Source organism: Pandoraea pneumonica (assembly GCF_049918595.1).
GTDB lineage: Bacteria > Pseudomonadota > Gammaproteobacteria > Burkholderiales > Burkholderiaceae > Pandoraea > Pandoraea pneumonica_A.
This window is the reverse complement of sequence record NZ_JBNCRZ010000001.1, coordinates 459,948-515,602: the sequence shown is the minus strand read 5'-3', so window position 1 is coordinate 515,602 and position 55,655 is coordinate 459,948. Positions and strand designations below refer to the sequence as shown.

55 protein-coding genes, 1 tRNA gene and 1 pseudogene (2 of these 57 cut by a window edge) are annotated in these 55,655 nt (G+C 63.3%); 23 read left to right on the top strand and 34 right to left on the bottom strand.

Annotated elements, in window-relative coordinates; genetic code table 11:
• A protein-coding gene (locus ACPWR9_RS02385; protein WP_426312783.1) for a nuclear transport factor 2 family protein crosses the window boundary here: on the top strand, window positions 1-348 show its 3' portion. 36 nt of this gene lie to the left of the window's left edge; the window shows 348 of its 384 coding nt (coding positions 37-384); the start codon falls outside the window, past its left edge; its stop codon occupies window positions 346-348.
• A 243-nt stretch (window positions 349-591) separates the two neighbouring features.
• On the opposite strand, the gene ybiB is transcribed toward ACPWR9_RS02385, so the two are convergent.
• Entirely contained in the window at window positions 592-1,548 is a 957-nt protein-coding gene (ybiB, locus tag ACPWR9_RS02380) for a DNA-binding protein YbiB (protein ID WP_426312781.1), read from the bottom strand.
• A 192-nt stretch (window positions 1,549-1,740) separates the two neighbouring features.
• Here ybiB and maiA point away from each other — a divergent pair, with 192 nt between their 5' ends.
• The gene (maiA, locus tag ACPWR9_RS02375; protein WP_426312780.1) at window positions 1,741-2,388 is read left to right on the top strand and encodes a maleylacetoacetate isomerase; all 648 of its coding nucleotides are present in this window, start codon (window positions 1,741-1,743) and stop codon (window positions 2,386-2,388) included.
• An 8-nt stretch (window positions 2,389-2,396) separates the two neighbouring features.
• Window positions 2,397-3,024: pseudogene (locus ACPWR9_RS02370) on the top strand (LysE/ArgO family amino acid transporter).
• Window positions 3,025-3,207: 183 nt separating this feature from the next.
• On the opposite strand, the gene ftsY reads toward ACPWR9_RS02370, so the two are convergent.
• Complete coding sequence (gene ftsY / locus ACPWR9_RS02365; protein ID WP_426312877.1) at window positions 3,208-4,377, bottom strand: signal recognition particle-docking protein FtsY; 1,170 nt, start codon at window positions 4,375-4,377, stop codon at window positions 3,208-3,210.
• 498 nt (window positions 4,378-4,875) lie between these two features.
• On the opposite strand from ftsY, the gene ACPWR9_RS02360 reads away from it, so the two are divergent.
• On the top strand, window positions 4,876-6,294 hold the full coding sequence (locus ACPWR9_RS02360; RefSeq protein WP_426312775.1) for a M16 family metallopeptidase: 1,419 nt from the start codon (window positions 4,876-4,878) through the stop codon (window positions 6,292-6,294).
• 11 nt (window positions 6,295-6,305) lie between these two features.
• Window positions 6,306-7,709 carry a M16 family metallopeptidase gene (locus ACPWR9_RS02355; protein ID WP_426312774.1) on the top strand — a complete coding sequence of 468 codons (1,404 nt, stop codon included), beginning with the start codon at window positions 6,306-6,308 and terminating at the stop codon, window positions 7,707-7,709.
• Between the two features lie 121 nt (window positions 7,710-7,830).
• On the opposite strand, the gene ACPWR9_RS02350 is transcribed toward ACPWR9_RS02355, so the two are convergent.
• Window positions 7,831-8,676, bottom strand: a complete 846-nt coding sequence (locus ACPWR9_RS02350; protein ID WP_426312773.1) for an ABC transporter permease — start codon at window positions 8,674-8,676, stop codon at window positions 7,831-7,833.
• Window positions 8,669-9,586, bottom strand: coding sequence for a nodulation factor ABC transporter ATP-binding protein NodI (gene nodI, locus ACPWR9_RS02345; RefSeq protein WP_426312772.1), 918 nt, complete (start codon window positions 9,584-9,586; stop codon window positions 8,669-8,671). The genes ACPWR9_RS02350 and nodI overlap by 8 nt, the downstream gene beginning before the upstream one ends.
• Before the next feature lie 249 nt (window positions 9,587-9,835).
• Between nodI and rsmD the strand changes: the two genes are divergently transcribed.
• From rsmD to ACPWR9_RS02330, 3 genes are all read left to right on the top strand, one after another.
• A complete protein-coding gene (rsmD, locus tag ACPWR9_RS02340; RefSeq protein ID WP_426312771.1) occupies window positions 9,836-10,429 on the top strand; it encodes a 16S rRNA (guanine(966)-N(2))-methyltransferase RsmD in 594 nt (197 codons plus the stop codon).
• A gap of 55 nt (window positions 10,430-10,484) precedes the next feature.
• Window positions 10,485-10,979 carry a pantetheine-phosphate adenylyltransferase gene (gene coaD, locus ACPWR9_RS02335; protein ID WP_150679930.1) on the top strand — a complete coding sequence of 165 codons (495 nt, stop codon included), beginning with the start codon at window positions 10,485-10,487 and terminating at the stop codon, window positions 10,977-10,979.
• 76 nt (window positions 10,980-11,055) lie between these two features.
• Window positions 11,056-11,313 carry a YfhL family 4Fe-4S dicluster ferredoxin gene (locus tag ACPWR9_RS02330; RefSeq protein WP_426312768.1) on the top strand — a complete coding sequence of 86 codons (258 nt, stop codon included), beginning with the start codon at window positions 11,056-11,058 and terminating at the stop codon, window positions 11,311-11,313.
• 79 nt (window positions 11,314-11,392) lie between these two features.
• Here ACPWR9_RS02330 and pth read toward each other — a convergent pair whose 3' ends face one another.
• From pth to ACPWR9_RS02295, 7 genes are all read right to left on the bottom strand, one after another.
• Entirely contained in the window at window positions 11,393-11,989 is a 597-nt protein-coding gene (pth, locus tag ACPWR9_RS02325) for an aminoacyl-tRNA hydrolase (RefSeq protein ID WP_426312766.1), read from the bottom strand.
• A gap of 126 nt (window positions 11,990-12,115) precedes the next feature.
• Complete coding sequence (locus ACPWR9_RS02320; RefSeq protein ID WP_426312764.1) at window positions 12,116-12,736, bottom strand: 50S ribosomal protein L25/general stress protein Ctc; 621 nt, start codon at window positions 12,734-12,736, stop codon at window positions 12,116-12,118.
• A 159-nt stretch (window positions 12,737-12,895) separates the two neighbouring features.
• Window positions 12,896-13,843: a ribose-phosphate pyrophosphokinase gene (locus ACPWR9_RS02315; RefSeq protein ID WP_150679934.1), complete on the bottom strand. Its 948-nt coding sequence runs from the start codon at window positions 13,841-13,843 to the stop codon at window positions 12,896-12,898.
• Between the two features lie 49 nt (window positions 13,844-13,892).
• Window positions 13,893-13,969, bottom strand: a tRNA-Gln gene (locus ACPWR9_RS02310).
• A 54-nt stretch (window positions 13,970-14,023) separates the two neighbouring features.
• Window positions 14,024-14,893, bottom strand: coding sequence for a 4-(cytidine 5'-diphospho)-2-C-methyl-D-erythritol kinase (ispE, locus tag ACPWR9_RS02305; RefSeq protein WP_426312762.1), 870 nt, complete (start codon window positions 14,891-14,893; stop codon window positions 14,024-14,026).
• A gap of 200 nt (window positions 14,894-15,093) precedes the next feature.
• A complete protein-coding gene (locus ACPWR9_RS02300; RefSeq protein ID WP_426312761.1) occupies window positions 15,094-15,714 on the bottom strand; it encodes an outer membrane lipoprotein LolB in 621 nt (206 codons plus the stop codon).
• Window positions 15,714-17,648 carry a tetratricopeptide repeat protein gene (locus ACPWR9_RS02295; RefSeq protein WP_426335208.1) on the bottom strand — a complete coding sequence of 645 codons (1,935 nt, stop codon included), beginning with the start codon at window positions 17,646-17,648 and terminating at the stop codon, window positions 15,714-15,716. The genes ACPWR9_RS02300 and ACPWR9_RS02295 overlap by 1 nt, the downstream gene beginning before the upstream one ends.
• Before the next feature lie 79 nt (window positions 17,649-17,727).
• Here ACPWR9_RS02295 and mutM point away from each other — a divergent pair, with 79 nt between their 5' ends.
• Complete coding sequence (mutM, locus tag ACPWR9_RS02290; protein ID WP_426312759.1) at window positions 17,728-18,558, top strand: bifunctional DNA-formamidopyrimidine glycosylase/DNA-(apurinic or apyrimidinic site) lyase; 831 nt, start codon at window positions 17,728-17,730, stop codon at window positions 18,556-18,558.
• 22 nt (window positions 18,559-18,580) lie between these two features.
• A complete protein-coding gene (gene mutY / locus ACPWR9_RS02285; protein ID WP_426312757.1) occupies window positions 18,581-19,708 on the top strand; it encodes an A/G-specific adenine glycosylase in 1,128 nt (375 codons plus the stop codon).
• Between the two features lie 6 nt (window positions 19,709-19,714).
• Here mutY and rapZ read toward each other — a convergent pair whose 3' ends face one another.
• The 11 genes from rapZ to ACPWR9_RS02230 form a co-directional block, all read right to left on the bottom strand.
• Window positions 19,715-20,587: an RNase adapter RapZ gene (gene rapZ / locus ACPWR9_RS02280; RefSeq protein ID WP_426312754.1), complete on the bottom strand. Its 873-nt coding sequence runs from the start codon at window positions 20,585-20,587 to the stop codon at window positions 19,715-19,717.
• Between the two features lie 184 nt (window positions 20,588-20,771).
• On the bottom strand, window positions 20,772-21,101 hold the full coding sequence (locus tag ACPWR9_RS02275) for a PsiF family protein (protein ID WP_150679940.1): 330 nt from the start codon (window positions 21,099-21,101) through the stop codon (window positions 20,772-20,774).
• 154 nt (window positions 21,102-21,255) lie between these two features.
• Window positions 21,256-22,221 (bottom strand): HPr(Ser) kinase/phosphatase, encoded by a 966-nt coding sequence (gene hprK / locus ACPWR9_RS02270; RefSeq protein WP_058377146.1) that lies wholly within the window; start codon window positions 22,219-22,221, stop codon window positions 21,256-21,258.
• 57 nt (window positions 22,222-22,278) lie between these two features.
• Complete coding sequence (ptsN, locus tag ACPWR9_RS02265) at window positions 22,279-22,734, bottom strand: PTS IIA-like nitrogen regulatory protein PtsN (RefSeq protein ID WP_150679941.1); 456 nt, start codon at window positions 22,732-22,734, stop codon at window positions 22,279-22,281.
• Window positions 22,735-22,970: 236 nt separating this feature from the next.
• Window positions 22,971-23,324 carry a ribosome hibernation-promoting factor, HPF/YfiA family gene (gene hpf / locus ACPWR9_RS02260; RefSeq protein WP_150679942.1) on the bottom strand — a complete coding sequence of 118 codons (354 nt, stop codon included), beginning with the start codon at window positions 23,322-23,324 and terminating at the stop codon, window positions 22,971-22,973.
• A 139-nt stretch (window positions 23,325-23,463) separates the two neighbouring features.
• The gene (locus tag ACPWR9_RS02255; protein ID WP_426312752.1) at window positions 23,464-24,954 is read right to left on the bottom strand and encodes an RNA polymerase factor sigma-54; all 1,491 of its coding nucleotides are present in this window, start codon (window positions 24,952-24,954) and stop codon (window positions 23,464-23,466) included.
• Between the two features lie 94 nt (window positions 24,955-25,048).
• Window positions 25,049-25,801, bottom strand: coding sequence for an LPS export ABC transporter ATP-binding protein (gene lptB, locus ACPWR9_RS02250; RefSeq protein WP_150680410.1), 753 nt, complete (start codon window positions 25,799-25,801; stop codon window positions 25,049-25,051).
• A 43-nt stretch (window positions 25,802-25,844) separates the two neighbouring features.
• The gene (lptA, locus tag ACPWR9_RS02245) at window positions 25,845-26,522 is read right to left on the bottom strand and encodes a lipopolysaccharide transport periplasmic protein LptA (protein WP_426312875.1); all 678 of its coding nucleotides are present in this window, start codon (window positions 26,520-26,522) and stop codon (window positions 25,845-25,847) included.
• Between the two features lie 50 nt (window positions 26,523-26,572).
• Entirely contained in the window at window positions 26,573-27,259 is a 687-nt protein-coding gene (lptC, locus tag ACPWR9_RS02240) for an LPS export ABC transporter periplasmic protein LptC (RefSeq protein WP_426312750.1), read from the bottom strand.
• Between the two features lie 24 nt (window positions 27,260-27,283).
• Window positions 27,284-27,859: a KdsC family phosphatase gene (locus tag ACPWR9_RS02235; protein ID WP_426312748.1), complete on the bottom strand. Its 576-nt coding sequence runs from the start codon at window positions 27,857-27,859 to the stop codon at window positions 27,284-27,286.
• A gap of 11 nt (window positions 27,860-27,870) precedes the next feature.
• Window positions 27,871-28,851, bottom strand: coding sequence for a KpsF/GutQ family sugar-phosphate isomerase (locus ACPWR9_RS02230; protein WP_426312747.1), 981 nt, complete (start codon window positions 28,849-28,851; stop codon window positions 27,871-27,873).
• Window positions 28,852-29,031: 180 nt separating this feature from the next.
• On the opposite strand from ACPWR9_RS02230, the gene ACPWR9_RS02225 reads away from it, so the two are divergent.
• The 7 genes from ACPWR9_RS02225 (at window position 29,032) to phnE (ending at window position 36,585) form a co-directional block, all read left to right on the top strand.
• The gene (locus tag ACPWR9_RS02225) at window positions 29,032-31,014 is read left to right on the top strand and encodes a cation:proton antiporter (protein ID WP_426312745.1); all 1,983 of its coding nucleotides are present in this window, start codon (window positions 29,032-29,034) and stop codon (window positions 31,012-31,014) included.
• A 153-nt stretch (window positions 31,015-31,167) separates the two neighbouring features.
• Window positions 31,168-31,719, top strand: coding sequence for an adenine phosphoribosyltransferase (locus tag ACPWR9_RS02220; protein ID WP_150679949.1), 552 nt, complete (start codon window positions 31,168-31,170; stop codon window positions 31,717-31,719).
• Window positions 31,720-31,783: 64 nt separating this feature from the next.
• Entirely contained in the window at window positions 31,784-32,398 is a 615-nt protein-coding gene (locus ACPWR9_RS02215) for a LysE family translocator (protein WP_426312744.1), read from the top strand.
• 76 nt (window positions 32,399-32,474) lie between these two features.
• Window positions 32,475-33,230, top strand: a complete 756-nt coding sequence (locus tag ACPWR9_RS02210; RefSeq protein WP_069340321.1) for a DeoR/GlpR family DNA-binding transcription regulator — start codon at window positions 32,475-32,477, stop codon at window positions 33,228-33,230.
• 527 nt (window positions 33,231-33,757) lie between these two features.
• The gene (gene phnC, locus ACPWR9_RS02205; RefSeq protein WP_426312741.1) at window positions 33,758-34,618 is read left to right on the top strand and encodes a phosphonate ABC transporter ATP-binding protein; all 861 of its coding nucleotides are present in this window, start codon (window positions 33,758-33,760) and stop codon (window positions 34,616-34,618) included.
• A gap of 16 nt (window positions 34,619-34,634) precedes the next feature.
• Entirely contained in the window at window positions 34,635-35,603 is a 969-nt protein-coding gene (phnD, locus tag ACPWR9_RS02200; protein ID WP_426312739.1) for a phosphonate ABC transporter substrate-binding protein, read from the top strand.
• Window positions 35,604-35,760: 157 nt separating this feature from the next.
• Window positions 35,761-36,585: a phosphonate ABC transporter, permease protein PhnE gene (gene phnE / locus ACPWR9_RS02195; RefSeq protein WP_150679953.1), complete on the top strand. Its 825-nt coding sequence runs from the start codon at window positions 35,761-35,763 to the stop codon at window positions 36,583-36,585.
• Between the two features lie 80 nt (window positions 36,586-36,665).
• On the opposite strand, the gene ACPWR9_RS02190 is transcribed toward phnE, so the two are convergent.
• The 7 genes from ACPWR9_RS02190 to phnG all read right to left on the bottom strand — a co-directional run bounded on the left by ACPWR9_RS02190 (window position 36,666) and on the right by phnG (window position 42,810).
• Window positions 36,666-37,811 (bottom strand): alpha-D-ribose 1-methylphosphonate 5-triphosphate diphosphatase, encoded by a 1,146-nt coding sequence (locus tag ACPWR9_RS02190; protein WP_426312738.1) that lies wholly within the window; start codon window positions 37,809-37,811, stop codon window positions 36,666-36,668.
• Between the two features lie 17 nt (window positions 37,812-37,828).
• Window positions 37,829-38,548: a phosphonate C-P lyase system protein PhnL gene (phnL, locus tag ACPWR9_RS02185; protein ID WP_426312872.1), complete on the bottom strand. Its 720-nt coding sequence runs from the start codon at window positions 38,546-38,548 to the stop codon at window positions 37,829-37,831.
• A gap of 95 nt (window positions 38,549-38,643) precedes the next feature.
• A complete protein-coding gene (gene phnK, locus ACPWR9_RS02180) occupies window positions 38,644-39,444 on the bottom strand; it encodes a phosphonate C-P lyase system protein PhnK (protein ID WP_426312869.1) in 801 nt (266 codons plus the stop codon).
• Between the two features lie 38 nt (window positions 39,445-39,482).
• The gene (locus tag ACPWR9_RS02175) at window positions 39,483-40,412 is read right to left on the bottom strand and encodes an alpha-D-ribose 1-methylphosphonate 5-phosphate C-P-lyase PhnJ (protein ID WP_426312737.1); all 930 of its coding nucleotides are present in this window, start codon (window positions 40,410-40,412) and stop codon (window positions 39,483-39,485) included.
• Window positions 40,409-41,692, bottom strand: a complete 1,284-nt coding sequence (locus tag ACPWR9_RS02170) for a carbon-phosphorus lyase complex subunit PhnI (RefSeq protein ID WP_426312735.1) — start codon at window positions 41,690-41,692, stop codon at window positions 40,409-40,411. Before ACPWR9_RS02170 ends, ACPWR9_RS02175 begins: the two co-directional genes overlap by 4 nt.
• Window positions 41,692-42,327: a phosphonate C-P lyase system protein PhnH gene (gene phnH, locus ACPWR9_RS02165; RefSeq protein WP_426312733.1), complete on the bottom strand. Its 636-nt coding sequence runs from the start codon at window positions 42,325-42,327 to the stop codon at window positions 41,692-41,694. The genes ACPWR9_RS02170 and phnH overlap by 1 nt, the downstream gene beginning before the upstream one ends.
• The gene (phnG, locus tag ACPWR9_RS02160) at window positions 42,328-42,810 is read right to left on the bottom strand and encodes a phosphonate C-P lyase system protein PhnG (protein WP_426312730.1); all 483 of its coding nucleotides are present in this window, start codon (window positions 42,808-42,810) and stop codon (window positions 42,328-42,330) included.
• 93 nt (window positions 42,811-42,903) lie between these two features.
• On the opposite strand from phnG, the gene phnF reads away from it, so the two are divergent.
• The 6 genes from phnF (at window position 42,904) to purU (ending at window position 49,693) form a co-directional block, all read left to right on the top strand.
• Window positions 42,904-43,665, top strand: a complete 762-nt coding sequence (phnF, locus tag ACPWR9_RS02155; RefSeq protein ID WP_426312727.1) for a phosphonate metabolism transcriptional regulator PhnF — start codon at window positions 42,904-42,906, stop codon at window positions 43,663-43,665.
• Window positions 43,662-44,516, top strand: coding sequence for a DUF1045 domain-containing protein (locus tag ACPWR9_RS02150; RefSeq protein WP_426312724.1), 855 nt, complete (start codon window positions 43,662-43,664; stop codon window positions 44,514-44,516). Before phnF ends, ACPWR9_RS02150 begins: the two co-directional genes overlap by 4 nt.
• Window positions 44,513-45,100: a phosphonate metabolism protein/1,5-bisphosphokinase (PRPP-forming) PhnN gene (gene phnN, locus ACPWR9_RS02145; protein WP_426312723.1), complete on the top strand. Its 588-nt coding sequence runs from the start codon at window positions 44,513-44,515 to the stop codon at window positions 45,098-45,100. Before ACPWR9_RS02150 ends, phnN begins: the two co-directional genes overlap by 4 nt.
• A gap of 138 nt (window positions 45,101-45,238) precedes the next feature.
• Window positions 45,239-47,719, top strand: a complete 2,481-nt coding sequence (locus ACPWR9_RS02140) for a GcvT family protein (RefSeq protein WP_426312722.1) — start codon at window positions 45,239-45,241, stop codon at window positions 47,717-47,719.
• Window positions 47,720-47,851: 132 nt separating this feature from the next.
• A complete protein-coding gene (locus tag ACPWR9_RS02135; protein ID WP_426312719.1) occupies window positions 47,852-48,703 on the top strand; it encodes a DUF4743 domain-containing protein in 852 nt (283 codons plus the stop codon).
• Between the two features lie 117 nt (window positions 48,704-48,820).
• Complete coding sequence (gene purU, locus ACPWR9_RS02130) at window positions 48,821-49,693, top strand: formyltetrahydrofolate deformylase (RefSeq protein WP_426312717.1); 873 nt, start codon at window positions 48,821-48,823, stop codon at window positions 49,691-49,693.
• Window positions 49,694-49,788: 95 nt separating this feature from the next.
• Here the strand turns inward: purU and ACPWR9_RS02125 are convergent, their stop codons facing one another.
• The 5 genes from ACPWR9_RS02125 to ACPWR9_RS02105 form a co-directional block, all read right to left on the bottom strand.
• Entirely contained in the window at window positions 49,789-51,174 is a 1,386-nt protein-coding gene (locus ACPWR9_RS02125) for a serpin family protein (RefSeq protein WP_426312715.1), read from the bottom strand.
• Window positions 51,175-51,383: 209 nt separating this feature from the next.
• Window positions 51,384-52,253 carry a hypothetical protein gene (locus tag ACPWR9_RS02120; RefSeq protein WP_426330712.1) on the bottom strand — a complete coding sequence of 290 codons (870 nt, stop codon included), beginning with the start codon at window positions 52,251-52,253 and terminating at the stop codon, window positions 51,384-51,386.
• Window positions 52,254-52,300: 47 nt separating this feature from the next.
• Entirely contained in the window at window positions 52,301-53,671 is a 1,371-nt protein-coding gene (locus ACPWR9_RS02115; RefSeq protein ID WP_426312711.1) for an MFS transporter, read from the bottom strand.
• A gap of 298 nt (window positions 53,672-53,969) precedes the next feature.
• On the bottom strand, window positions 53,970-54,359 hold the full coding sequence (locus ACPWR9_RS02110; RefSeq protein WP_426312710.1) for a DUF488 domain-containing protein: 390 nt from the start codon (window positions 54,357-54,359) through the stop codon (window positions 53,970-53,972).
• Between the two features lie 206 nt (window positions 54,360-54,565).
• Window positions 54,566-55,655, bottom strand: the final stretch of a protein-coding gene (locus ACPWR9_RS02105; protein WP_426312707.1) for an autotransporter-associated beta strand repeat-containing protein. The gene runs 7,469 nt beyond the window's last position; the window shows 1,090 of its 8,559 coding nt (coding positions 7,470-8,559); the start codon falls outside the window, past its right edge — the gene reads right to left on this strand; the stop codon is at window positions 54,566-54,568.

Here is a 55,655-nt window from a genome sequence, read left to right as displayed (position 1 = left end):
GAAGCAGCGCGGTTTTCCGCGATGGTCGAGGTCGATGTCGAAAAACTGGACTCACTTCTGGCCGATGGCGTTCGCTACGTGCATTCGAACGGCAAATGCGAAACAAAACAGCAATTTCTGGGGGCGCTGACATCCGGACGGCGCCGCTATCTCGACATCCAGTCGACAGATCAGCAGTTGCACCAGTTCGGCGACACCGTCGTCGTGATCGGCAAGCTGCTGGTCGAGTTGGAGACCGCTACCGGCTCGCTGGAATCGCAGATGATCTACACCGCAGTCCATGTCCGTGAGGCCGAAGCTTGGCGCCTCATCTCTTGGCAGGCAACGCGCATGGCGTCGGCCGAGTAGACGCAGCGGACCCGGCCATCCCTCTGACACGCTTCGGGCGTGTACTCCAAAGCAGAAGATTTGATGTGTTTCGGGATGAAATGTTCCGGAAATATCGAGGTTTTGACGAAGAATCTCGATATCACCGATTTTCGGGCGGAAAGCAGAATTTGCGACCGGAAATCAACCGAATAGCGGTTAGCCCTTCGCTTGTTTGCTTGTTTGCTTGATCGCTTGATCGGCTAACGCCTTAACTCCGTTTGTTCACTTGGCTACGCCAAGCGCCTGCCGAATCACCTCGACTTGCCGGGCGATGGGCGCGGGGATGGTGACGTCACCCGCCAGCACCGCTTCGATCCAGCGTGCGGTGGACTCGGCATCGGCGGCTGGCAGCGCGGGCGGTGCACCCGAGGCGCCTTCTTCGGCGTCTTGCCACACTCGGTGCGTGCCGTCGGAGAAACCGTCGATGGCCCCCTGACGGCGGGCATCGGCGACGGGCTCGCCTTCGGTGCCGCGTGCGAGCAGCACGCCGGGTACTGGGCTATTCGCCGCATCGGCGAACATCGCGCCGAGCGTCTCCTTGTATTCCGGATGGGTGTAATTCACCAGTCGCAGCGCTGGTCCGGCGAACGGCTGGAGCAGCTTCACGACCGTGTGTCCCGAATTGCGTACGCCCAGCGCGGCGCGCATCTCCAGCAGCCGTTCGAGCGAGGGCGAGAGTGCGGCAATTGGCAGATAAGCGACGCGGCGCGCGCGTAGCGCGGCTTCGGCCTCGGCACCCGAGCGGCAGGCGTCGTGACCGAGCGCCGCGAAGATCGCCTGCGTCCCGACGCGATTCGCGCCGCTGTGATGCTGACCATGCACGAGCACTGGAATGCCGTCGCGCGCGAGCAGCAGTGCTAGCAGCGGTGTGAGATTCGGTTGTTTGCGTGCGCCGTTGTAGCTCGGCAGCAGCACCGGCGGCGGCGCGTCGGCGGGGGCGACAAGCGGCGCGAACGTGGCATGTGCGGCGTCGAGCATCGCGCGCAATTCAATGGGCGTCTCGCCTTTGATGCGGTAGGCAATCAGCACACCGCCAAGCTCCGCCGGGGCCACACGATCTGCAAGAATCGCGTCGAACAACGTACGCGTCTCGTCGGCGCTCAATGGCCGCGCACCTTTGGCCCCGCGGGCGATGGTTTTGAGCAGCGGTGCGCAAGCAAAAGGAGCAGCAGAGGTCATGACGCTTTAGGTATTCGAGTGGGGGCGTGACTTAGGGCGCGGTGCCGCGAGGCACGGACAGGCTTCCATCATACGCAATCAGGGGTTGCAGCGCGCGATGCTTGCAGTACCATCTCGTGTCTATGCGGGGCTTGGCGAGCGTCACGCCCCCGCCGCCCGAATACCCGAAATATCCTGCCATTGAGGGAAGCCATGTCCACGCTGTACAGCTATTTCCGCAGTTCCGCCGCGTATCGCGTGCGGATCGCACTCAATCTGAAGGGCCTCGACTACGACACGGTGCCCGTGCACCTCGTACGCGATGGCGGCGAACAGCTTAAGCCTGCGTACCGTTCGCTCAACGCCAATGGCCTGGTGCCGACGTTCATCGACGGCGAAGCGAATATCCATCAGTCGCTCGCCATCATCGAGTATCTGGAAGACGTTCACCCGACGCCTGCGCTGCTGCCGTCCGACCCTGTCGCGCGTGCTCAGGTCCGTGCGCTGGCCCTCGACATCGCCGCCGATATTCATCCGATCGACAACCTGCGCGTGCTGCGCTACCTGAAGCACCAGCTCGGTGTGACGGAAGAGCAAAAGAACGCGTGGTACGTGCACTGGGTGGTCGAGGGGCTCACGTCGCTCGAAGCGCGTCTGCAAGCGCAGGCGCAGCCCGGCAAGTTCACGTTTGGCGACACGCCGACGCTGGCCGATTGCTGCCTCGTGCCGCAGATTTACAACGCCAATCGCTTCAAGATCGATATGACGCCATTCCCGCGTATTTCCGCAGTGAACGCCCACTGCTTGACGCTCGACGCCTTCCAACGCGCCACCCCCGAAGCGCAACCCGACGCGGAGTAAGCGCGTCGATGATCGATCCGGCTTTTTGGCGAGGCATGGCGCTCGGCGCCAGCCTCATCATTGCGATTGGCGCGCAAAACGCCTTCGTGCTGCGGCAGGGCATTCTCAAGCGTCACGTCGGTTTGGCTGTGGCGGTTTGCGCCGTTTGCGACATGGTGCTCATCGCGGCAGGCGTGGCGGGCATGGGCGGGCTGATTGCGGCCTATCCGCGCTTTCTGACGGTCGTCACATGGGGGGGGGGCCGCGTTCCTGTTCTGGTACGGCTTGCGTGCTTGGCGTGCGGCGTTTCGCGGCACAGGCGCGTTGCAGGCCGACGGCAGCCGCGCCGCGACGCAGGAGATGACCTGGCAGCGCGCGTTAGTGCTGGTACTCATGCTCTCGCTGCTCAATCCGCACGTCTATCTGGACACCGTGATTCTGCTTGGCGGCATCGGTGCGCGTGAACCAGCCCCCGGAAATACGTGGTTTGCGGCGGGCGCGATGACGGCATCCGTGCTGTGGTTCACCACACTGGGCTACGGCGCGCGATTGCTGGCGCCGTTGTTTTCTCGAGCACGGGCGTGGCAGATTCTCGACGGCATCGTCGGCGCGATGATGTGGGCGCTTTGTGCGGGGTTGGTTGCGCAGCAGTTGTGACGTTGTGACGGCCCGAGACAGGGTTTCGACGCTGCCGGTGGCCATTGAAAACGAAACGGCCCGCTACTCGATGAGTGCGGGCCGTTTTGTTGCGTGTGTGACGTCAGTGTCGGTCGATCCTGAGGCGACTGACGCCTACCGGCGTCAAGCTACGCAAACTGGTGGCATTGCGCCGAGCGCGTGTTACCCAAGCAGCGCGTCGGCGAACTCGCGTGCCGAGAACGGTTGCAGGTCTTCCACCTTTTCGCCTACGCCAATAAAGTAGACCGGCACCGGGCGCTGACGGGCAATCGCGGCGAGAATGCCGCCCTTGGCGGTGCCGTCGAGCTTGGTGACGATGAGGCCCGTGAGTTGCAGCGCGTCGTCGAACGCTTTGACCTGCGCGAGCGCGTTCTGCCCGGTGTTGGCGTCGATGACGAGCAGCACTTCGTGCGGCGCGCCGTCGGCGGCTTTGCCAAGCACTCGCTTGATCTTCTTGAGCTCTTCCATCAGATGCAACTGCGTGGGCAGGCGTCCGGCGGTGTCGGCCATCACGATGTCGATCTTGCGCGCGCGGGCGGCGCTTACGGCGTCGAACACCACGGCGGCGGGGTCCCCGCTTTCCTGTGCCACGACGGCGACATTATTGCGCTCGCCCCAGATCGCCAGTTGTTCGCGCGCGGCTGCGCGGAACGTGTCGCCAGCGGCGAGCAGCACCGACTGGTCGTAACTCTGGAAGTGCTTGGCCAGCTTGCCGATGCTCGTGGTCTTACCGGCACCGTTCACGCCGGCAATCATCACCACCAACGGCGCTTCACGGCCCAGCACGAGGCTTTGCTCCAGCGGCGAGAGCAACTCGACGAGCAGATCGTGCAACGCGCGCTTGACCTGATCGCCTTCCGTCAGGCGCTCGGCCTTGACCTTCTTGCGCAATGCCTCGATGAGGAACATGGTGGCTTCGACACCCGCGTCGCTCATCAGCAGCGCACTTTCCAGATCTTCGAAGAGATTTTCGTCGACCTTCACGCCAACGAAGATGCCGGTGAGCCCTGCGCTGGTTTTCGACAGCCCAGCCTTCAGGCGCGTGAGCCACGAACGCTTGGCCGCCGGGGCCGGGGCCGGGGCGGCGACGATTTCGCCGATGGCTTCGCCCGATTCGTCTTTCACGACGACGGCGGCGATCGGGGCTGCGGCCGGTGCTGGCGCCGGAGCGGGTTCCGGCATCGGCGCCACTTGCGGCTCGACGACCGCAGGCGCGGGGATATTCGCCAAAGGCGCCTCGGACACTTCTGCCTTTTCGGACGTATCGGCGTCACGAGCCGGTGCGCTTTGCGGCACGTTCACGACGGCGGCAGGCGGCGTCGGGGCGGGCATGCCGATGTCGTTCGAGCGCTCGGCGGATGTCGTCGGGACCACTGGCGCAGTAGGCACGGCAGGTGCTGCCGAAGGGGCTGGCGCGGGCGCGACGGGGCTTGGCACTGCTTGGGAGGCAGCGACCGGCGCACGCGGTGCTTCCGGGGCCTCAGCAGGGGCCTGAACGGCTACCTGAGCGGGGGCAGGGGCGGGCGCAGTGTCGGTCTCGGGCGCGGCCTGGGTAGCGACCTCGTCGGCCTCATTTTCGGCGGACGATGCGGGAGTCGGCTCGGCAGATTTGTTACCGCCCGACTTGAAGCGCTTGAAGAAACTGAACATGGAGTGAGGAACTAGGCGTGGGGAGCGCGCTCGAAGACGTCTCTGATTTGTCTTGCCATTCGCGTCATGCAAAACCCCCTACAATGGGCGGGTCGTACGTCCGACGCGGGAAATGCGACGTATTTTATCAGACGCGTATCGACGTCCATGAAGGGCAAAAGGGAATTCATGAGGGGATCCATGACGGGAACCAAGCGTTGGCTTCACGCATTGGCCGGCCTGACCTTGGCCAGTGTGATCGGCCTGGGCCACGCGGCCGACAGCACCGGCAGCAAAACGACGGACAACACTTCCGAATTCACACTCTCGAACGGGCTGCGGCTGATCGTGCGCGAAGACCATCGCGCGCCGACGGTGGCGCATGTGGTCTGGTATCGCGCCGGCTCGCTCGATGAGTTCAACGGTACGACCGGCGTCGCTCACGCGCTCGAACACATGATGTTCAAGGGCACGAAGACGGTCGGTCCGGGCCAGTTCTCCCGTCAGGTTGCCGCGCTCGGCGGCCGTGAGAACGCGTTCACCAGCAAGGACTACACCGGTTACTTCGAACAGACGGAGAAGTCGCGCCTGCCCGACATGATGCGTCTGGAGGCCGACCGTATGGCCAACCTGACGCTCACGGCCGACGAATTCGCCAAAGAGATTCAGGTGGTGATGGAAGAGCGTCGGTTGCGCACCGACGATCAGCCGCGCGCGCTGCTCTATGAGCAACTGATGGCGACGGCACTCGTGGCCAACCCGTATCGGCGTCCGATCGTGGGCTGGATGGACGATCTTCAGCACATGACCGTCGAGGATACGCGTCAGTGGTACGACCGCTGGTATGCGCCGAACAACGCGGTGGTGGTCGTGAGCGGTGACGTCGATCCGCAGCAGGTGCGCGGTTGGGCCGAGCAGTACTACGGCCCGATCAAGTCGCACGCGCTGCCTGAGCGTCGCCCGCAAAACGAGCCCGCGCAACTGGGTGTGCGTCGCGTGTTCGTGAAGGCACCCGCCGAAAACCCGAACGTCATGCTCGCGTGGCGTGCACCTCGACTGACCGATGTCGAGAAGAACGACGACGTCTATGCGCTTCAGGTGCTCGCGGCGGTGCTCGATGGCTACGGCAACGCGCGTCTGACGAGCCACCTCGTACGCGAGCAACGCATCGCTAACGACGTGGGTGCTGGTTACGACGGCGTGGGGCGTGGACCGCAGTTTTTCATCCTCGATGCCACCCCGGCGCAGGGCAAGACGCCTGAGCAAATCGAGAAAGCGTTGCGCGCCCAGGTCGCTGACATCGCGGCGCATGGCGTGACGGACGAAGAACTCAAGCGCGTGAAGGCGCAGGTGATTGCCGGACAGATCTACAAGCGCGACTCGGTGTTCGGGCAGGCGATGGAGATCGGTCTCAATGAAATGTCCGGCATTTCGTGGCGGCAGATCGACCGCATGCTCGAGAAGGTGAAGGCGGTTACGCCTGCACAGGTGAAGGCAGTCGCGGGCAAGTATTTCGGCGACGATTCGCTGACCGTGGCCACGCTCGTGCCGCAGCCGATTGACGAGGCAACTCGCAAGCGCCGCGCCCAAGGGGCGGAAGACCTGAAGAACATGCGCTAAGGGGCCACTCGATGATGAAAATTACCGCACTACTGCGTGCACTTGTTATGCCCGCCTGCGTGGGGGCTGTCGCTGCTGTGGCGGCCGTGCCGACGACCGCATTCGCGGCGCTGCCGATTCAGACGTGGACCGCGCCTTCGGGCGCGAAAGTGCTGCTCGTGGAAAGCCATTCGATTCCGATGCTCGATCTGAACATCGATTTCGATGCGGGCAGCCGTTACGATCCGCCCGGTAAATCGGGTCTCGCGCTGCTCACGGCAGGGTTGCTCGATTCGGGCGCGAGCGCGGTGAACGGGCGTCCGGCATTGACCGAAGCGCAAATCGCCGACCGTTTCGCCGATGTCGGTGCGATGGAAGCCACGAGCGCCGGGCGCGATGCGGCGACGGTCACGATGCGTACGTTGTCGTCGGCGGCCGAGCGTGACGCCGCGGTCAATACGATGGCGCAATTCCTGCAACATCCCACGTTCCCCGATGTCGTGCTCAAGCGCGAAGCTGCACGTTTGTCGTCAGCGATTGCCGAGGCCAACACCAAGCCCGAAGCGATTGCCGAGAAGGCGTTTCGCAGCGCTATCTACGGCAAGCATCCGTACGGTGTGAGCGCGACGGTCGACAGCGTGAATGCGGTCAAGCGCGATGATCTCGTGCGTTTCTACCGCGATATGTACAGTCCGAAGCGCGCTGTGGTCACTATCGTTGGCGATATCGACCGAGCGCAAGCCGAGAAGCTGGTGGCGACGCTCACCGACGCGATGCCGGCAGGTGTCCAGCCCCCGGCCTTGCCGCCCGTGGCGGCGCTGCGCAGTGCCGTGCAGATCGATTTGCCGCACCCGGCCGAGCAGGCGCATATCGTGAGCGGTCAGGCGTCCGTAGCACGTAGCGACCCCGACTACTTCGCGCTGCTCGTGGGCAACTACGTGTTGGGCGGTGGCGGGTTCGTATCGCGGCTCACGGCGGAGGTGCGCGAAAAGCGCGGGTTGACCTACGGCGTGACGAGCATGTTCATTCCGCAGTTGCAGGAAGGGCCGTTCGAGATCAGCTTGCAGACGCGCCGTGAACAGGCCCCCGAAGCGTTGAAGGTGGTCCGCGAAACGTTGGGCAAGTTCGTGCAAGAAGGGCCGACGGACGCCGAGATGCAGGCCGCGAAGGACAACCTGATCAACGGCTTCCCGCTGCGTCTGGATAGCAACCGCAAGCTGCTGGCGAGCGTTGCGGCGATCGGCTTCTACAACTTGCCGCTGGATTATCTCGACACGTGGACCGACAAGATCAAGGCGGTCACGGCCGCGCAAGTGAAGGACGCATTTGCCCGTCATGTGCAGCCTGATCGGCTGGCGACGGTTGTCGTGGGGCCGAGCAACGTGTTCAGTGCTGCGGCGAACGATGCTGCGGCTACCGGGACGAAGGCGAAGTAAGGGGGCTGAGACGGTCGAGCCGATCGATATTGAGCGGCTTAGGCTTCGTAGTTCGTCATGGAAAAACGGCACCGGGAATGCTTCCGGTGCCGTTTTTTCTTTGTGATGCCGTCATCACGCGTTATCGCAATATCCGCCGACGTAGCAACGCCAGCGCGACAGCGAACGCGACGACGGCATAAGCGACGAGTGCCGCGACATGCAACCACGGCTCGTCGATGGCACGCCCGAGCATGGCGGGGCGAATCAGCGCCACAGCGTGCGCCAGCGGCAACCACTCGGTGACGTGACGCGCGGCCGCGGGCAATTGCGAGAGCGGGAAAAAGACGCCTGAGAGCAGCAACATCGGCGTCATGACGAGCGTCTGATAGAACATGAAGAAGTCGTAACTCGGTGCGAGTGCGGTCATTACCATCGCCAGACTCGCAAACGCGAGACCGGCCAGCACGACGGCGGGCAACACGACAGGCAGCGCATCGAGCCGCGCGTAGCCGAGCACACTCGCCACCAACAGAATCGCCAGCCCCGAAAGCACGGCTTTGCTCGCCGCCCAGACGACTTCGCCTAGCACCACGTCGCCCAACGTCAGCGGCGTGTGCATGAGCGCCTCCCACGTGCGTTGCACATGCATGCGCGAGAAGCCGGAATACATCGACTCGAAGCTCGCGGAAAACATCACGCTGGAACCGACCGTGCCCGCGGCGAGAAACGCGATATAGGACGTGCCATCCACGTTCCCGACCATCATGCCCAGCCCGAACCCGAGACCGAACAGATAAATCATGGGGTCGGCGAGATTGCCGAACATCGACGCAATCGCCAGCTTGCGCCAGACGAGGAAGTTGCGTCGCCACACGCCGGTCCACGGCATGAGGCCGGGGAGATAACGCGGGGTTTCGGGGCGCGACAAAGACGCCGTCGCGTAGGCGGTCTGATCGGTCTGATCCGGGCGATTGCCTTCAGTCATCGCGCATCTCCCGTCCGGTGAGTTTCAGGAACACGTCTTCCAGATTGGCGCGTCGATGCAGATAGCGTACACCCGGTTGGTCGCGTAACGCATTGACGATGGGCGCCGCGTCGCGCACATAGCAAAAATGCGTTTCGCCGCTAGTTTCGATGCGCTCGGCCATCGGCGCGAGATGTGCCAACAGTGCGTGCGGCACGTCGCCGAACACCTCGACGACGTCACATCCGATTTCGCGTGCCACCAGTTCGGGCGGCGTGCCTTCGGCGATTTTGCGGCCCGCATCGATCACACACAGGCGATGACACAGCCGCTCGGCTTCCTCCATGAAGTGGGTCGTCAGCAAAATCGTCTTGCCCTCGTTCATGAGCGATTTGAGGCGCTCCCAAATCAGATGTCGCGCCTGTGGGTCGAGCCCGGTGGTCGGCTCGTCGAGCAGCAGCAGATCGGGGTTATTGATGAGCGCACGCGCAAGCGTGAGGCGTCGCTTCATGCCGCCGGAGAGTTGCCCGACACGGGCATCGGCTTTCGATTCCAGCCGGGCAAAGGCGAGCAGTGCGGGGACGCGTTCGCGCACGTCAGCGGAGGAGAGTCCGAAATAGCGCCCGAAGATCGCCAGATTCTCGCGCACGGTGAAGTCGGGGTCGAGATTGTCGAACTGCGGCACCACGCCGATGCGCCGCCGGGCTTCCGGTGCAAGTGTGGGCACGGAAAGCCCGCCCAGACGAATCTGACCCGCATCGGGCGTCACTAGCCCCAACAGCATGCGCAGTGTCGTGGTCTTGCCCGCACCGTTGGGCCCCAGTAGCCCGAAGCATTCGCCGGGGGCGACATGCAGCGACAGATGATCGACGACGGGGCGGCCGTCATAGGCCTTGCACAGTTCAGTTACCTCGATGGCGGCTTCGGTCATGGCGAATTTGGTGATCTCCTGTCGTACGAAATGCCCTTCCTAAACCGCGCGGGGCAAGTCTTACGGGTGATGTGGTATGTTTCGCCTCAACAATGTAGCGTGAATTACCATGAATTTGGACGACCAGCGCGCGCAACCCCGCGTGCGACCTCACTCTTTTGCAGCGTTTGCTGACGCGTTTCCTGCTCCGCGTCCTGCCTCGATATGGCATACCGAGGCCGCAGAGAATGCGACACACGGGGGCGCGGCATGAAGCCGGGTTCCGGAAACGTCGCACGCGGTGCGCCGCAGCAGGTACGCATTATCGGCGGCCAATGGAAGCGCACGCCGCTGCCGGTGCCGCCGGGCGATGGCCTGCGTCCCACGCCGGACCGCGTACGCGAAACGCTTTTCAATTGGCTCGGACAAGACCTCGATGGCTTGCGTTGCCTCGATGCCTTCGCAGGCAGTGGCGCGTTGGGTTTCGAGGCCGCTTCGCGCGGCGCTGCCCGGGTGCTGATGCTTGAGTACGCGGCGCCAGCCGTGCGCCAGTTGCGCGCCAATCAGGCGAAACTCGGGGCCGATCAGGTCGAGATCGTGCAGGCAGACGCGCGCCGTCTGATAACCACACTCTCGCCCGGGGCTTTCGATGTGGTGTTCCTCGATCCGCCGTTTGCGAGTGGCTGGCTCACCGACCTGCTGGTGCCGGCGGCCCGTCTGCTGGCGCCGGGCGGGGTGATCTATGCCGAATCAGACACGCCGCTGGACGACGAAACGCTCGCCACGCTGGCGCTGACATGTGTGCGCCGGGCGAAAGCCGGAGCGGTGCATTATCATCTGCTTGAATCGATTCCGAAAACCTAGAGACCACAATGAACAAGTACGTAGTAACGGTCCCCAGCCGCGAGGAGACGTTGGCATGGTAGTGGCGATCTATCCGGGGACGTTCGACCCGTTGACCCGAGGACACGAGGATCTGGTCCGCCGTGCGGCTGGCATTTTCGACAAGCTCGTGGTCGGCGTGGCCGACAGTCGCAACAAGAAGCCGTTCTTCACGCTCGAAGAGCGTATCGATATCGCGCGCGAGGTGCTGGGACACTATCCGAACGTGACGGTCGAAGGGTTTTCCGGGCTGCTCAAGGACTTTGTGCGCAAGCATCAGGCACGCGTGATCGTGCGTGGTCTGCGTGCCGTGTCCGACTTCGAGTACGAGTTCCAGATGGCGGGGATGAACCGCTATCTGCTGCCCGACGTGGAAACGATGTTCATGACGCCGTCCGACCAGTACCAGTTCATCTCGGGCACGATCGTGCGCGAGATTGCGCAACTGGGCGGCGATGTCAGTAAGTTTGTGTTCCCTTCCGTCGAGAAGTGGTTGGTGACGAAAGTCGGCGACTTGTCGACGAAGGGGTAAGTATCGTGCGCGCTGGCCTGGCCCTGAGTCTGACCCAGACGGCAGGCCGGCGTCGCGATACCGATGGAGGTGCCGTATGGCCTTGATGATTACCGATGAATGCATCAATTGCGACGTGTGCGAGCCCGAGTGCCCGAACGACGCAATTTCGATGGGGGTCGAGATTTATGAAATCGACCCGAATAAGTGCACCGAGTGTGTCGGGCACTTCGATGAACCGCAGTGCGTGCAGGTGTGTCCGGTGGAGTGCATCCCGATCAATCCGGAACACGTCGAAACGCCCGATCAGTTGCTCGCGAAGTACACCCACCTGCAAGCGACCAAGTCTGCCTGACGTCGGTCAGCACCGCTAGCCGCTCCACCTGCTTCGCCCTTTTCACCCTTTCGCTGTCTGCCGCAATACGCCGGAGCGCTCACTTGCCCGGCGTCGCGTGCAGACGCATCATCGCCTTTTCCATCTCGCCCTTCACGACCAGGTCGACAATGTCGAGCGAGCGCGACATCGCGTCGTCGATTTGTTCCTGCTCTTCCTTGCGCGGCGGCTTGAGTACGAAGTCCACCACCTGTTGCTGGCTGCCAGCCGGTTGCAACGTACGCGGGTGACCGATGCCCAGGCGCAGGCGCCAGAAGTCGGGTGTGGTCAGGTGTGCTGCGATGTCCTTCAGGCCGTTGTGGCCGCCGCTGCCGCCACCACGCTTGAGCTTCACACCACCCGGCGGGAGATCTAGTTCGTCGTGCACGACGAGGATTTCGTCGGGCAGAATTTTGTAGAAGCGTGCGAGCGCGACGACTGACTGGCCCGAGCGGTTCATGAAGGTCTGCGGTTCGAGCAGCCAGACTTCGTTGCCAGCGATGCGGGCCCGTGCCGCGAAGCCTTGAAAGTTCTTCTGGTTCGACAGCGAGGCGCCGCTTTGCTGCGCCAAGGCGTCGACAAACCAGAAGCCGGCGTTATGCCGCGTTGCTGTGTATTCGGCGCCCGGATTGCCGAGCCCTACGATCAGCTTGATCATTTCGGTATCAGGATCATGTGCGCAACCTTAGCAAGGATAGGCGCACCGCCATAAAAAAACCCGCCGGGACATGACGTCGCGGCGGGTTTTGCGTCCAGCGTCGCCGCTGAAAGACAACTCGCAGGCTTAGGCAGCCGGCGTTTCGCCTTCGGCAGCCGGGGCAGCCGCTTCATCAGCAGCAGCGCCCGCCGGTTGAACGGCTTGCGCCACCACCGGGTTTTCTTGCTCGACGTGCAGCGTGAGCGTCACGCCGGCCGGCAGCTTGACGTCCTTGGCATGCACGGTTTGGCCAGCAGCCAGCTTCGACAGATCGACTTCCAGGAATTCCGGCAGCTTGCCCGGCAGGCAGCTGATGTCGAGGTCGTTGACGACGTGGCTGATCACGTTGGCGGACAGCTTCACTGCCGGCGACTCTTCAGCGCCCAGGAAGTGCAGCGGCACCTTCACGTGAATCGGCTTGTTCGCGTCGACACGTTGGAAATCCACGTGCAGAACCAGTTGCTTGAACGGGTGGTACTGCACATCGCGCAGCAGCACTTGTTCCGACTTGCCAGCGATTTCCAGCTCGAGAATCGACGAGTGGAAAGCTTCTTTACGCAGGGCGTGCCACAGGGCGTTGTGATCGAGTTCGATCAGTTGCGGATCAACGTTACCACCGTACACGATGCCTGCGGTCTTGCCGGCATTGCGCAGGCGGCGGCTCGCACCCGTACCTTGCAGATTACGCTCAAAAGCGACGACTTTCATAACAGCTCCTTGTGCCACCCGCGACCAGGTGGCGATTTCTTCCTGAATCGTCCGTGCCAAAAAACACGGGTTTCAGGAACGACAAAGGCGGGGAAAACGCTCCCCGCCGACATGACAACGGCGCCACACAGGCGCCGTCGCAAAAACTTTACCGAACGCTTACTCGGCGAACAGCGACATCACCGAGTCGCCGCGACGAATGCGCGAGAACGTCTCGGCGAGCAGGCCAGCGCAGCTCAACTGGCGAATCTTGCCGCCCGTCGAGTCGTCGCGCAGCGGAATCGTATCCGTCACGACCACTTCGTCGAGCGCCGAAGCGTTGATACGCTCAGCCGCGCCACCCGAGAGCACCGGGTGCGTACAGTAGGCGTAGACCTTCTGCGCGCCGCGTTCCTTGAGCACTTGCGCTGCCTTGCAGAGCGTGCCGGCGGTGTCGACCATGTCGTCCATGATCACGCAGGTGCGGCCGTCGACTTCACCGATGATGTTCATCACTTCGGCCACGTTGGCCTTCGGACGACGCTTGTCGATGATGGCCAGGTCGCAGTGCAGTTGCTTAGCGAGTGCACGGGCACGCACCACACCGCCGACGTCCGGCGACACCACCAGCAGGTTTTCGTGGTTTTGCTTGCGCACGTCAGCCAGCAGCAGCGGCGAGGCGTAAATGTTGTCGACCGGGATATCGAAGAAACCCTGAATCTGGTCGGCGTGCAGGTCCATCGTGATAATGCGTTCGACGCCTGCGATTTGCAGCATGTTGGCCACGACCTTCGCCGAGATCGCCACGCGCGCCGAGCGGGGGCGACGATCTTGACGGGCATAGCCGAAATACGGGATAGCTGCGGTGATCCGGCCGGCAGAAGCGCGCTTGAGCGCGTCGACCATGATCAGCAGTTCCATCAGGTTGTCGTTGGTCGGCGCACACGTCGACTGGAGGACGAAGACGTCCTTGCCGCGCACGTTTTCCTGGATTTCGACCTGAATCTCGCCATCCGAGAATCGGCTGACCATGGCCTTGCCGAGCGGAATGCCGAGAGTGTTGACGACCTCTTGGGCCAGGGCGGGATTGGCGTTCCCGGTGAATACCATTAGGTTATCACTACTCATCTGGCTACCTGCGGGACGTATTGATGCTGAGACTGAACGACAGAGAAATTGGCAGGGGAGGAAGGACTCGAACCCTCGTATGCCGGAATCAAAATCCGGTGCCTTAACCAACTTGGCGACTCCCCTACACTAACCGATGCCTTTGCTGCGTCGTAGGATACGCAACAAAGTAAAACTTTTTCACGCGAATCCGAACAGCGGGTGTTCGTCCAGACTGGCGGTCACTTGACCGATCCAGCGCTCTGGTAATCGCTGACATGCCGCTTCCGCTTCTGCCTTCGTGTCGAATGCTGCAAACACGCTGGCACCGGAACCTGTCATGCGAGCTGTGGTGAAGGTTCTGAACCAGTCAATCACAGCAGCGACTTCCGCGTATTCTCGAGTGACTACCGCCTGCATGTCGTTACGGAAGATTTCATCCGTTTCGAACACGTTTTTGTTGGCGTGCTCAAGAAAGAAAGCCATTGTGACGACGTTCGAATCCCTTGTCAACAGGGGATCGCGAAAAATCTTATCGGTTGCGACGTGTACCCGCGGGTTGACGACCAGAAAGTGCCGTTGCGGCAAGTCCACCGCCTGCATTTCCTCGCCCAGGCCTTCGGCAAATGCATTACGGCCGAACACGAAGAACGGCACGTCTGCGCCCAGTTTGAGCGCCAGTGTCTGGAGCTCGGCACGCGGCAAATCGAGCTGCCACATGCGGTTCAGGGCGAGCAGGGTGGTCGCGGCGTCCGAACTGCCGCCGCCAATGCCGCCACCGGCGGGCAGACGCTTCTCGATGCCGATATCCACGCCGAATTCCACACCGCAGTGCGCCTGGAGCAAACGCGCGGCCCGCACTGTCAGATCGGTCTCCGGCGGCACGCCCGGGAGCGGGTTCGTATGCACGATCTTGCCGTCGTCACGGCGCTCGAAATGCAGCGTGTCGGCCCAGTCGATCAGTTGGAAGACGGTTTGCAGTTCGTGATAGCCGTTGGGACGACGTCCGACGATGTGCAGGAACAGGTTCAACTTGGCCGGAGCCGGGCAGTCACGCAGAATTTCGTACATGGCAATGCGTTGTGAGGGCTAGCGAGCGGTAATGGAGTGCCAGCGAGGGTGAACTGCAACGCCGGTGTCCCACGTGCAGCCATCGCCCCGGCGCGAGCACCTGAGCAAGAGGCGCCAAGGATAGCACTGCACGGCGTGGCGCGCGGAAGACCGGGGGGGGCGCGTGGGGCTTGCACGCAGTGATCCCCGGTCGCCAGCGCTTATTCGTCGATCACCAGCCGTACGGCGAGCGGCGAGCCGTCGAGGCTGCGCGAGAGATCGACGCGTTTCACGCGCAGCGGTGTGGTGTCGAAATAGGCTTGGTAGTCGATCGTCCAGCCGTCTTGCATCAGGCGAGTGGGCCGTTGGGTCTGTGGATCGCGCTCGATGTTCGCTTTCGAACCCGGTGCGCCCTGCATGCGCAGCCAGTAGCGCATGCCACCCACGGGCAACGCAAAGCCGAGTGCGTCGTGCATGACGTCTTCGAGGCGGGGGCCGGTGAGCGGCGCCTTACCCGGCAGTTCGAGCGAAGCCCCGCGAGGGTTCTCGCGCACGATCGCCTGCGTTTGCCCGAGCGGATCGAGCAATTGCACCGTGGCGTTCTCGCCGTTCTGCTGCCAATCGAAATTGCCGTAGGTGTTGCGTGTCTCGCCGTTTTGCTCGTATCGCACCGAGAAGCGTCCGCGATAGTGCTCGACACTCTCACCGGCGGTCTGTGCGATAGGTGTGGGCGGCGCAAGGCTCGCGCAGCCGGTGCCGAGAACTGCGGCGGCAACGGCCAACGTGATTCCGGCCGCCCGCATCGTCAGACGCGGGCTTAAAACGTGGGAGCGGCTCGGCATCAAGGCGTCACGTTATAGCGCTTCATGGTCGAGCGCAGCGTGTCGTCGTCGCTATCGACCTTAAGCGCTTCGCGCCAGGTCTTGCGCGCTTCGTCCTGTTGCCCCGATTCCCACAGCACTTCACCCAGGTGCGCGCCGATTTCGGCCTGCGCCTGAATGCCATAAGCGCGGCGCAGCAGTTCGAGGGCCTGTGGCTTGTCGCCAAGACGGTATTTCACCCACGCGAGACTGTCCATGATGTACGGATCGTCCGGCGCGAGCGACGACGCCTTCTGCAACAGCTTGAGCGCTTCGGGCAGGCGCGTGTTGCGCTCGGTCAGCGAGTAGCCCAGCGCGTTGTAGGCTTGCGCGTTGTCGGGCTGCGTCGTCATCACGCGGCGCATGGCTTTTTCCATGACGTCGTAGTGCTTGTTCAACTCAGCGACCATGCCGTACTGGTAGAGCAGATCGGGGTCGTCCGGATGGTCTTTGACCTCGACGGCCAGCAGCTTCTCGGCGTCGTCGTAGCGCTTGGCTTTGACGAGCAGATCGGACTCGGCACGCTTGAGCGCGAGTTGTTCGCGCGGGTCGCTCGACTTGATGCCATGCAGCAGTGCGCGGCCTTCCTCGACCTTGCCCTGATCGGCGAGCAATTGCGCGCGGCCGATTTGTGCCGGCAGATACGCGTTGCTGTCTTCGCGAATCTTCGAGAGCCACTTGTCGGCGGCCGGGTAATCCTTGCGATCCTGCGCGATTTGCGCGAGATATACGTACGCCTGCGCACCATCGGTGTTTTGTTGCTCGGCTTCCGTCGCGTACTTCTGCAAATACTGTTCGGCCGTTTCGGGATGCTTGGCGTGCAGACTGAGCAGTGCCAGTGCCATGAGCGTCGACAGTTCATGCGGATAGCGCTTTTCGAGCGTCTCGAACTGCTTTTGCGCGGCATCGAGCTGATTGTCGGCGAGCAGCAGTTTGGCGTAGGCGAAGCGCGCTTCCTTGGCATCCGGATTGCGATCGAGGAACGTCTTGAGCCCGGCGATGGCGCTCGTGCGTTCTTCCGGTCCCATCTGTCCGTACAGCAGCGCGGCAGCTTCGTAATCCGGCTTGAGTTTGAGTGCGGTTTCCAGCGACGTGCGAGCACCGGCCGTGTCGCCAGCATCGAGCTGCGAGCGGGCCAAGGCGAGTTGAGCTTCAGGGCGCTGCAAGTCGTTCGCCAGCATGCGCTTAAGCGAGTCGATGCCCGTGGCACGCTCGGGGCTGCGCGCAATCATCTGCTGCAATTCGAGAATGGCTTGTCCGCGACGCGCTTCCGGCACCTTGTTCAGTTCGTCGGTGAGCAGCGGCTCGGCTTCTGCCAGATGGCCGGTACCCACTTCGAGGCTGGCCAGCAGTTGCGTGGCCGGGCGCCATGTCGGGTCCAGCGAATGCCAGAGGCGGGCGGCCACAAGGGCATCGCCCAACTGACGTGCACCGAGAGCGATCTCCACGGCGCGGCGCGCCATGCGGGGGTCCTTCGTGCGGTTGGCCAGCGAGACATACGTGTTGAATGCGGGCGCGAGATTGCCTTGTTGCAGGCTCAATTCGGCGGCCGTCACTTCGAAGACGATCTCGCTGCTGAGCGCCACGTTCGGCAGCTTTTCTTTCGGCACGTCGGCGTTCGGTGCGACGTCTTCGCTGTCGGCGTCAGCGCCGGCCTTACTCGCGGCGCCGGGCTTTGCGGCCTTGGCGGGCGCGGCACCCGGCGTCGTGGCTGCGGGCGCCTGCTGTGTCGGCTGCGTGGTTTGAGCGAAGGCGCTCGAAGATGGCAGAAATGCCATGATCGCGCTGGCGCAAGTCACGCCGAGCGCCGTTGCACCGGCCACGGCACCGCGCGCCAGGGCGTCGCGCAGGCGAAATGGCACGGCCACCGAGGGCTTCGAAGCGGTGGGAACGGACGGGAGACGAGTGTTCGGCATAGGGATCCACGGCAGGTTTCGAGCGATTGTAGCGCGCCCGATACAATAGAGTCTAAATCCTCAGCAAACGTTCGCAGGCATGCCTGAACTCCCCGAAGTCGAAGTCACCCGCCGCGGCATCGCGCCGCATGTGGCGGGCACGCGCGTCGCTCGCATCGACGTTCGCAACGCGTCGCTGCGCTGGCCGGTGCCAGCGGGGCTCGACGCCCTGCTGCGCGGCGAAATGCTCATCGACGTGACCCGTCGCGGCAAATATCTGCTGCTCGAATACGCGCCCGGTTGGTTGCTCGTGCATCTCGGCATGACCGGGACACTGCGCGTCTTGCCCGAGCCAGACGCCCTCCCGGCGGCGGGCGTGCACGATCACATCGATCTCGTGTTCGAGCGTTGCGCGCTGCGTTATCGCGACCCGCGCCGCTTCGGCGCCGTGCTGTTTCATCCGCGCACTTCCGGCGACGTGCTGTTGCATCCCCTACTCGCGAATCTCGGCGTCGAACCGTTCTCCGACGAATTCGACGGCAACTGGCTATATGCGGGCACACGCGGGCGCTCGGTGGCTATCAAGCAGGCGTTGCTCGCAGGTTCGATCGTCGTTGGCGTGGGCAATATCTACGCGTCGGAGAGCCTCTTTCGCGCGGGCATCCATCCGCGCCTTGCTGCTGGAAAGCTGTCGCGTCCGCGCTGTGAAAAGCTCGCCGTCGCCGTGCGAGAAACGCTCGCTGCTGCGATCGAAAAAGGCGGTAGCACACTGCGCGATTTCGTCGGCAGCGACGGCAAGAGCGGCTATTTTCAACTCGAATACTTCGTCTACGACCGCGCCGGCCAACCGTGCCGCATGTGCGGCACCCCGATCCGGCAGATCGTGCAGCAGCAACGCTCCACGTTTTTCTGCCCGCATTGCCAGAAATAGACAGCGCCCCCCAAAACTACTCATGACCGAATCGCTAACCGACACCTTCGCCGAGCGTCTGATCGCGTGGCAGGCCGAACACGGCCGCCACGATCTGCCGTGGCAAAACACGCGCGACGCCTACCGCATCTGGCTCTCGGAGATCATGTTGCAGCAGACGCAAGTCGCCACGGTCATCCCGTATTACGCGCGCTTTCTCGAGCGCTTCCCCGATGTCGCCGCGCTGGCTGCCGCTCCACAGGACGACGTCATGTCGCTATGGGCCGGACTCGGCTACTACTCTCGCGCACGCAATCTGCATCGGTGCGCACAAGTCGTTGTCGCCGAGCACGGCGGGCGCTTCCCTTCGGACCCTGAAACGCTGGCCACACTGCCGGGTATCGGCCGCTCGACGGCTGCGGCGATTGCCGCGTTCGCCTACGACGCGCATGCGGCAATTCTCGACGGTAACGTGAAGCGTGTACTGGCGCGCGTGTTCGGCATCGAAGGATTCCCGGGCACGCCGAAGATCGAGCGCGAGATGTGGGCGTTGGCGGAATCGCTGCTGCCCGAGCGCAATTTGCCCGCTTATACGCAGGGCATGATGGATCTCGGCGCGACGTTGTGCGGCCGTGGCAAGCCGCGTTGTGGCGAGTGTCCGTTCGATGGCGACTGCGTTGCCCACTCGACGGGGCGTGAGCGCACGCTGCCGACCTCGAAGCCGAAGAAGGCGCAGCCGGAGCGTTATGTGGACGTGTTGGTGATTCGGGCGGGAGATCGTGTGCTGTTCGAGCGGCGTCCCGACAGCGGCATCTGGGGTGGCTTGTGGAGCTTGCCGGAACTCACGCCACCGCAGGATGACCGTGCGCCGGACGATGCAGCGTTACGCGACCGTCTTGGCGCGCGCGCCGCCACGCTGGGCGCTGCGCATGGGGTAGTGCGGGGCGTGGTGCCATTGCTTGGACTCACGCACGTCTTCACGCATTTCAAACTGCATCTCCGACCGTGGCTGGTGACAATGGCTGAGTCGGCCGCCTCTAGCGAGGCAACCGACTCGCAGCGAGCCTGGTTGAGTGCGGGGGAAGTGGCCGGGGCGGGGTTGCCTTCGCCGATTCGCAAGATTGCCGACGCGCTCGCGCCGGACAACGGGCAGTTATCGCTGCCAGCCTAAACGCGCTTAGCCGACGTCGCCGTCGACGAGTTCGCGATGGCGCACCAGCACGCTCGATTCGGCGCGAAAGCGCTCGCCGAGCGTTTCCGCGATAAACACCGAGCGGTGTTGCCCGCCGGTGCAACCGATGGCCACGGTCAGATAGCTGCGGTTATCGCGCATGAAGCTCGGCAGCCACTTCTGCAAATACGCACCGATATCGTTGATCATTTCGTCGACTTCCGGAATTGCCGAGAGGAAGTCGATGACGGGCTGGTCGCGTCCGGTGAGCGGGCGCAATTGCGTGTCGTAGTACGGATTGGGCAGCGAGCGCACGTCGAACACCAGGTCTGCGTCGAGTGGCACACCGTGCTTGAAGCCGAACGATTCGAACATCAGCGTGAGGCCCGTGTGATCGTGCTGCACGAACTCTCGAATCCAGCGGCGCAGGGCACTCGCACGCAGATTGCTGGTGTCGATCTGGTGACCGAGCTCGGTCACGCTGTTGAGCATCTCGCGCTCTTTCTCGATCACTTCCACAAGCGACCCGTTCGCGCTGAGCGGGTCGGTGGCAGCGGCGGAGAGCGGATGGCGTCGGCGCGTTTCCGAGAAGCGTTGCACCAGCGTTTGCGTGTTCGCGTTCAGGAACAGCACGCGCACATCGTGGCCGAAACGGCGCAGTCCGCCGATGATCGGTGGCAGATCGGCGAGTGAGCCGCCGCTGCGCGCATCGATGGCGACGGCCAGACGCGTGTAGTTCTGCGTTTCGAGATATTCGGCGAGCTCAGGCAGAAAGCGCGACGGCAAGTTGTCGACGCAGTAGTAGCCCGCATCCTCGAGGACGTTCAGGGCGAGCGATTTGCCCGAACCCGAAACGCCGGTAATCAATACGATTTTCATGGCATTTCCCGGATACAACCATGATGGTAAGCGATTGTGTCGTTCGGGTGTCGGGCCTGTAATTACGTGAATGGTTCCGCGCGATAGACAGATTCACGCGCATTGACGCCGGAAATCATGCGACGGGAGGCACCAATGAAAACGGCGCCCGTCGGGGCGCCGTTTGCGAACGATGTTGCGGGACTCAGGCCGCCGGTTGGTTCGAGAGGCACTGCTTCATGAACGCCTTGCGATCATCGCCCTTCTTGCCCGTGGCAGCCGTGTTGCAGGACTTCATCTTGTCTTGCTGGGTCTGCTTGGCAGCGGGGGCAGGGGTGCCGGCGGCCGACAGACACTGCTTCATGAACGCCTTGCGATCGTCACCCGTCTTGCCGGTAGCCTGTTGGTTACAGGCCGTCATCTTGTTGTTTTGCGAGTTCGCCTTGGGGGCTGCCGGTGCCGAGGCCGATTGGGCAAAAACCGGCGATGCGAGCAGCGGGGACAGCAGGAGCAGTGCAGCGAGTGCTTTCTTCATGGTCGTCTCTCCATAGGGTCGGACACGCGAGCGGAAGGACTGCGTGGCGATTACAACATGAAAGAAAACGCGCCGCAATCGCGCGGCGTTGACAGAAAAACGCAGAAATTGCGGTAAACCCGGGGGAAATTGGGCTAGCCCAGCGGGCACAGGCTCAGAGCAGCTTGCCCTGCATGCCGTCCGGGTCCTGCATGGCCTGGCGCTGGCGCTCCATGAAATCCTTGAGCGTATCGATGCCGCGCAGTTGCAGTATCGTGTTGCGCACCGCGGCCTCGACCAGCACGGCGAGGTTTCGCCCGGCGGCCACTTGCAGAATCACCTTATTGATCGGCAGGCCCAGCACGTCGACGGTTTGCGCTTCGAGCGGCAGGCGCTGGAATTCGCCATCGGGGCGGCGTACCAGTTGCACGATCAGCTTGAGCTTCATTTTGCGGCGCACGGCCGTTTCACCGAAGATCGTCTTGATATCGAGCAGCCCGAGGCCGCGCACTTCCAGCAGGTTTTGCAGCAGCGGCGGGCAGCGGCCTTCCACGAAATCGGGCCCAAGACGCACGAAATCGACGGCATCGTCGGCCACCAGTCCATGGCCGCGGCTGATCAATTCCAGACCGAGTTCGCTCTTACCGAGGCCGGAGTCGCCCGTGAGCAGCACACCCATGCCCAAGATGTCGATAAAAACGCCGTGCATCGTGCAACGCGGTGCGAATACGCGCGAAATGTACAGGCGCAGGCTGTCGATGACCGACGCAGTCGACAGCGGGGTGGTGAACAGTGGGGTCGAGGAGCGCGTACAGCGCAAGACGAGATCGGGCGGCGCTTCGAGGCCGTCGGCAACGACGAGGAACGGCGGTTCGAGCGCAATCACCTCGCCCATATGACGCTTGCGATTTTCTTCGGTCAGCCGCTGGTAGTAACGCAGTTCGGCTTCGCCCAGCACTTGAATACGGTTCGGGTGGATGAGATTCAAGTGACCGACGAGGTCGGCGCTCGACGTGGCGGTGGCGACGCTCTCGGGCGTAAAGCCGCGTTCCCACCCCTCATGGCCGGTCAGCCACGACAGCCGCAACGTGGCGGCGTTATCGTCGAAAATGCTCTGCGCGTTGATGCCGGTCAGTTCCACCGCGTCGCCTCGTTCGGTTGGGGGTGTGGGTCTACGGGGCTTGCCTGGCGTGTGGGCTCAGGGCTGCCAGTTGGCGAGCGCCGAATGCACGTCTTCGGCACTCGGTGCGTTCGATAACGTCTCGCGCATCGAGCGATCCGAGAGCAATTGGGCAATCTCGGACAAGATTTCGAGATGTTGCTGAGTCGCTTGTTCGGGTACCAGCAGGAAGAACAGCAGGGAAACCGGCTGGCCGTCCGGGGCTTCGAAGGGGATCGGCGCTTCCAGGCGCACGAAGGCCGCCATAGGATGCTTCAGGCCCTTGATACGACCATGCGGAATCGCCACGCCTTCGCCCAGTCCGGTCGAGCCGAGTCGCTCGCGCGCGAAGAGATTGTCGGTAATGACAGCGCGAGTGAGACCGGCATTGCTCTCGAAAAGGAGCCCGGCTTGCTCGAAGACGCGCTTCTTGCTGGTGACGGAGAGTCCAAGCAGGATGTTGGACGCAGGTAAGAGTTTGACTAAACGGTTCATCTTGTAATGCGGGCGAACGCGTAGTCGCCCTCCAACCCCCGATTGACCTCGCATTATAGACCACCTGCCGCCAGCCCCGCGCCAATCGCCAGACGATGCGCCGAACCATATAAAAGGGGCCGTTCTACGGCCCCGCGGTGGGTGATGCCAGACTATGACAGACGCAATTGCAGGCGCGAGGTTCCGCGCGGGTTTTCGCTAGTGTCAGTCGACGCGACTACCACGCCAGGAAGCTTTCATTGCAGCGGTTCCTGTTCGGGCGGTTGCTGATGCTTGAGGGCCTCGCGGCCGTGATCCTGAACCTTGTCCTTGTACTGGATTACCTTGCGGTCGAGCATGTCGATCAGCTTGTCGATGGCGGCGTACATATCTTCGTCACACTTCTCGACGAAAATCTCCTTACCCTTGAGATACACGGTGACGCTAGCGACTTGGCGGCCCGTTTTCTCTTTGGTCTTGTCGACAGATAGGATCACCTCGGCTCCGATCAACTGGTCGAAATGGCGCAACACGCGTTCAAGCTTGTTGATCACAAATTCGCGCAGCGAAGGCGTGAGTTCGAGATGGTGTCCACTGATCTTCAGATTCATAGCTGCTCTCCTTGCTGAAATGCCGAAGTGCGGGCCACGTCACATAGACGGGCTAGCGGGAGTGCGAGCCAAACATGTGACGCAATGTCGCACTGCGGCGTTATGCCCCAGCAGGCCAACACGGCTCACCAGGACTGTCCTACAAAGATTTGCGCAAGTTGACTGCGGGAATTCGCATGGCTTCGCGGTATTTGGCGACGGTGCGTCGCGCAACCACGAACCCTTGCTCTGCCAGCAGTTCCGCGATACGGCTGTCGGAAAGGGGGCTCTGCGGGTCTTCGGCTCCTATCAGTTGCTTGATGAGGGCACGGATGGCCGTAGATGACGCGGCCCCTCCGGCTTCCGTCGCGACGTGTGAACCAAAGAAGTACTTAAGCTCGAAAGTTCCGAATGGAGTGAGCATGTACTTACTGGTTGTCACGCGCGAAATCGTGGATTCGTGTAAACCCAGCGTATCAGCAATCTCGCGCAAAACCAAGGGGCGCATGCCGATTTCGCCGTGGGAAAAGAAGTTCTTTTGACGCTCGACAATTGCCTGCGCCACACGCAGGATCGTGTCGAACCGCTGCTGAATATTCTTGATCAGCCAGCGCGCTTCCTGCAATTGCTGTTGGAGATTCCCGGTGCCCGGATCGTTGCGGTTATTTCGCAGAATACGGGCATACATTTCGTTGATGCGCAGACGCGGCATCACTTCAGGATTGAGCTCCGCCGTCCAGCCGCTGCCTTGCCTGCGCACGAGCACGTCGGGGACGACGTAATCGGCTTGCGGGGTGCCATACGCGGCACCGGGGAACGGGTCTAGCGAGCGAATGAGCTGATGGGCGGCGCGCAGACTATCTTCGCCAACCCCCAATACGCGGCGCAAGCGCGTGTAATCGCGCGCAGCGAGCAATTCCAGATGATCGGAGACGATGCGCAGCGAGATCGTGCGGATCGGGCTCGCGGGCAGCCGCTGCAATTGCAGCCGCAGGCATTCCGAGGGGGTACGTGCGCCAACGCCGGCAGGATCGAAGCTTTGCAGTAACGCCAGTGCGGCATTGATTTCTTCGGCTTCCAGCGACAGCTCTTCGGTCACTTCCGCCTGAATTTCGTCGAGCGTCGTGCCCAGATAGCCGTCTTCGTCGAGTGACTCGATGAGAAATTCCACCAGCGCACGATCGCGCGGCGCCGCCTTGGTCACCCGCAACTGAGCGAGTAGATGCTCGCGCAGATTCGGATGGTCGACGTGCAATTGCGGGCGCGCGTTGTTGTCGTCGTCGTCGGTGGCGTTGCCCGTGCGGGCGAAGTCGTTCAGGCTCCAGTCGCTGCCGCTGTCCTGGCCGTTATCGTCGAAGCGGGCCTCGCCATCGAGCTCACGTGTCTCGTCGTGACCGTTGCCTTCGTTGGGTGCGTCGTTCGTGCTGCTGACCGATGACGTGCGCTCGTTGCGCAGCGAGCCATCGGTACCCACGCGCACCGACCCGGCGAGCCAATCGTCTTCGCGCTCGAGCATCGGGTTCTGGGTGAGGGCGTGCTCGACTTCTTGTTGCAGTTCGAGCGTCGACAGTTGCAACAACCGGATGGATTGTTGCAACTGCGGTGTGAGGGTCAGGTGTTGCGAGGTGCGGAGTTGGAGGGTCGGTTTCATAACGTTTCTCGCCTTCATTGTAGAGGCTTTGTCACGTCAGCGAAACCGGCCTGCCTCGCTATCGGAGGCAGGGTTTACATGCGAAAAATTAGCTTTACATCCGGAAATTTTCGCCCAGATACACGCGCCGGACGCTTTCGTCGGCAACGATCTGGTCAGGCGTGCCGGCGGCGAGCACCGAGCCTTCGCTGATGATGTACGCGTGATCGCAGATACCCAGGGTCTCGCGCACGTTGTGGTCGGTAATCAGGACACCGATACCTCGGTCCTTCAGGAAGCGCACGATCCGTTGAATTTCCAGCACGGCGATCGGGTCCACGCCCGCAAACGGCTCGTCGAGCAGGATGAAGCGCGGTTGCGTGGCCAAAGCACGGGCAATTTCCACACGGCGGCGCTCGCCGCCCGAGAGCGACATGGCCGGGTTTTCACGCAAATGCGCGACTTGCAGCTCGTCGAGTAGCGCTTCGATGCGGCGCTCGATCTCATCGCGCTTGAGCGGCTTGCCCTGCGCATCGACCTGCAATTCGAGCACGGCGCGAATATTGTCTTCGACCGTCAGCTTGCGAAAGACCGACGCTTCCTGCGGCAGATACGAGACGCCCATGCGAGCGCGTTCGTGAATCGGCAGTTCGCTGATCAGGTTGCCGTCGAGCTGAATCTCGCCGTCGTCGGCGGGCACCAGCCCCACGATCATGTAGAACGACGTGGTCTTGCCCGCACCGTTCGGCCCCAGCAGCCCCACGACTTCGCCGCTTTTCACGTCGAGCGAGACGTCCTTGACGACGGTGCGCGCGCCATATTGCTTCTTGAGCGAGCGCACGACGAGCGCACTGGGCTTGCCCGCCATACCGGCGCTCTGGTTGATGCTGGAGGCGTTGTTTTGGGCAGGGTTACTCACGCGGATTCTCGATGCGTTTGGAAGGGGCTAGCGCCGGCAGGTCGCCTTTGGGCGCCGCAGCGGGCTTGCTTGCGCCGCCGGGCTGGGCTTGGCTGTCGCCGGTTGCATTGCGGGGTGCGAGCGTAGCGCGCACACGGCCCTTCGGATTGTTCGAATTGATTTGATCGGCACCGCTATTGGCGGTGTAGACCTCGTTGTAGGTGTCGTACGTGATCACGCTGCCGTGCACTTCGTCGAGCACCTTCGTGCCACCGGCCAGACGCTTGAGCGTGGCCCGCGTGGTCAGCGTGGCCACTTCTGTCTTGCCGTTGTAGTAAATCGTCTCGCCCCAGCCGTCGATGTACTCGTCCAGGCCGTCGCGCTTCTGGCGCATATAGGCGAGCGGACCGTCCGGCTTCTTGTAGTAGGCCGTGGCGTACTGATAGCCCTCCGGATCCTGAGTCACTTCGACGCGATCGGCCTTGAGGATGATGGTCCCCTTGGTCATCGTCACGTTGCCGGTGAAGATGTTGACCTGCTTGAGGTCGTCATAGCTCAGGTGATCTGCTTCGATATTGAGCGGCTTGTCGCGGTCGGCGCGTTCGGCATGGGCCAGCGGCGAGGCGAGTGCGCCGAGCACCGCGAAGGCGGTGGCCAGTGCGCGCACGGAGCGGCCAAACGATTGGCGCAGCGAACCGCCGAGCGGACGATGGAAAGCGGGTCGCAGGTAAGGGCGATCGGTCATGGGGTCTTGGGGCCCTGTGTGGTCGGGGGTGGCGCGCTCGGAGCGGGGGCTGCCGGAGCGCCGGTTGTTGCGGCGGGCTGCGCCGGCGGTTTGTTGCCAAGCTCGGCCGGCTGAATTGTGCCATGCACATTGCCGAGCAATTGTACGGCCCGCGAGATGTTATTGAAAATCATGCCGTCGCCATACATCACCGACTGGCCGCGATACAGCGTCACGGGTAGCTCGGTACGCACGATGTCTTCGTTCACGAGCACCTGAAAGTGCTCGGACAGCGCCCGCATTTCTGGGTCGCGCGGACCCGGCTGGCGCACCACGACGGCGTCGTCGTACAGATCGACCACCGACATGTCGGCATTGAGCGTGCCGCGCTTGCTGGTGGCGGTGACTTCCGGCGAATCGGGGGTGAAGGCGCGCACGGCGGGCAACGTCATGGCCGTCGTCGCGTCGTCCTCGAAGTGCGTCATGTGCACGGCGTTGACGCGGTATTGCGTGAGCCCGGTCGGCGACAGCATGGAGATCACCATGTTGTCGGCGTAGTAATCGGGAACGTGCTTTTTCACATAAGGCGTGCGATCGGCATCGGACGGCAGCGTGCGTTGCACGAGCCAGTAGGTGCCTGCGGCGAGGCCGGCCAGCACCGTGATGGCGATGAGTGAAGCAGGCGAGACGCGTTGTACGGCCATGGGTTCTTCGGCTCCGTGGGCGCGTCAGGCGAGGGCTGCGGCGAGCAGGGCGTCGTAACGTCCCTGCGCACGCAGAATGAAGTCGCACAGCTCGCGCACGGCACCGTTGCCGCCGCGCACGCTGGCGATCCAGTGGCAGCGCGATTGCACTTCGACGTGGGCGTTGGCCGGGCACGCGGCAAAACCCACGCGCCTGAGCACCGGCAAATCGGGCCAGTCGTCACCGATATGACCACAAGCATCTGCACTCACCGACACTTTGGCGCACAAATCTTCGAACGCGACACGCTTGTCGTGCACGCCCTGATAAACATAGGCCACGCCCAAATCGGCGGCACGCTTCGCGACGATGTCGGACTTACGGCCGGTGATGATGGCCGTGACGATGCCCGCTTCGGCGAGCAACTTCAGACCATGACCATCGAGCGAGTCGAACGTCTTGAACGTCTCGCCGGCCGGGCCGTAGCGCAGGCCGCCGTCGGTGAGCACACCGTCGACATCGAAGACCATCACACGCAGCTTCGCGGCGCGCGCCGTGGCGGCGTCCAGATCGAAAGCTACGGTGGAAGCGGTGGAAGAGGTGGTGCGAGGTTGATTCATGGGGCGCAGACTCACACGACCTTAGCGGCGAACAGGTCGTGGACGTTCAGCGCGCCAACCAGGCGGTCGTTTTCGGTCACGAGCAATTGCATGATGCCGAAGCGTTCCATCAGCTCGGCGGCTTCGGCGGCCAGTTGATCGGGGCCGATGGTGCGCGGGCCGGCGGTCATCACGTCGGCCAGTTTCAGCGCGCTGAAGTCGAGCGTACGCTTGAACAGGCGGCGCAGGTCGCCGTCGGTGAAGATCCCGACCACGTGATCGTCGGCGTCGACGATGGCGGTCATGCCCAGGCCCTTGGCGGTCATTTCAAGCAAGGCGTCCGACAAGCTGGCATCCGCGCGCACACGGGGAACGCGCTCGCCGGTGCGCATCACATCGCGCACGAAGGTGAGCAAGCGGCGGCCAAGCGAGCCACCCGGATGCGAGCGGGCAAAGTCTTCCGCACCGAAGCCACGCGCGTCGAGCAGGGTGACGGCAAGCGCGTCGCCAAGGGCGAGGGCGGCGGTCGTGCTGGCGGTGGGGGCGAGGTTGAGCGGGCAGGCTTCCTTTTCGACGTGCGCATCGAGATGCACGTCCGACAGGCGCCCGAGGCTCGAATTGGCGTTGCCGGTCATGGCGATGAGCTTCGCGCCCAGGCGCTTGACCATCGGCAGCACGCTCACCAGTTCGCCGGTCTCGCCGGAATTGGAGAGGGCGACGACGACGTCGTCTGCGGTGATCATGCCGAGATCGCCGTGACTGGCTTCAGCGGGGTGTACAAAGAAAGCGGGCGTGCCGGTGCTGGCGAAAGTGGCCGCCAACTTGCGGCCGATGTGGCCCGATTTGCCCATGCCGGTGACGACAACACGTCCGCGGCAGGCGAGCAGCAGCGAGACCGCTTCAAAGAAGCTGTCGTCGAGGTGTGCGGCGACGCGTTCGATGGCGTCCGCTTCGGTGCGCAACACCTCCCGGGCGACCTCGAGTGCCCGGCCTGGATTGATTTTCGCTATCATGCGCGGAGTATATCAAAATGGCTGCGGCCCCGAGGGACAGCCGCGCCAGGCTTAGGCGTGCGACGCCTTGGCCATGCCGCATCCTGCCGCCGACGTGATCCGATTCCGTCATCGGGACTCAAACTGGCACGACACTTGCGTCGCAGGTGTCGCGCTCACCCAGGAAACCCACCTCCGCTGATGGCTTCACCGCTCGAACTCACTCTCGTTCTGTTGTTTGCCGCCTGCGTCGGGGTGGTGCTGTTCCGCATGCTCCACCTGCCGCCGATGCTCGGCTATCTGAGCGTGGGCATCGTCATCGGCCCGCACGCCCTCGGCCTGGCGTCGGATTCGCAGCGGGTCCAGTACCTTGCCGAGTTCGGCGTGGTGTTTCTGATGTTTTCCATCGGTATCGAATTCTCGCTGCCCAAACTAAAGAGCATGCGAAGGGTGGTACTCGGCCTGGGGGTCTCGCAGGTACTGGGCACGCTGCTCGTCGCGGTGGGGATCGGTGCGCTCGTCAATTTGTTCTGGTCGTTTTCGTGGCAGGCGTCCGTGGCGTTGGGCGGCGCGCTGGCCATGTCGTCGACGGCCATCGTGACGAAGATGTTGGCCGAGCGGCTCGAACTGGAGACCGAGCACGGACGCAACATCATGGGCGTGCTGCTGTTTCAGGACTTGGCCGTGGTGCCGCTGCTCATCGTGATCTCCGCGCTGGGCGGCAACTCGAAAGCCCTGGTGCTGGCCTTGTCGCTCGCGGCGCTCAAGATCACCGGCGCGTTGGCGCTGCTGTTGTGGGTCGGGCAGAAACTGGTGGGACGTTGGTTCCACATCGTGGCAGCGCGCCGCTCGCAAGAGCTGTTCATGCTCAACCTGCTGCTTCTGACGCTCGGCCTCGCGTACATCACCGAGCATCTTGGCTTGTCGATGGCGTTGGGCGCGTTCATTGCCGGGATGTTGATCGCCGAGACGCCGTTCCGCCATCAGGTGGAAGACGATATCAAGCCGTTCCGCGACGTGTTGCTTGGCCTGTTCTTCATTACCACCGGCATGTTGCTCGACCCGGTCATCGTGGTGAAGCAGCCGCTGCTGGTGCTGCTCTTCTTCGTCGGGCCGCTGCTCGTTAAATTCACGTTGATCGCGGGCTTGGCTCGCATCTTCGGTAGCGCGCCGGGAACGGCGATCCGCACCGGTCTCGGCTTGGCGCAGGCCGGTGAATTCGGTTTCGTGTTGCTCAATCTGGTGATCGATCGGAATCTGCTCGACCCGTCGCTTTCGCAGGCGGTGCTCGCCGGCATGTTGCTGTCGATGTTGTGTGCACCGTTCCTGATCATCAACGCTGACCGTATCGCACTGCGCTTTGTCGCGAACGAATGGATGATGCAGTCGCTGCAAATGACGCGCATCGCCACGCAGAGCATCAAGACCTCGGGCCACGTGATCATCTGCGGCTATGGCCGTTGCGGCCAGAATTTGGCGCGCATGCTCGAACAAGAGGGCATCGGCTATGTCGCCCTCGATCTCGACCCGGACCGCGTCATGGAAGCCGCCAGTTCGGGCGAAACTGTGGTGTTCGGTGATGCGGCACGCCGCGAGGCGCTTGTCGCTGCCGGTATCCATCGGGCGGCCGGGATCGTGGTGACCTACGACAGCACGCCCGCCGCGCTCAAAGTGCTGGCGCAGGTGCAGGCGCTTGAGCCCACGTTGCCGGTGGTTGTACGTACGGTCGACGACACGCATATCGACGACCTGATTGCGGCCGGGGCGACCGAAGTGGTGCCCGAGATCGTGGAGGGCAGTCTGATGCTGGCCTCGCATGCGCTGGTGCTGATGGGCGTGCCGATGCGCCGGGTGCTGCGTCGTGTGGCACAGGCCCGTAACGAGCGCTACAGCTTGCTGCGCGGCTACTTCCACGGCCTCGACGATGACGACGAAGGCGGCGAGCGCGAACAGGTGCGCCTGCAATCGGTGCCGCTCACCCTCAATGCCGATGCCGTGGGCCGTACGCTGGGCGAGTTGAAACTCGACAAACTGGGCGTAACGGTCACCGCCATTCGCCGTCACGGCATTCGCGGTGTCGAGCCGGTGGCCGAAACACGGCTGATGGCCGAAGACATCGTCGTGCTGCGCGGGCTGCCTGAAAAACTGGCATCTGCGGAACAGCGGCTACTGGGGCGGGGCTGAAGCTAGCGCCGCGCCAGGCGCAGCCGCCCCCGCCGACCTGCATCGACACACGTCACACACGTCATCAAGCGCGAACCGTCGTTTTGGCATAATGTGGACTTTCGGGCGTCCGCCCGAGTGAATTCCATCAAGCATCCAGAAAGAAGGATCCCCGTGCAGATCGACGAGTCCCCTGCCGCCTATATCAAGAGCCAGATTCGCACCGTACCCGACTGGCCCGCGCCCGGCGTGCAGTTCCGCGACATCACGCCGCTGCTCAAGAACCCGCGCACCCTGCGGGTATTGATCGACGTGTTCGTGCATCGCTACATGGACCATCGTCCTGACTACATCGCCGGTCTCGACGCCAGGGGCTTCATCCTCGGCTCGATCCTCGCGTACGAGCTGAACATCGGTTTCATCCCCATTCGCAAGAAAGGCAAGCTGCCGTACCAGACCGTCGCCGAAGAGTACGAACTGGAATACGGCAGTGCGACCGTCGAGATCCACGCTGACGCCTGTGGTCCCGGCGATCGCGTGCTGCTCATCGACGATCTGGTCGCCACCGGTGGCACGATGCTGGCGGGCAAGAAGTTGCTCGAACGGCTCGGCGCCACCGTCATCGAAGGTGCCGCGATTGTCGACTTGCCCGAACTGGGCGGCTCGCGCTTGATCCGCGACGCCGGCCTGCCGCTTTTCTTGTTGTGTTCGTTCGAGGGCCACTGACCTTACCGTCAACCTCGACCCCGCAACACCTTTCGCTTTTTCGCCACCCGACCCGGACGCTGCGATGCCCAACCTCTGGCTGTTTTTGCTGACCTCGGTGGCGATCACGCTCGCACCGGGCCCCGACAACATGCAGGTGATTGCGCGTGGCATCGCGCAGGGGCGTCGCGCGGGCCTCGCGGCGGCGGCGGGTTTCACCGCCGGGTGCCTGTTCCACACGACCATCGCCGCCGTCGGCTTAGCGACTGTCCTGCGCTCGTCGCCAATCGCGTTCGAAGCGATCAAGCTGGTCGGCGCGGCCTATCTCGTGTGGATCGGCATCAAGGCACTACGCGCACGCGGTGGCCTCACGATGGCGAGTAGCGCGGCCCCGCAACCGCTGTGGAGCGTCTTCCGCCAGAGCGTGTTCGCGAACATGTTGAATCCGAAAGTCACGTTGTTCTTCCTCGTGTTTCTGCCGCAATTCGCCACCGCCGACGCGGCCCATCCGGGCGCGCAGATGTTCCTGCTGGGGCTGGTCTTCATGGCGCAGACCATCGTCGTATTCAGCCTGTACGGCTGGTTCGCGGGCGTGCTGGGCGTGTGGCTCAAGCGCCGGCCGGGGGCAGGGCGCTGGCTCGATCGCGTGGCCGGGATGATCTTCATCGGGCTGGGCGTGCGCGTCGCGTTGCAGGGGTAACGTGCGACGCAGCGTGCCGCCGCAGCGCATCCGCGCGATTCATAAAATTTCGTAGTCCAACCGTCACTGTCCGACCATGCTTGCCGAACAACGCCAACAATACGTGCTCGAACAACTCGCCAAGACCGGGGCGCTCGCCATCAGTGATCTGGTGCGTGAGCTGGGAGTCTCCCGCGAGACCGTGCGCCGCGATCTGAACACACTCGCCGCGCGCGGGCTGCTGCTGATGACGCACGGCGGCGCACTCGCGGCCGACCGGAGCGAGCCCGACTGGACGCTGCGCGAGAACGTCAACGCGGTAGGCAAACGCGCCATTGGCGTACGTGCGGCAGAACTCGTGCCCGACGGCGCGTCGGTCATCATCGACTACGGCACCACTACGCGCGCCGTGGCGCAAGCGCTGCTCTCCAAGCACCGGCTGCGTATCTACACGAACGACTGGCAGATCGCGCGCTTGCTCGGCCGTCATCATGACAATCGCGTCACGTTGCTCGGTGGCGAGTTGCAAGACAACGAAGACGCCGTGCAGGGTTGGGACGCCATCAACCAGATCGCCCAATATCACGCCGATTTCGCGTTCATCGGCGTGGGTGGCGTGACGGAAGACGGTGGCATCACCGACTTCAACCGCGCGGCCGCAGAACTGCGAGCACGTATGCTGCTGTGCGCCAATGTCTCGGCGGTGGTGGCCGACCACACGAAGTTCGGCCGCGTGACCCCTGTGCGCATCCGTCACTTCGAAGCCGCTCGCTACCTGATCAGCGACGCCGCACCGCACAAATCGATGCTGGCCCAATTGCGCGCGCGCGGCCCGGAACTGCTGATCGCCTGATCGGCCCGGCATTTGACGATCGGCTACGTGTGTCGCGTACGCGACGCCCGTAGTCGGCGACACCACCACATCCCCTCAAATCGCCACACGTCGCCAAACGACGGATCGGCCGACGCCGCACTGCGGCACATGCCCTCGCTCAAGACCCGCACGCCACGGCCTTGACGCGCCAATTCGGGGCATTTTCTGTGCCTTTGGCTTCCCTAAAAGATGTAGACAAAACCGGTGCGATGCCTCGCGCCGGGGTCTCGCTCGTCTCATCTGATACGACCGTGTCGGCCTCGTGACAGCCCCTGGCGCTCTCTCGGGAACACTTCCAAATCATTGACTCGATAAGGGTTTTCAACGTCGAGCGAAAAGCTGATCGATTGTCACTGTCTTGTCATCCGCGCTTTTTAGACTGCGTTCACTTTTGGCACAAATTGCCACAAAACAGCTAGTCGAGTGATGCAGGCGCCGCCTCCTGTCCGGGAGTGAAGCACGCGAACCTGCATCGGTCCCGACCGGCGTCGACTCACAGGTGAACCGTGGACGAAGCGATTCGAATCGAGCGACTGACCAAGACCTTTGGCAGCCGACGCGCCCTCGACGAAGTGGCGCTCAAGATCATGCCGGGCGAGATGGTGGCCCTCATTGGGGCGTCGGGTTCGGGCAAGTCGACGCTGATGCGTCACATCGCGGGCTTCGTGCCGGCCGATGCGCAACCGGGCAGCATTGAAATTCTGGGCCGCCCGATTCAACGCGACGGCCGCATCGTGCGCGAAGTGCGCCAAATTCGTCGCGATATCGGTTTCGTGTTCCAGCAATTCAATCTGGTGGGCCGTCTGCCGGTCATCACGAATGTCCTCACGGGTCTGCTGGCCCGCGTGCCGCTCTGGCGCAGCTTGATTTTCCGTTTCACCTCGGCCGAGCGTCAGGCCGCGATTGCCGCGCTTGCCGAAGTGGGCATTGCCGATCTGGCATTCCAGCGCGCAAGCACGCTCTCGGGCGGCCAGCAGCAACGTGCGGCACTGGCGCGCACGCTGGTGCAGGGCGCGAAGATCATCCTCGCCGACGAGCCGATTGCCTCGCTCGACCCCGAGTCGGCGCGCAAGGTGATGGACATGCTCGCGCGCATGAATCGCGATCACAAACTCACCGTCGTCGTGTCGCTGCACCAGGTCGACGTGGCCATGCGTTATTGCGTGCGCACCGTCGCGCTGCATCAGGGACGCGTGGTGTACGACGGCCCCTCGGCGGCCCTCACGCCTGACCTGCTGCGCCGCTTGTACGGCGTGCAAGCCAGCGAATTGCTCAATGAAGATTCCGAAGCATCGGAAGGCTCGACGGCGCAGCCCGCCGAAGCTGATGCCCCTTTTCTCACCTCGATGTCTCTTAGTTTGACCTGACCAGGAGCTTGCTCTCATGAAACTGTGGAAAACCCTGCTGGCCGGCGCGGCCATGCTCGCCTCGGTGGCGGTTGCGCACGCGCAGGAAATCAATTTCGGCATCATCTCGACCGACTCCAGCGCGGCACTGCGCCAACGCTGGCAGCCGCTGATCGACGACCTCGAGAAGCAAACGGGCCTGAAGGTGACCCCGTTCTTCGCCACCGACTACGCCGGTGTGATCGAAGGCATGCGCTTTAACAAGGTGCAACTGGCATGGATGGGCAACAAGGGCGCGATGGAAGCCGTTGACCGTTCGCAAGGCGAAATCTTCGCGAAGATCATTTACGCCGACGGTTCGGAAGGCTACTACTCGCTGCTGATCGCCAACAAGTCGAGCCCGTACAAGACGCTCGACGACGTGCTCAAGAACGGCAAGAAGATCAACTTCGGCCTGGGCGATCCGACCTCGACGTCGGGCACGCTGGTGCCGGGTTACTACGTGTTCGCGAAGAACAACATCGATCCGCGTACGTACTTCAAGACGGCCCGTAGCTCGAATCACGGTGCCAACCTGATGGCCGTTCTGAACAACCAGATCGACGTCGCGACCAACAACACCGAAGAGCTCGACAAGCTCGAAGCCACGCAGCCGGAGAAGGCCAAGCAAGTGCAGGTGATCTGGAAGTCGCCGCTGATCCCGTCGGATCCGTTGCTGTGGCGCAAGGACTTGCCGGAAGCCACCAAGAAGAAGCTTCGTGACTTCTTCCTGGCCTACGGTAAGGACGCGCACGAGAAGGAAGTGCTGAAGAACATCTACAACTACGGTGGCTTCCGCGCTTCGACCAACGCTCAGCTGCTGCCGATCCGCCAGCTCGAACTGTTCAAGCAAAAGCAACAGATCGAAGCCGACGCCAACCTCGATGCCGCCAAGAAGCAAACGCAACTGGCCGACATCGACAGCAAGCTGGCCGCGCTCGAGCAGGAAACCAGCAAGACGAAGTAATGCAGTAGCAATGCAGTAGTAGTGCAGTAAGCAGGCCATGGTGGCGGGGACGCAGCTTTCACATGCGTCCCCGTAACCGGAAACAACGGTCTGTATCGTCTCAGTAGTCCGATTCATTCACCGGCGCACGTTGCCGGTACTACACGTGGTACACGACATGAACACCAGCGTAACCTCCACTGCAAGCACCACTGTTGGCGCGACGGGCCGCCTGCCGGGCGAACCGCCCAAGCGTTCGTGGCTGTCGTTGATCGGCTGGGGGGCTTTCTTCCTGATTCTGGTGTGGTCGTGGGGCGGCGCCGATATGCGTCCGCTCGATCTGATTCGCGACTCGGGCAACATGAGCCAGTTCGCGCACGATTTCTTCCCACCTGATTTCCACGACTGGCGCGTGTATGTGCACGAGATGCTCGTGACGATCCACATTGCTGTCTGGGGCACGGTGCTGGCGGTGGTGTGTTCGATCCCGATGGGTTTGCTCTCGGCCTCGAACATGGTGCCGGCGTGGGTGTATCAGCCGGTGCGCCGCGTGCTGGATGCCTGCCGCGCGATTAACGAAATGGTCTTCGCGATGCTCTTCATCGTGGCGGTCGGGCTGGGCCCGTTCGCCGGTGTGCTGGCGCTGTGGGTGCACACGACGGGCACGCTCTCGAAGTTGTTCGCCGAAGCGGTCGAAGCCATCGACCCGCGGCCGGTGGAAGGCGTGCGCGCCACGGGCGCCCGCTCCATCGACGAAATTCTCTACGGCGTGTTGCCGCAAGTCATGCCGCTGTGGATCTCTTACACGCTGTATCGCTTCGAGTCGAATGTGCGCTCGGCATCGGTGGTGGGGATGGTCGGCGCAGGCGGTATCGGTGTGGTGCTCTACGAAGTGATTCGTAGCTTCCAGTACGCGCAAACGTGCGCTGTGATGCTCATCATGATCGTCGTCGTCACCTGCATCGACGTGTTCTCGGCACGCGTGCGCAAGATGGTGATCTGAGGCATCCGATAGCGGTGTGTGCGGGAAAGTAAAAAGGGCGCCTAGGCGCCCTTTTTTCCATCCTCACTGTCTCGCAGTACTCAAGCGATCCGCTGCCCCACCATAAACGTGGCACGCGGAATTGGCGGCATGCCGGGGCGGACCGCCACGCGCACCATGTCGGCACGCAGTCCGACTTGAATGCCGCCACGGTCGGTCAGCCCGGCCGATTGCGCCGGGTTCCACGACACCGTGCGCATCGCCTTCGACAGCGTCCAGCCGCAGTCGGCGTGATCGTTGTGCAACTGAAACGCGGCTTGCAGCAGGCTCGCTGGAACGTAGTCCGACGACAGAATGTCGAGCACGTCCTGGCGGGCGAGTTCGGACGCCGCCACGTTGCCCGAGTGCGAACCGCCGCGCACCACGTTCGGCGCGCCCATGATCACGCCAATCGACTTCTCATGCGCTGCACGCGCGGCGACGAGCGTCGTCGGGAATTCGGACAACGCCACGCCGTCGCGAGCGGCTTCCTCCACGTGTTCTAGCGACGTATCGTCGTGACTCGCCAACGACAACCCGCGCGCACGGCTCATTTCCACGATCGCCCGTCGATGCGGGATGGCGTACTTCTCCTGCTGCGCTTTCAGATCGGCCAGCATGGCGTCCCACTGCGCGTCCGGAATCTTGCCGTTGCGCTCGTGATACTGACGATGCAGCGCCGGATCATGCCACTGGCGCTGCCCCGGCGTGTGATCCATCACCGAGACGAGGCGCAGCAGCGGGTGATCGCACATATCAGCGAACGTCTCGGCGGCGTCTTGCGTGGCGATCTCACAGCGCAGATGCAGGAAGTGGTCCGCACGGAAGAGGCCGGCGTCGATAGTGTCGAGCAGCGCTTGTCCGCACTCGGCTTGCAGCTTGCGGCTGCGCAGGCCCGACGCGTCGCGCTCGCCGATCACCAGCGAATCGAAGACCGTGGTGATACCCGCGGCCGCGACCTGTGCATCGTGAATCGCAAACGCCGCGTGCGTGTTCCAGTACACACCGGGACGCGGCGCGAGGTGTTTCTCCAGATTGTCGGTATGCAGTTCGACGAGGCCGGGCACCAGATAATCGCCTTCCCAGTCGACGGCCTCCGGTGCCTGCGTGGTGCCTTCTTCCACGGAATGAATGCGGCCCTCGCGCACTTCCACGACACCGGTAAACGTGGTGTCCGGCGTGACGATGCGGGCGTTCTTGATGAGCATGGACGAAAACTCCGAGATCAATGAGCAGGGCGTAGGACGGGGCGCATGGCAAGCGTGCGCGTGGCGACTTCGTCGCGGGTCGCCTCGTCGTGGAAGATGCCGACGATGGCGCTGCCAGCGGCACGGGCTTCGGCAATCAGTTGAGCAACGACGGCGCGGTTCTGCGCGTCGAGCGACGCGGTCGGCTCGTCGAGCAGCAGCACGGGCGCGGCGGCAATCAACCCGCGCGCGATGTTGATACGCTGCTGTTCGCCACCTGAGAACGTCGCCGGGGCGAGCGTCCAGAGCCGCTCGGGAATGTTCAGACGGGCGAGCAGATCACGTGCGCGGGCGGTGGCCTCTTCGGCGCTCACCCCGAGACGGCGCAGCGGCTCGGCCACGATGTCGAGCGTCGTCACACGCGGAATCACGCGCAGAAACTGACTGACGTAACCGAGTGTGGTGCGGCGCACGGACAACACTTCGCGCGCGGTGGCCGTCGTGAGATCGACCCAGCGCTCGCAATGTCCGTTGCCTTCGTCGTGACGAATCTCGATGCGCCCCGCGTTCGCGAGGTAGTTACCGTACAGGCAGCGCAGCAACGTGCTTTTGCCCGCGCCCGACGGGCCGACAAGGGCCACGCATTCGCCGCGTCGCACTGTCAGGTCTACGCTCTCGAGCGCCGGAATCTGCGCGTCGACGGCACCCGCATGCGCATGCAGATGAAAGGTCTTGTGCAGCCCTTGCGCGCGCAGCATGACGTCGTGCTCGCGCGTGGCGAGCGTGAGCGATTCGTGCCGCAATGCATTCGCAGAGGCACTCGGATGAAGATTTTGGGGTGTCGTTCCGGAAGTCATACGGGCAGCACCGAAGAGACGAGCAGTTGCGTGTAGGGATGTTGCGGATCGTCGAGCACCTGATCGGTCAGCCCGGCTTCGACCACGCGCCCGCCTTGCATCACGATCAATCGATGCGCGATGAGGCGTGCGACGCCGATATCGTGCGTGACGATGATGGCGGCCAGATGAAGGCGCTCCACGAGCGAGCGCAGCAGATCGAGCAGTCGGGCTTGCACCGAGACGTCCAGCCCGGCCGTCGGCTCGTCCATGAAGACGAGGCGCGGTTCGGTGACGAGATTGCGGGCGATTTGCAAGCGCTGCTGCATACCGCCGGAGAACGCGCCGGGCATCTCGTCGACACGCGACGGATCGAGCTCGACTTGCGCCATCCAATGACGCGCTTTGCCGCGGATGTCGCCGAAGTGGCGCGCACCCACTGCCATCAGCCGGTCGCCGATGTTGCCGCCCGCCGAGACGTTCATGCGCAGACCATCGCGCGGGTTCTGCTCGACAAAGCCCCATTCGGTGCGCAGCAGGCGGCGCTTGTGGGCTTCGTCGAGTGCGAGCAGGTCGTGCAGCGCGCCGTCGGTGCCGCGATAGTGCAGCGTGCCCGCGTCGATGTCGTGACGCAGCGCAAGCGCATTCAGCAATGTCGACTTCCCCGAGCCTGATTCGCCGACGACGCAGATCACTTCGCCGGGCCACAGATCGAACGACACGTCTTCGCAACCGATGCGGTCGCCATATCGCTTGGCCAGTCCCGACACGCGTAGCAACGGTTGATCCGCCGCGCTCGCAATGCCTGTCGTATTCATGGCGCCACCCGTATCGAGGGCGGCATGGGTCACGGTGTTCATACTGCCTCCTTCACCGTGTCGCAGGTATCGGGCGCGGTGGCGGTGCGGCTGCCGCAGTAATCGCTGTCCGAGCACACGTACATGCGCGTGCCGGCGTCGTCGGTAATCACTTCATCGAGGAAGCTTTCGGTCGCGCCGCACAGCGCGCAGTGCGCATCCCATTTCTGAATCTCGAACGGGTGGTCGTCGAAGTCGAGACTCTCGACCGGGGTGTAGGGCGGAATGGCGTAGAGACGCCGCTCGCGGCCCGCACCGAACAGTTGCAGCGCCGGGTTCATATGCAGCTTCGGGTTATCGAATTTCGGAATCGGCGACGGCGACGAGAGATAGCGGCCGCCCACGATCACCGGATAGTCGTAAGTCGTGGCAATCGCACCGTGGCGCACGATGTCTTCGTACAGACGCACACGCATGAGCCCGTACTCGCCAAGCGCATGCAGCTTGCGCGATTCGGCGATACGCGGCTCCAGCCGGAACAACGGCTCGGGCATCGGTACCTGATAGACCATGATCTGGCCTTCGCGCAGCGGGGTTTCGGGAATGCGGTGACGTGTCTGGATGACCGTCGCGTCGGCGGTTTTCGTCGTCGTCGCGACACCGGCGGTTCGCGCGAAGAAGCGGCGAATGTTGACCGCATTGGTCGTATCGTCCGCGCCCTGATCGATCACCTTGAGCGTGTCGTCGGCACCGATCACGGCGGCGCTGACCTGAATGCCACCCGTGCCCCAGCCGTAGGGCAGCGGCATCTCGCGGCTGCCGAAAGGCACCTGATATCCGGGAATGGCCACAGCCTTGAGCAGGCTGCGGCGGATCATGCGTTTGGTCTGCTCGTCGAGAAACGCGAAGTTATAGCCTTCGGCGAGCGGTGCGGCACCGGCGGCGGTTTGCGAGGTGCTTTGCGATTCGAATGTGGCAGCGTCGTTCATGCGGCCTCCTGCTTGTCTTGGACAGCCGGGGAGCGATCGCCCTCGGCCTCGTCGGTGCCTGTGGCTTGTGCGCCGTATTTCGCCGTGTGCTCGGCACGCAGTCGCCGCACCAATTCCAGCTCGGCCTGAAAGTCGACGTAGTGCGGCAGCTTCAAGTGCTGCACGAAGCCCGAGGCTTCCACGTTGTCGCTGTGATAGAGCACGAACTCCTGTTGCTGCGCGGGCGACGTGATGGCATCGCCAAGTTCTTGCGTGCGCAGCGCGCGGTCGACCAGCGACATGGCGAGTGCCTTACGTTCGTTGTGTCCGAAGGCGAGCCCGTAGCCTTGCGTGAACTGCGGCGGCACATCTTGATTGCCACCGAACTGCGTGACCATCTGGCATTCCGTGACGGCGATCTCGCCGATGTCGATGGGGAAACCGAGCTCTTCCGGCTCGATTTCGATAGCGACGTGGCCGATGCGAATTTCACCGGCGAACGGGTGATCGTTGCCGTAGCCGCGCTGCGTCGAATAGCCGAGCGCGAGTAGAAAGCCTTCGTCGCCACGTGCGAGGTTTTGCAGACGCGCCGTGCGCGAAGCTGGCGTGAAGAGCGGCGTGTGTACGAGATCGTGCGGCTCGGGATCGAGGTCGTTGGCGCGCAGCGACTCGAGCAAACCGTCGCGTCCGAGAATGTCGGTCACGCGCGGTGTGGTATCGATGGGCGGCAGCGGCGGGATGTTTGTCTCGGCGGCAGCGTCACCGTCATTCGCGCTGTCGGCACGCTGAGGTGCGGACTCGGCGGCGTTGCCTGCGGTGTGCGCCATGACGGCCGATGCGCCGGCACGTTGCTCGCGTACTTCACCGGCGAGCGGCGCGCTCGCGACTTCCTCTTCCGCCAGCAGCGCGAAGTCGAGCAAGCGCTGCGTGTAGTCGTACGTCGCGCCGAGCAGTTGTCCGCCCGGCACGTCCTTGAACGTCGCTGAGATGCGGCGTGACAGACGCATCGCGGCCGTGTCGATCGGCGTGGTCGTGCCCAGTCGCGGCAACGTCGTGCGATACGCGCGCAGCAGGAAGATCGCTTCGACCAGATCGCCCGCCGCTTGCTTGATGGCCAATGCGGCCAGCGTTTCGTCGTACAGCGCGCCTTCGCTCATCACACGCGCGACGGCCAGACGCATCTGCTCGCGAATTTGCGTGACGGTGAGCGCGGGAATCGACGTGTCGCCGCGTCGCGCTTTGGCGAGCAAGTCCCAAGATTGTTCGATGGCGCGTTCGCCACCTTTGACGGCCACGTACATCAGCACACCTCCACTTGCGTGGTGCGCGGAAGACCGAGCACCGTGTCGCCTGCCGCGATCAACAGATCGAGCCCGGCAGGAAAACGCGGTGCCAGCGCCGCGCGCGCTTGCCAGAACGCAGCGTCCAGGCCGCTAACACTCACATCGGTATGCGTGGCGATCCCCGGCCCGCGCAAACGCAGGTGCAGGCCGCCATCGTTCGCATGTCCAACGGCTAGCGTCGGTACGTCGACGATTAACGTGGCCGAGTGCTCGGGCGATTCCGATGTCCCGAACGCGAAACGATCAAGCGCGGGGCAGCGTGCCGGGTCGGTGAGCAGCGCGAACTGCGCGGTGGCGAGGTCGGCGTCACCGTAAAGCAGCGGCGCGCCGGTATGAAAGCGCAGCGCGCTGGCCACTTCTGCCAGTGGCGCTTGCAACCAGACGGGGGTCGTCGCGTCGGCGAGCGCCAGCAGCGTGGCGCGTGCGGCCACACTGGCCTCGTCGCTGTGAGCGAGCCGGCTGCCGACGCTGCGCAGTTGGCCGGGGCGGGCCAACGCGTCGAGCACAGCGCGAAACACGCCTTGCGCGTCGTGAACGGGGTCGGCGAAACCGGGTTGCAGTTGCGACCAGTCGGGCATCGATGCCATCAACATTCAGGCCTCCCGGACCATGGTGAAAAATTCGACGCGGCTAGCAGCGGTCGCGGCTTCGGCCTGTGCAACCGTGTCGGCGACCCGCTGCGCGATGGCCGCGAGTGGTCCTGCGGCGAGCGCCGTGTGGTGCTGCGGCATTTGCATGAGCGCGTCGAGGCGCGCCACGCGCACGGCGCGATCGGCGTCGCGCCCTAGCACATAGCCGGTGCCGACGACGCCGTCGCGCTGACGCAACGTGCAGCGCGTGACCGTGGTCTCACCGAGATTGAAGCGATCGCCGCTGCCGCCGACCCGGCCTTGCACCAGCACGAGACCGGTCTGCGGCGCACGCAGCCAGACGAACTCGGGCGCATCGGGGCAGCGCGCCAGGGCGTCGTCGAGCTCGTCGCGCGTGGCGCGAGCGAGCAACGCCAGCCAGCGCTGCCGCGCCTGCGGGGCGACAGCGGGCGCGTCGGGCGAACTATCGAAAGTTGTGTTTGGCATGATTGTCTAGTCGTATAGACGTGTGTATGATCGCTTTGGCAATGAAGGGGTGTGACTCGCGAACTCATTACAACTTTGCCGGGTGTCAATTTCATGACAGCACAACTCGAACGCGGTGGCGGCGTCGCCGTTTGGCGACAGATTGCGCAGATTCTCGCCACCGAAATCGGCCAGCGCCGCTATGGCGAGGGCCTGCCCGACGACCGCCTGCCTAGCGAGACCGATCTCGCTCACCGTTTCGGCGTGAATCGCCACACGGTGCGGCGCGCCATTCTCGGGCTGGCCGAGCAGGGCCTCGTCAATGTCGAACACGGGCGTGGCACCTTCGTGCAGGCGGGCGCGATCGATTACGTGATCGGGCGCCGCACGCGCTTCTCCGAAAATCTCTCCCAACACAATCTCAAAGTCGCGCAGCAGATTCTTTCTGCGCACAAAGTGAGCGCAGAAGCCAATGTGGCGCTGGCACTCGAAGTGCCCGCAGGCACGCCGGTGTACCGCGTGGAATTGGCGCGCCGCAGTCTCGACGATCAGGGCATCGAGTTGCCGCTGGCGTATAGCGAGAACTGGTTTCCGGCGGCACGCTTCGCCGATTTCCCGGAAGTCTTCGCGCAATACACGACGATCAGCGCGACGCTCGCGACCTATGGCGTGACCGATTACACGCGGCGCGAGAGCCGCATTGGTGCGCGTTTGCCCGATGCGGACATTGCGCGGCATCTCGGCATCAACCGGCAGCAGCCGGTGTTGAGCGTCGAGAGCACCGACGTCGATGTGAAAGGCAAACCGATCAAATACGGCATCGCCTATTTTCCCGCAGACCGCATGCAACTCGTGGTGCAGGGGGATGCGGCATGAACGGTGTTTTCGATGCAACGCACGCGCAAGCTCGGTGCGACATGCTGGCGGCGCTCGACTTGAACGTGGCGCGATTCGCGGTGTACTACGTGCCCCCGGCGGGCTCGTGCTGGTGGCACGAAGGCAGTCGCTGGCTAGGTCGCGATGCCATCACTGACAGGACGCTGAATGCACCGCAAGTGCCGGGGTTATCGCGCACGTTGGCAGAGGTCACCGTCGACGCGCGCCGTTATGGACTCCACGGCACGCTCAAGGCGCCGATGCGTCTCGTACCGGGCGCGAAGCCCGAAGACCTTTTCGCCATCGCTCAACAAGTCGCCGCACGGCACACGCCGTTCGATCTGCCGCTGAACATCGACGTGGTGGATACCGACAATGGCAAACGGCCGGGCTTCGTCGCGCTGCGTCCGAAGACGAATGTCGCGGGCGTGCCGGGCGTTGCCAGTGCTGTTGGTGCCGCGGCTGCAAAGCAGATCGACGCGCTTGCCTTCGATTGCGTGGAAGCCTTCGACGGCTTGCGAGCCGCGCCTTCTGAAGCCGAACTGTCTCGCCGTCTGGCGCAACCCCTCACGACACGTCAGCGCGAATTGCTCACGCACTGGGGGTATCCGTTCGTGTTCGACGAATTCCGTTTTCACATCACACTCACCGATCGTGTGGCGGCTGCCGACGCGGCGGCGATTACCGATTGGTGGAAGCCGCGCGTGCAGGCACTCGGTGCCATGCGGGTCGACGCGCTGGCGTTGTTCGTGCAGCCGACGGCCGATGCGCCGTTCGTACTCGCCGAGCGATTCGCACTCGGGCAGACCGGGGCGTCGGGGCTGGCAGATTCGACCGGAGGTGCTGCATGACCCGCCCTCGCTTGTTCTACGTGATGGGCGAGTCCGGTGCGGGAAAGGACTCGTTGCTGGCCTATGCGCGCGAACGCGTCGGCGCAAGCCCCGAAATCGGTTCGCCGGTCGTATTTGCCCACCGATACATCACCCGCCCTCCGACGGTCGACGGCGAGAACCACGTCGCGCTGTCACCATCGGAGTTCGCCCAGCGGCAGGCGCTGGGCTGTTTCGCGCTCGATTGGGAAAGCCATAACTGCCGCTACGGCATTGGCGTTGAAATCGACGCGTGGCTGGCCGCAGGTGCAAGCGTCGTGATGAACGGTTCGCGCGCGTTTCTCGAACGCGCCGTGCAACGGTACGGCGAGCGGCTGTCACTGGTCGAAATTCAGGTCGATCCGCTGGTGCGCGCGCAACGCCTCGCCAGTCGCGGACGGGAATCCGGCGAAGCGCTCGACAAGCGTGTCGCGCACCGCGTGCAATGGGCGCCGCCTGAGGGCATTCCCTTTATCGCGATCGCCAACAACGGCACGCTCGCGCAGGCGGGGGACCAACTGACGGCGGTGCTGACGCAACAAGGTGACGGGCAGATGTCACGGTGACAATCCGGTAGTGTTGTGGCGTTGTGTGTCGTTATTTTGCAAATTATTGCAAAGTGAGCAAGCTTTGCGTAATCTCACGACATCCACCACGACACTGCTCGCGCCATTGCAGGCGCGGGCCGCTTTCCGGAGCCCCACATGGCCACAGCCTTGCCCACTCATGCCCGCGTCGTCATTGTCGGCGGCGGCATCGTCGGATGTTCCGTCGCGTACCACCTTGCCAAACTCGGCTGGACCGACGTCGTGCTGCTCGAGCAAGGGCAGTTGTCGTGCGGCACGACGTGGCATGCGGCGGGACTCGTCGGGCAATTGCGCTCGCAGGAGAGCATGACCAAGCTCATCCGCTATTCGACGAAGCTCTACAGCGAACTCGAAGCGGAGACGGGGCTGGGCACGGGTTGGAAGCAGTGCGGATCGCTGTCGGTGGCAAGAACGGCCGAGCGTATGACGCAGCTCAAACGCACCGCAGCCGTGGCGCGCGCGTACGGCGTGCAATGCGATGTGATCTCGCCGCGCGACGCGGGCGAGTTGTGGCCGGTCATGCGTACCGACGATCTCGTGGGCGCGGTGTGGCTGCCCGGCGACGGCAAGGCCAACCCGACCGATCTCACGCAGGCGTTGGCACGCGGCGCCCGCAGCCGTGGCGTGCGCATTGCCGAGAACACGCGCATCACTGAAATTCACACCGCGTCGCCGAACGGCGTGCGCACGGCGACGGGCGTGTCGTGGCAGAACAAGGACGGCGAGCATGGCCGCATCGATGCCGAAATCGTCGTCAACTGCGCAGGCCAGTGGGCGAAGGCCGTGGGCCGGATGTGCGGCGTGACGGTGCCGTTGCATTCCGCCGAGCATTACTACATCGTGACCGAGCGCATTGCGGGTGTGCATCCCGATTTACCGGTGATGCGCGACCCGGACGGCTACATCTACTTCAAGGAAGAAGTGGGCGGGCTGGTGATGGGCGGCTTCGAGCCGAACGCCAAGCCGTGGGGCATGAACGGCATTCCCGAGAATTTCGAGTTTCAACTGCTGCCCGACGATTGGGACCAGTTCGAGATCCTCATGGAGAACGCGCTCATTCGCGTGCCCGCGCTGGAGACGGCGCAGATTCGCCAGTTCTACAACGGCCCCGAGTCGTTCACGCCGGATAACAACTTCATTCTCGGTGAAGCCCCGGAACTGCGGAATTTCTATGTCGGCGCGGGTTTCAACTCGATGGGTATCGCGTCGGCTGGCGGCGCGGGTATGGCGCTCGCGGAGTGGATCGTCGCAGGCGAGCCGACGATGGACTTGTGGCCAGTCGACATCCGCCGCTTCGCGGGATTTAACGGCAACGACACGTGGCTGCATGACCGCGTGAAAGAGACGCTGGGTCTGCACTACGCGATGCCGTGGCCGAATCGCGAGCTCGACACGGCGCGCCCGTTCCGTCGCTCGCCGTTGTACGCCACGCTGCTCGCGAAGGGCGCGTGCTTCGGCAGCAAGATGGGCTGGGAGCGTCCGAATTTCTTCGCGCCGTCGCCCGATGAAGCACGCATCGAGTACAGCTTCGGTCAACAAAACTGGCATGCGTGGAGTGCCGCCGAGCATCGGGCGTGCCGCGAGGCCGTGGCGTTGTTCGATATGAGTTCGTTCTCGAAGCTGCTTATCAAGGGGCGTGACGCCGAGCGTGTGCTGCAAACGCTGTGCACCAACGACGTGGCCGTGGCCCCGGGCCGCACGGTCTACACCGGCATGCTCAACGAGCGCGGTGGCTACGAGTCGGACTTCACACTGACCCGTATCGCGCCGGATCAGTACCTGATGGTCACCGGATCGGCGCAGACCACGCGCGATATGGATTACATCGAGCGCCGCATTCCTGCCGATGCGCACTGCACCGTGGTGGATGTGACGGGGCAATACGCGGTGCTCGCGCTGATGGGGCCGAACGCGCGCGGATTGCTTCAACAAGTGTCCAAAGCCGATTTCTCCAACGAAGCGTTCCCGTTCGGCACGAGCCGCGAAATCGATCTGGGCTACGCCACCGTGCGCGCTACCCGGCTGACGTATGTCGGCGAACTCGGTTGGGAGTTGTACGTGCCGGTCGAATTCGCAGTGGGCGTCTACGAGGCGCTGCATGCGGCGGGCAAAGCGTTGGGTTTGCGCGACGCGGGGTATTACGCGATCGATTCGTTGCGCATCGAGAAGGGCTATCGCGCGTGGGGCCGTGAGCTGACGCCGGATACGAATCCTGTCGAAGCGGGCCTGACGTTTGCGTGCAAGCTCGCGGGCGATTTGCCCTTCACTGGCCGCACGGCGGTGGAGCAAGCACGTTCGAAAGGTGTGCGCCGCAAGCTGGTGAGCGTGGCGCTCGACGGGGCGACCGGCAGCATGCTGTGGGGCGGCGAGGCGGTGTTGCGCGACGGCCAGCCGGTGGGCTTCATCTCGTCGGCTGCGTACGGGCACACCATCGATGCGCCGGTTGCGCTGGCCTTCCTGACGAACCCCGACGGCGCGGTGGATGCCGCGTTCGTCGAGGCGGGGCGCTATCAGGTGGATTTGGCCGGTGAACTGCTCGACGCACGGGTGCAATTGCGCGCGCTTTACGACCCGAAGGGCGAGCGCGTGAAAGCGTGAGGCGGGCTTAAGTCGGCGCTCGCCGCCGCCCGAATCCTTCTCGACTCGGGCGGAGTCGCCGTCGCTTCTGTAAAATGCCGCTTTTGCCTCGTTTTCGCACCTGTCCGGTGAGGGTGCGTCCGGTCTTCCCGTATGTCTTTTGCATGTATTGCGGCAGCGCGCCGCTTCGACGACACGGCACACCTGCCGCTCGTGATCGGTTCGCAGCGTTATGGCTGGATTCGTCGCCGCGACGCCGAGGCGCTGTGCCGCTGGCCCGAGGTTTTCGAAATCAGCTCGCTCGCGGTGCGCATTCATCCGCGTCACGACACGTGTGAAGCCCGCACGGCGGCGCTAACCCCTGTTATCGAGACGCTCGCCGCCGAGGGCCTCATCACGGGCTGGCGTAACGAACGTTATGCGATCCGCCAGCGGCTCTACGATGCGCCGCTCGCGTGGATCGAGCGCGCAGCATCGCGATTCTTCGGCACACGCACGTTCGCCGTGCATGTGAACGGGTATGTCCCGGCGCGTTTCGTGGGTGAAGCCCCGAAGATGTGGATTGCCCGGCGCAGCGTGCTCAAGGCGACCGACCCCGGTTGTCTGGACAATGCGGCAGCGGGCGGCATCGGCAACGGTATCGGCGTGGGCGACACGCTCGTCAAAGAGTGCTGGGAAGAGGCAGGGATTCCGGCCTATCTGGTGAACGAGGCCCGGCCGGGCCGCACGTTGCATATCCTCGCGGAGATTCCGGAGGGCGTGCAGTCGGAGCAGATTTTCGTCTACGACCTCGCGCTGCCCCGAGGCTTCGTGCCGGAAAATCAGGACGGTGAGGCGAGCGCCCATTGGCTGTGTTCTGCCGGTCATGTGCGCGACGTGATTGCGCGCGGCAAGATGACTGTCGACGCGAGTCTCGCGAGTCTCGACTTTCTGCTGCGTGAAGGCGCGGTGCGCGCGAAGGACTGCGCGGGCATCGACGCCTTGTTCAAACCGGCCGACGAATAATTCAGGCGCCCCGGCGGTGCGGCAAACGTGCAATGCGAGGCATGCACGGCGCACCCGGTGGCCCGATCCGCATTTCAACACTGCAACGTCATTGCAAGCATTTGCCCAGGAGCAATCATGGCACCGATCGAAAATAGCTACATTCTGAAGTTGTCCTGCCCGGACCGTCCCGGCATCGTCCACGCGGTGGCCGGTTTCCTGGTCGAGCGCGGCGGCAACATTCTCGACTCGGCCCAGTTCAACGATCGCTTCACGGGCGGCTTCTTCATGCGTGTGCATTTCCAGCAACTGCCGGGTGAGAGCGATCTCGCCACGTTGCAACGCGACTTCGCGCCGCTGGCTACGCAATACGAGATGCAGTGGGAACTGGTCGATGCCGCGATCAAGCCGCGCGTCATGCTCATGGTCTCGAAGATCGGTCACTGCCTGAACGATCTGCTGTTCCGCTACAAGACCGGTCAGCTCAACATCGAAATCCCGGTGATCGTCTCGAACCACAAGGATTTCTATCAACTGGCCGCCAGCTACAACATCCCGTTCCATCATTTGCCGCTGATGAATTCCACGCCGGAATCGAAGGCTGCACAGGAAGCAAAGGTGTTCGAGTTGGTCAACGACAACAACATCGATCTGGTGGTGCTGGCGCGCTACATGCAAGTGCTCTCGTCCGACCTGTGCAAGAAGCTGGCTGGCCGCGCGATCAACATTCACCACTCGTTCTTGCCCAGCTTCAAGGGCGCGAAGCCGTACTATCAGGCGTTCGATCGCGGCGTGAAGCTCATTGGGGCGACGGCACACTACGTGACGTCAGATCTCGATGAAGGTCCGATCATCGAGCAGGAAGTCGAGCGTGTGGACCACACGATGGACCCGGAGCAACTCACGGCCATCGGGCGCGATGTGGAGTGCGTGGCACTCGCGCGCGCCGTGCGGTATCACGCGGAGCACCGCATTCTGCTCAACGGTCACAAGACGGTGATCTTCCGCTAATTTGCGGGATCGGCGCGATTTTCGTGCCGGAGAATAAACAACGCCCGGGCGGTTCCACCCGGGCGTTTTGCTTTTCGAAGCGTGCCGCTGAAACGTTAGTTCGCTGGCGATGCGTCGACGATGGGGGGCGCGTCAGGCACCGGATCCGTGATATGCATCGCGAGCAGCGGCAGTCCGCCCTGTGTGGTCAACAGCATGTAGAACGGCCGGTCCAACGTGATCTCTAACGGTGTAGGCGTGCAATGGAAGTTGTCGGCGAACCAAGTTTCCTGTGTGCCAGCTGCACGAAATCCGCTCTCGTGGTGCTCCATTCGAATGACTTGCCGCATACCGATACTATCGGGCCCAAGGACGACGTCGCGGTCGGTGTGCGCAATCAGCGCGCTAGGGGTCACGTCGGCTTTGGTGGTCAGGTCGAAGCGAGGCACTCGGAAATCGACGTATCGCGCAGACAGACCCAGCGTGTCGTATGGGGTGCCGGGAGCGGAGAGACGTTTCAGCAACGCGTCAAAAAGTTCGTGATTCGGGTCTGGGCAATCCATTGGGAGCGCATAGATCATCCGAAGGCTGCCCTGCAATTCATCGCCTACGCATCTGACGACGACGGCATCGAACCCATTGACCGATAACCCGACGTCTTGGTACTCACCGGGCTCGCGCATCATTGATACGTGCTTGCGTTCTCCACTCGGCAAATGGAAAACGCCCTGCCGTGTATTCTCGCGCTCGAACGGGTCGTGCCACGGGCCTTCGAAAAGAAAGCAATTGAGCAGCGTTGGTCTGGGCGTCGGATTCGGCTGGAGTTCGACGTGCGAGATCGCACCTTCGGTGAAGGCTTTGACGCGCTGATCGACTAGTGTTTGAAGCGTCTCGCCAAGGGGGAGATTGTCTTTCGCGATGGCATGGGTGTCGACGTACCGTCGTGCAGCGCTGGTGGCACGAAGATGTTCGTGATGCCTCAATGTCTGCGTGTCGCCGATGACCATCATGAAGTCTTTGAGCTTGATGCTCTGATGAGTGCTGTTGCGAAGGCGCGATTGCAGGGAGGTTAGCGTGTCGGACAGGTTGGGCAGGTCGCCGTTATAGACATTGGCGATATAGGCACTCGCGTGAAGACACGAGCGGGTCTCGAAAGCCCAATTTTCGTCGGCGGGAATGCGCTGCGAGCGGAGGGCGTCGAACACGAGCGATCTTGCGTGCGCTACCGAACTGTCATGCGTAGGTGGCTTGGCGCTGACCTTTAACGCACCCCTCGGTGTCTCGGTCGCTTCGCTGCGCGTGGACGTGTGGCTCAGGTCGCTCGCAAACGACGCAAGGCGATTCTCGTTGGGCATCCCCCAGTCTGCCTGAATGTGTCCGGAGTGCCGTTGCCGGAGCCGTACGTCGTCGAGGCGTTTGCGTTCGGCGTCCTGCGATATCGAGCGACATGCCTGATTGTCTGTGGGCCGGTTGCGAATCGTGACGAAACGGCCGTCCAACATGCGTCTTTCGTCTTTCGGCTCGTTTGCGGCGGGTGGTTGCTGCGTGCTGGTGGTCGTGCTGGTGGGTGTGAGCGTATTCGATGGATACATAGCTTGAATGTTTTGCCTCGCTCGATGTCACGGGGCTCCCCGCGGCCGGGTGACAGCGGCTGGTGAATGGAATCGCAGGATGCGATTTTTGGCGGAAGCGCCGCGGCGTCTGTGCGCCGTCAATCTTGGGATGACGAATGGGACGTCGGATTAGCGACATGCGCGACGACGAGGGGAATGTCGCCGGGTGCGAGTAAGACTGCGAAAAAGGGGGCGTCCAGCGTGACGGTGTAGTCGGGGCGGTGCCAGTCGCAAACCGGCGAATCTTCGACTTTCGGCGCGTGCCCGCGAACGCCGTCTTCATTGTGAAAGAAGGTGAGATCGAGGGCGGCGGCGTCGCATTGGACGTTCAATGCGAAGCGGGGGGCAGCGAAGTCGACCGCCACCGGTCGGAAATCCAGCGCCTCGTGTAAGGCGCCGCATCGATGCATGGCATCGAGCAAGACACCTAACGCCGCATTCCCGGGATACCTTTCGCGCAGATTGGGATCGGGCATCGCGTAGAGCACTTGCACGGCGCCGGTGGTTTCGGGAGAAAAGCGCAGTCCGCCGTGATGCAACCGCTTGATGACGAGTGGTTTGAATCCGGGCAATGCGTCACTGACCTGCATGCGCGCGCCGTTCGTCATCATCATGTCCACGTCAACGCGTGTGCCGTCCATCCGTGTGAAGGGCAATGTGCGTGTGTCGAGCCGATCGAACGCGTCCTCCCAGCGGGCGTCGCTGCGCAGGTATTCGCGCAAGCTCGCGCCAATGAGGGCGGGGTCGGGGCTGAAGGCCCAAGAGGACGCTGGCGAGACCGACGACGCGAAATTTTCGACGGCGACAAAGGCCGACGACCGAGTTCGTTCGTGTGTGTTTTCGGAGATGGGGCGCGCCGTGGCGCCGGTGACTGTAGGGTCGGTCGGAGATGGGCGTGGTGGCGGGGGGGCTGAAATACGCATCGTCTCGATCCTCGGAACGGAGAACCGACATTCTGCGAAGGCCACCGACGCGCTGCTTCTGAATCGCGCGCCGGCTTATCGGTTTCCGTCCGTTAGCTGCGTTGTGCCAATTCGGCACCTGCGTCGCGTGCGAGGCGGGCGATAGAGAGGGTCGAGCTCACGGCGATCAGGCCGACGGTCAGGAATGCCCATGGGAAATCGACCGAAGTGACGTGATCGCGTCCGTGCAGATACGACGACGTTTGCAACACGGCGGCACCGATCGTGATCCCGAGCGTGAGTGACACTTGCTGTGCGACGCTGGCCAGACTCGTCGCCTGACTCATGCGGTGTGCGGGCACGTCGGCATACGAAATGGCGTTCAGACTCGTGAACTGCAACGAGCGGAAGCAGCCGCCGAATAGCAGCGTGCCGAGAATGACCAGATGCGAGGTCTGATCGGTGAAGAGTCCGTACGCAGCGATAGTGGCCGACGCGATCAGCGCGTTGGTCATCAGCACGCGGCGAAACCCCCAGCGTTGCAGAATGCGCAGCGAGAGCGTTTTCATGAACATCGCGCCCGCCGCCGAGATGAACGTGAGCGCGCCTGACTCCATCGGCGTCATACCGAAGCCGAGTTGCAGCATCAACGGCAGCAGGAAGGGCGTTGCACCCACGCCAATCCGGAACAACGTCCCGCCTGCAACACCGGCGCGAAACGTCGGAATGCGGAACAGATCGAGCCGCAGCAGCGGGTGCGTCAGCCCGCGCGCATGGCGCAGATACGACCACAACAGCACGGCCCCGATGGCGACCAGCCCGAGTGCGAGCGGTGTCGGGATCAGATGCCGGCCGATGGTCGAGAGTCCTAGCATCAGAATCGACAGCCCGAGACCCGAGAGGATGAAGCCTTTCACGTCGAGCGGGGGGACATCGTCTTCAAACAGATCGGGGATGTACTTTGTGGCGAGCACAAACCCGAGAATGCCGATGGGAATATTGATGAAGAAAATCCAGCGCCAGTGCCAGTACGTGGTGATGAAGCCGCCGAGCGGCGGGCCAAGCACCGGGCCGACGAGCGCGGGAATCGTCAGATAGTTGAGCGCGCGCACCATGTCGCGCTTTTCGACCGACTTGAGCAATGCGAGGCGTCCGACGGGCACCATCATCGCGCCGCCCATGCCTTGCACGAAGCGCGCGATGACCAGTTCCGGCAGGTTCGTCGAAATGCCGCAGCAGATCGAACCCAGCACGAACACACCGATGGCGCAGCGGAACACGTTGCGCGTGCCGAAGCGGTCGGCAATCCAACCACTGATCGGGATGAAGACGGCGAGGCTGATGAGATACGTCGTGAGCGCGAGCTTGAGCGTGATGGGGCTCTCGCCGAGATCCTTCGCGATCAACGGCAACGACGTGGACAACACGGTGGAATCCATGTTCTCCATGAACAGCGCGCAGGCAACAATCAGTGGAACTAGCATGAGGCGGCGGGCGACCGTAGCGGCCGCCGGATAAGCGAATGAGGTGAGACGAGCGCGCGGATGTCGTAGGTCTGGCGTAGCGCGCTGCCAAACGTTATAGCAAACTTTGCCGCCCCTCGCGCCGCTTTCGCCGCAGGCCAGCGATCATGCGGGTTTTCAGGCGATGCTCGCCGGTCGACGCCGTTTTGAAGGGCGGAATGCCGTGTTGACGCGTGATACGCCGTCATGATTCATCCCCCGTAGCGTTGGCGTGTTGCGCGCCGTTGGCCGACCCCTCTCCGTAGATCCCCGTGTTCCCTTATCGCGCTTCGAGAAAGTCGCGCAGCACGTGCAGGTGCGTGTGCTTGTCGCCGTCTTCGAGCTTATGTGCTGCGGTTAGCAGCGTGACGCGGCCTTCAGTCAGACGAGTGCGCAGGGCGGCGAGCATTTCGTTGTGATCGGCGTCGAGCGCCTTCAGTTCGTCAAGAAAGCGCGTGCGAAATTCACTGAACTGCTCGGGATGCTCGTGAAACCACTTGCGCAGGTCAGTGCTCGGCGTGACGTCCTTCGCCCAGAAGTCGACCTGCGCTTTCGCTTTGGCAAGACCGCGCGGCCACAGGCGGTCGGCGAGCACGCGTTGTCCGTCATCAGGGGACGGTGCGTCGTAGACGCGCTTGAAGTGGATGTCGGCAGCTTTCGGTGACGGCATGGGGGACGGCCTCCGCGAGGGCGCGCGCGTACGCGCGTAATAGCCGAGAGCTTACCGGAGGATGCGAGGCGAAGCGAGCGACGCGATCGTGAAGCATCGCGCCGCGCGTTCCCGGACTACCGAGGCGACGGTCGTTGATCGGTAAGCAGGCCACCAAGCCTTCAAGTTTCCCGCCAGCCTGGCGGCCGCCTGCCATTCGGGGGCATTCAGAAACGCCAGTTGAGATTGCCGAACACGGCGTTATCAGTGACGTTTCCGCCGAATTGCCCGGTATAGCTGAGTCCCATGGTCATGGCGTCCCCCACGAACGCGTCGATCCCGGCTTCGACGATGGCCGCGTCGCGCGCAATCGGCACGCCGCCGACGGTGAACCCAGCCGCGCTATCGACGAACGCCAGTTGTGCATCCGGCGTATTCGCGCCGAACGCGTGACGCCATGCTGCCGACAGCCGCACCCGACCTTTCGCCATCGCACCGGTGCCAAACGGCAGGTCGCCCCGTACTCCTAGCGTCGAGAAAGTGATGCCGCGCGTCTGCTCGTCAACGTGCAGCGCCGCGATGCTGACCGTTTCATCGAAGGCATCCGTGCGTACCCATGCATGCGCCAACGCAGCAAACGGCTCGATCCCGACGCGGCCTGCCTCGATACGCCACGCCGCTTCGCCGAACACCTGCCATGTCGACGCGTCGTAGCTAGCACGCGCCGTCTGCGCGATAGGGCCGATGGCGACGGCGCGCTGCGTGCTGACCTGTTGCCACGCGTACGACCCACCGAGCATCGCACCAAGCCGCCCGAAGCGCCGACTGACATACGCCCCCATCTGCGCATCGTTGCTATTCCCCGATGAGGTAGCGCCCGTGTTGAACGTGTCGTGCCCGAGACCGCCCAGTACACCCGCGCGCCAGTGGTCTGCCAGCGGGCTATCCACGCCGACCAGCACGCCCATGCCGCGACGATGCAATGTCGACGCTCCCGATCCACCACTTGCCACCGACTGCGACCGGAGTTGGCCGCTGCCGCCATAGACCGACGCCCATGCCTGCGTGGCGCGCCCTTGACCGTGGCAATCGAAATCGTTCGCGTGCGCCGCCACGTCGTCTTCGTTAACGCGAATCTCCTGACTCTCATCGGTGCAATCGTTCGCGAGTCGCAGACTGTCGCGCAGGCGTTGCGACGCAGCGTCGCGCGTCACCTGACTCTGACTCAGCAGCATCGATGCGATAGACGCATGCAAGCTGCCATCGAGGCTCGCGAAGGCATCGGGTGCGGTCTGCGCCGTCAACCCCAGTGCCGCC

Bases quoted from the DNA above. Each gene is read 5' to 3' on its own strand.
- ybiB (WP_426312781.1), bottom strand. From the start codon at position 1,548: ATGACCTCTGCTGCTCCTTTTGCTTGCGCACCGCTGCTCAAAACCATC.
- maiA (WP_426312780.1), top strand. From the start codon at position 1,741: ATGTCCACGCTGTACAGCTATTTCCGCAGTTCCGCCGCGTATCGCGTG.
- ftsY (WP_426312877.1), bottom strand. From the start codon at position 4,377: ATGCCCGCCCCGACGCCGCCTGCCGCCGTCGTGAACGTGCCGCAAAGC.
- ACPWR9_RS02360 (WP_426312775.1), top strand. From the start codon at position 4,876: ATGACGGGAACCAAGCGTTGGCTTCACGCATTGGCCGGCCTGACCTTG.
- ACPWR9_RS02355 (WP_426312774.1), top strand. From the start codon at position 6,306: ATGATGAAAATTACCGCACTACTGCGTGCACTTGTTATGCCCGCCTGC.
- ACPWR9_RS02350 (WP_426312773.1), bottom strand. From the start codon at position 8,676: ATGACTGAAGGCAATCGCCCGGATCAGACCGATCAGACCGCCTACGCG.
- nodI (WP_426312772.1), bottom strand. From the start codon at position 9,586: ATGACCGAAGCCGCCATCGAGGTAACTGAACTGTGCAAGGCCTATGAC.
- rsmD (WP_426312771.1), top strand. From the start codon at position 9,836: ATGAAGCCGGGTTCCGGAAACGTCGCACGCGGTGCGCCGCAGCAGGTA.
- coaD (WP_150679930.1), top strand. From the start codon at position 10,485: ATGGTAGTGGCGATCTATCCGGGGACGTTCGACCCGTTGACCCGAGGA.
- ACPWR9_RS02330 (WP_426312768.1), top strand. From the start codon at position 11,056: ATGGCCTTGATGATTACCGATGAATGCATCAATTGCGACGTGTGCGAG.
- pth (WP_426312766.1), bottom strand. From the start codon at position 11,989: ATGATCAAGCTGATCGTAGGGCTCGGCAATCCGGGCGCCGAATACACA.
- ACPWR9_RS02320 (WP_426312764.1), bottom strand. From the start codon at position 12,736: ATGAAAGTCGTCGCTTTTGAGCGTAATCTGCAAGGTACGGGTGCGAGC.
- ACPWR9_RS02315 (WP_150679934.1), bottom strand. From the start codon at position 13,843: ATGAGTAGTGATAACCTAATGGTATTCACCGGGAACGCCAATCCCGCC.
- ispE (WP_426312762.1), bottom strand. From the start codon at position 14,893: ATGTACGAAATTCTGCGTGACTGCCCGGCTCCGGCCAAGTTGAACCTG.
- ACPWR9_RS02300 (WP_426312761.1), bottom strand. From the start codon at position 15,714: ATGCCGAGCCGCTCCCACGTTTTAAGCCCGCGTCTGACGATGCGGGCG.
- ACPWR9_RS02295 (WP_426335208.1), bottom strand. From the start codon at position 17,648: ATGCCGAACACTCGTCTCCCGTCCGTTCCCACCGCTTCGAAGCCCTCG.
- mutM (WP_426312759.1), top strand. From the start codon at position 17,728: ATGCCTGAACTCCCCGAAGTCGAAGTCACCCGCCGCGGCATCGCGCCG.
- mutY (WP_426312757.1), top strand. From the start codon at position 18,581: ATGACCGAATCGCTAACCGACACCTTCGCCGAGCGTCTGATCGCGTGG.
- rapZ (WP_426312754.1), bottom strand. From the start codon at position 20,587: ATGAAAATCGTATTGATTACCGGCGTTTCGGGTTCGGGCAAATCGCTC.
- ACPWR9_RS02275 (WP_150679940.1), bottom strand. From the start codon at position 21,101: ATGAAGAAAGCACTCGCTGCACTGCTCCTGCTGTCCCCGCTGCTCGCA.
- ptsN (WP_150679941.1), bottom strand. From the start codon at position 22,734: ATGAACCGTTTAGTCAAACTCTTACCTGCGTCCAACATCCTGCTTGGA.
- hpf (WP_150679942.1), bottom strand. From the start codon at position 23,324: ATGAATCTGAAGATCAGTGGACACCATCTCGAACTCACGCCTTCGCTG.
- ACPWR9_RS02255 (WP_426312752.1), bottom strand. From the start codon at position 24,954: ATGAAACCGACCCTCCAACTCCGCACCTCGCAACACCTGACCCTCACA.
- lptB (WP_150680410.1), bottom strand. From the start codon at position 25,801: ATGGCGGGCAAGCCCAGTGCGCTCGTCGTGCGCTCGCTCAAGAAGCAA.
- lptC (WP_426312750.1), bottom strand. From the start codon at position 27,259: ATGGCCGTACAACGCGTCTCGCCTGCTTCACTCATCGCCATCACGGTG.
- ACPWR9_RS02235 (WP_426312748.1), bottom strand. From the start codon at position 27,859: ATGAATCAACCTCGCACCACCTCTTCCACCGCTTCCACCGTAGCTTTC.
- ACPWR9_RS02230 (WP_426312747.1), bottom strand. From the start codon at position 28,851: ATGATAGCGAAAATCAATCCAGGCCGGGCACTCGAGGTCGCCCGGGAG.
- ACPWR9_RS02225 (WP_426312745.1), top strand. From the start codon at position 29,032: ATGGCTTCACCGCTCGAACTCACTCTCGTTCTGTTGTTTGCCGCCTGC.
- ACPWR9_RS02215 (WP_426312744.1), top strand. From the start codon at position 31,784: ATGCCCAACCTCTGGCTGTTTTTGCTGACCTCGGTGGCGATCACGCTC.
- ACPWR9_RS02210 (WP_069340321.1), top strand. From the start codon at position 32,475: ATGCTTGCCGAACAACGCCAACAATACGTGCTCGAACAACTCGCCAAG.
- phnD (WP_426312739.1), top strand. From the start codon at position 34,635: ATGAAACTGTGGAAAACCCTGCTGGCCGGCGCGGCCATGCTCGCCTCG.
- phnE (WP_150679953.1), top strand. From the start codon at position 35,761: ATGAACACCAGCGTAACCTCCACTGCAAGCACCACTGTTGGCGCGACG.
- ACPWR9_RS02190 (WP_426312738.1), bottom strand. From the start codon at position 37,811: ATGCTCATCAAGAACGCCCGCATCGTCACGCCGGACACCACGTTTACC.
- phnL (WP_426312872.1), bottom strand. From the start codon at position 38,548: ATGCTGCGCGCGCAAGGGCTGCACAAGACCTTTCATCTGCATGCGCAT.
- phnK (WP_426312869.1), bottom strand. From the start codon at position 39,444: ATGAATACGACAGGCATTGCGAGCGCGGCGGATCAACCGTTGCTACGC.
- ACPWR9_RS02175 (WP_426312737.1), bottom strand. From the start codon at position 40,412: ATGAACGACGCTGCCACATTCGAATCGCAAAGCACCTCGCAAACCGCC.
- ACPWR9_RS02170 (WP_426312735.1), bottom strand. From the start codon at position 41,692: ATGTACGTGGCCGTCAAAGGTGGCGAACGCGCCATCGAACAATCTTGG.
- phnH (WP_426312733.1), bottom strand. From the start codon at position 42,327: ATGTTGATGGCATCGATGCCCGACTGGTCGCAACTGCAACCCGGTTTC.
- phnG (WP_426312730.1), bottom strand. From the start codon at position 42,810: ATGCCAAACACAACTTTCGATAGTTCGCCCGACGCGCCCGCTGTCGCC.
- phnF (WP_426312727.1), top strand. From the start codon at position 42,904: ATGACAGCACAACTCGAACGCGGTGGCGGCGTCGCCGTTTGGCGACAG.
- ACPWR9_RS02150 (WP_426312724.1), top strand. From the start codon at position 43,662: ATGAACGGTGTTTTCGATGCAACGCACGCGCAAGCTCGGTGCGACATG.
- phnN (WP_426312723.1), top strand. From the start codon at position 44,513: ATGACCCGCCCTCGCTTGTTCTACGTGATGGGCGAGTCCGGTGCGGGA.
- ACPWR9_RS02140 (WP_426312722.1), top strand. From the start codon at position 45,239: ATGGCCACAGCCTTGCCCACTCATGCCCGCGTCGTCATTGTCGGCGGC.
- ACPWR9_RS02135 (WP_426312719.1), top strand. From the start codon at position 47,852: ATGTCTTTTGCATGTATTGCGGCAGCGCGCCGCTTCGACGACACGGCA.
- purU (WP_426312717.1), top strand. From the start codon at position 48,821: ATGGCACCGATCGAAAATAGCTACATTCTGAAGTTGTCCTGCCCGGAC.
- ACPWR9_RS02125 (WP_426312715.1), bottom strand. From the start codon at position 51,174: ATGTTGGACGGCCGTTTCGTCACGATTCGCAACCGGCCCACAGACAAT.
- ACPWR9_RS02115 (WP_426312711.1), bottom strand. From the start codon at position 53,671: ATGCTAGTTCCACTGATTGTTGCCTGCGCGCTGTTCATGGAGAACATG.
- ACPWR9_RS02110 (WP_426312710.1), bottom strand. From the start codon at position 54,359: ATGCCGTCACCGAAAGCTGCCGACATCCACTTCAAGCGCGTCTACGAC.